The 56,796-nt window shown below is 73.4% G+C and carries 53 protein-coding genes and 3 tRNA genes (2 of these 56 only partly in view); 43 read left to right on the top strand and 13 right to left on the bottom strand.

Annotated features, from left to right (window positions below; all coding sequences use genetic code 11):
* Nucleotides 1–1,045, bottom strand: partial view of a hypothetical protein gene (locus RDV89_RS03310; RefSeq protein WP_315731276.1) — the 5' portion only. The gene continues 377 nt to the left of window position 1, outside the view; the window shows 1,045 of its 1,422 coding nt (coding positions 1–1,045); its start codon is at nt 1,043–1,045; its stop codon lies off the left edge, out of view.
* A gap of 116 nt (nt 1,046–1,161) precedes the next feature.
* On the opposite strand from RDV89_RS03310, the gene RDV89_RS03305 reads away from it, so the two are divergent.
* Nucleotides 1,162–2,586, top strand: coding sequence for a dihydrolipoyl dehydrogenase family protein (locus RDV89_RS03305; RefSeq protein ID WP_315731274.1), 1,425 nt, complete (start codon nt 1,162–1,164; stop codon nt 2,584–2,586).
* A 7-nt stretch (nt 2,587–2,593) separates the two neighbouring features.
* On the opposite strand, the gene RDV89_RS03300 is transcribed toward RDV89_RS03305, so the two are convergent.
* The 3 genes from RDV89_RS03300 to RDV89_RS03290 all read right to left on the bottom strand — a co-directional run bounded on the left by RDV89_RS03300 (nt 2,594) and on the right by RDV89_RS03290 (nt 4,767).
* On the bottom strand, nt 2,594–3,781 hold the full coding sequence (locus tag RDV89_RS03300) for a thiolase family protein (protein WP_315731272.1): 1,188 nt from the start codon (nt 3,779–3,781) through the stop codon (nt 2,594–2,596).
* Between the two features lie 72 nt (nt 3,782–3,853).
* Nucleotides 3,854–4,156 (bottom strand): DUF4333 domain-containing protein, encoded by a 303-nt coding sequence (locus RDV89_RS03295; protein WP_315731270.1) that lies wholly within the window; start codon nt 4,154–4,156, stop codon nt 3,854–3,856.
* A 53-nt stretch (nt 4,157–4,209) separates the two neighbouring features.
* Nucleotides 4,210–4,767, bottom strand: a complete 558-nt coding sequence (locus RDV89_RS03290; RefSeq protein ID WP_315731268.1) for a DUF4333 domain-containing protein — start codon at nt 4,765–4,767, stop codon at nt 4,210–4,212.
* 233 nt (nt 4,768–5,000) lie between these two features.
* On the opposite strand from RDV89_RS03290, the gene mptB reads away from it, so the two are divergent.
* From mptB to RDV89_RS03265, 5 genes are all read left to right on the top strand, one after another.
* Nucleotides 5,001–6,488, top strand: coding sequence for a polyprenol phosphomannose-dependent alpha 1,6 mannosyltransferase MptB (mptB, locus tag RDV89_RS03285; protein ID WP_315731266.1), 1,488 nt, complete (start codon nt 5,001–5,003; stop codon nt 6,486–6,488).
* 108 nt (nt 6,489–6,596) lie between these two features.
* Nucleotides 6,597–6,887 carry a hypothetical protein gene (locus tag RDV89_RS03280; RefSeq protein ID WP_315731264.1) on the top strand — a complete coding sequence of 97 codons (291 nt, stop codon included), beginning with the start codon at nt 6,597–6,599 and terminating at the stop codon, nt 6,885–6,887.
* Nucleotides 6,884–8,401 (top strand): WXG100-like domain-containing protein, encoded by a 1,518-nt coding sequence (locus tag RDV89_RS03275; protein ID WP_315731261.1) that lies wholly within the window; start codon nt 6,884–6,886, stop codon nt 8,399–8,401. Before RDV89_RS03280 ends, RDV89_RS03275 begins: the two co-directional genes overlap by 4 nt.
* Nucleotides 8,398–9,537 (top strand): hypothetical protein, encoded by a 1,140-nt coding sequence (locus RDV89_RS03270; RefSeq protein WP_315731259.1) that lies wholly within the window; start codon nt 8,398–8,400, stop codon nt 9,535–9,537. Before RDV89_RS03275 ends, RDV89_RS03270 begins: the two co-directional genes overlap by 4 nt.
* 134 nt (nt 9,538–9,671) lie before the next feature.
* A complete protein-coding gene (locus tag RDV89_RS03265; RefSeq protein WP_315731257.1) occupies nt 9,672–10,775 on the top strand; it encodes a sensor histidine kinase in 1,104 nt (367 codons plus the stop codon).
* Here RDV89_RS03265 and RDV89_RS03260 read toward each other — a convergent pair whose 3' ends face one another.
* Nucleotides 10,776–11,516, bottom strand: coding sequence for a hypothetical protein (locus RDV89_RS03260; protein ID WP_315731255.1), 741 nt, complete (start codon nt 11,514–11,516; stop codon nt 10,776–10,778).
* A 23-nt stretch (nt 11,517–11,539) separates the two neighbouring features.
* Nucleotides 11,540–12,685, bottom strand: coding sequence for a glycosyltransferase (locus RDV89_RS03255; RefSeq protein WP_315731253.1), 1,146 nt, complete (start codon nt 12,683–12,685; stop codon nt 11,540–11,542).
* Between the two features lie 152 nt (nt 12,686–12,837).
* Here RDV89_RS03255 and RDV89_RS03250 point away from each other — a divergent pair, with 152 nt between their 5' ends.
* Together RDV89_RS03250 and RDV89_RS03245 are read left to right on the top strand one after the other, a co-directional pair.
* Nucleotides 12,838–13,842, top strand: a complete 1,005-nt coding sequence (locus RDV89_RS03250) for a pirin family protein (RefSeq protein WP_315731251.1) — start codon at nt 12,838–12,840, stop codon at nt 13,840–13,842.
* Nucleotides 13,839–14,468, top strand: a complete 630-nt coding sequence (locus RDV89_RS03245) for a DNA-3-methyladenine glycosylase I (protein ID WP_315731249.1) — start codon at nt 13,839–13,841, stop codon at nt 14,466–14,468. The genes RDV89_RS03250 and RDV89_RS03245 overlap by 4 nt, the downstream gene beginning before the upstream one ends.
* A 27-nt stretch (nt 14,469–14,495) precedes the next feature.
* Here RDV89_RS03245 and RDV89_RS03240 read toward each other — a convergent pair whose 3' ends face one another.
* Complete coding sequence (locus RDV89_RS03240; RefSeq protein WP_315731248.1) at nt 14,496–14,843, bottom strand: hypothetical protein; 348 nt, start codon at nt 14,841–14,843, stop codon at nt 14,496–14,498.
* A gap of 43 nt (nt 14,844–14,886) precedes the next feature.
* Between RDV89_RS03240 and RDV89_RS03235 the strand changes: the two genes are divergently transcribed.
* The 4 genes from RDV89_RS03235 (at nt 14,887) to RDV89_RS03220 (ending at nt 18,452) form a co-directional block, all read left to right on the top strand.
* A complete protein-coding gene (locus RDV89_RS03235; protein WP_315731246.1) occupies nt 14,887–15,348 on the top strand; it encodes a CidA/LrgA family protein in 462 nt (153 codons plus the stop codon).
* Entirely contained in the window at nt 15,345–16,076 is a 732-nt protein-coding gene (locus tag RDV89_RS03230) for an LrgB family protein (protein ID WP_315731244.1), read from the top strand. Before RDV89_RS03235 ends, RDV89_RS03230 begins: the two co-directional genes overlap by 4 nt.
* Nucleotides 16,077–16,103: 27 nt before the next feature.
* A complete protein-coding gene (locus RDV89_RS03225; RefSeq protein ID WP_315731243.1) occupies nt 16,104–16,883 on the top strand; it encodes a 3-hydroxybutyrate dehydrogenase in 780 nt (259 codons plus the stop codon).
* 159 nt (nt 16,884–17,042) lie between these two features.
* Entirely contained in the window at nt 17,043–18,452 is a 1,410-nt protein-coding gene (locus tag RDV89_RS03220) for an amidase (protein ID WP_315731242.1), read from the top strand.
* 18 nt (nt 18,453–18,470) lie between these two features.
* Here the strand turns inward: RDV89_RS03220 and RDV89_RS03215 are convergent, their stop codons facing one another.
* A complete protein-coding gene (locus RDV89_RS03215; protein ID WP_315731241.1) occupies nt 18,471–19,520 on the bottom strand; it encodes a LacI family DNA-binding transcriptional regulator in 1,050 nt (349 codons plus the stop codon).
* Nucleotides 19,521–19,704: 184 nt separating this feature from the next.
* On the opposite strand from RDV89_RS03215, the gene RDV89_RS03210 reads away from it, so the two are divergent.
* The 16 genes from RDV89_RS03210 (at nt 19,705) to RDV89_RS03135 (ending at nt 33,679) form a co-directional block, all read left to right on the top strand.
* The gene (locus RDV89_RS03210; RefSeq protein ID WP_315731240.1) at nt 19,705–20,883 is read left to right on the top strand and encodes an amino acid ABC transporter substrate-binding protein; all 1,179 of its coding nucleotides are present in this window, start codon (nt 19,705–19,707) and stop codon (nt 20,881–20,883) included.
* Between the two features lie 5 nt (nt 20,884–20,888).
* Entirely contained in the window at nt 20,889–21,773 is an 885-nt protein-coding gene (locus tag RDV89_RS03205) for a branched-chain amino acid ABC transporter permease (RefSeq protein WP_315731238.1), read from the top strand.
* Entirely contained in the window at nt 21,757–22,941 is a 1,185-nt protein-coding gene (locus RDV89_RS03200; RefSeq protein ID WP_315731236.1) for a branched-chain amino acid ABC transporter permease, read from the top strand. Before RDV89_RS03205 ends, RDV89_RS03200 begins: the two co-directional genes overlap by 17 nt.
* Nucleotides 22,938–23,714, top strand: coding sequence for an ABC transporter ATP-binding protein (locus tag RDV89_RS03195; protein WP_315731234.1), 777 nt, complete (start codon nt 22,938–22,940; stop codon nt 23,712–23,714). The genes RDV89_RS03200 and RDV89_RS03195 overlap by 4 nt, the downstream gene beginning before the upstream one ends.
* On the top strand, nt 23,707–24,528 hold the full coding sequence (locus RDV89_RS03190) for an ABC transporter ATP-binding protein (RefSeq protein WP_315731233.1): 822 nt from the start codon (nt 23,707–23,709) through the stop codon (nt 24,526–24,528). Before RDV89_RS03195 ends, RDV89_RS03190 begins: the two co-directional genes overlap by 8 nt.
* Nucleotides 24,529–24,557: 29 nt before the next feature.
* Complete coding sequence (locus RDV89_RS03185; RefSeq protein ID WP_315731231.1) at nt 24,558–25,706, top strand: Gfo/Idh/MocA family protein; 1,149 nt, start codon at nt 24,558–24,560, stop codon at nt 25,704–25,706.
* Nucleotides 25,703–26,932, top strand: a complete 1,230-nt coding sequence (locus tag RDV89_RS03180; protein WP_315731230.1) for a dihydrodipicolinate synthase family protein — start codon at nt 25,703–25,705, stop codon at nt 26,930–26,932. Before RDV89_RS03185 ends, RDV89_RS03180 begins: the two co-directional genes overlap by 4 nt.
* Entirely contained in the window at nt 26,929–27,822 is an 894-nt protein-coding gene (locus RDV89_RS03175) for a sugar phosphate isomerase/epimerase family protein (RefSeq protein WP_315731228.1), read from the top strand. Before RDV89_RS03180 ends, RDV89_RS03175 begins: the two co-directional genes overlap by 4 nt.
* A gap of 56 nt (nt 27,823–27,878) precedes the next feature.
* Nucleotides 27,879–28,649, top strand: a complete 771-nt coding sequence (locus tag RDV89_RS03170) for a hypothetical protein (RefSeq protein ID WP_315731226.1) — start codon at nt 27,879–27,881, stop codon at nt 28,647–28,649.
* Between the two features lie 137 nt (nt 28,650–28,786).
* Nucleotides 28,787–31,120: a PQQ-dependent sugar dehydrogenase gene (locus RDV89_RS03165; protein WP_315731224.1), complete on the top strand. Its 2,334-nt coding sequence runs from the start codon at nt 28,787–28,789 to the stop codon at nt 31,118–31,120.
* A 169-nt stretch (nt 31,121–31,289) separates the two neighbouring features.
* Nucleotides 31,290–31,362 (top strand) — tRNA-Thr (locus RDV89_RS03160).
* 57 nt (nt 31,363–31,419) lie between these two features.
* A tRNA-Met gene (locus RDV89_RS03155) sits at nt 31,420–31,496 on the top strand.
* Between the two features lie 35 nt (nt 31,497–31,531).
* Nucleotides 31,532–31,702, top strand: a complete 171-nt coding sequence (rpmG, locus tag RDV89_RS03150; protein ID WP_315731222.1) for a 50S ribosomal protein L33 — start codon at nt 31,532–31,534, stop codon at nt 31,700–31,702.
* A 111-nt stretch (nt 31,703–31,813) separates the two neighbouring features.
* Nucleotides 31,814–32,218 (top strand): FAS1-like dehydratase domain-containing protein, encoded by a 405-nt coding sequence (locus RDV89_RS03145; RefSeq protein ID WP_315731220.1) that lies wholly within the window; start codon nt 31,814–31,816, stop codon nt 32,216–32,218.
* Entirely contained in the window at nt 32,215–32,637 is a 423-nt protein-coding gene (locus RDV89_RS03140) for a MaoC/PaaZ C-terminal domain-containing protein (protein WP_315731218.1), read from the top strand. The genes RDV89_RS03145 and RDV89_RS03140 overlap by 4 nt, the downstream gene beginning before the upstream one ends.
* A complete protein-coding gene (locus RDV89_RS03135) occupies nt 32,630–33,679 on the top strand; it encodes a UDP-N-acetylmuramate dehydrogenase (protein WP_315731216.1) in 1,050 nt (349 codons plus the stop codon). The genes RDV89_RS03140 and RDV89_RS03135 overlap by 8 nt, the downstream gene beginning before the upstream one ends.
* Before the next feature lie 7 nt (nt 33,680–33,686).
* Here RDV89_RS03135 and RDV89_RS03130 read toward each other — a convergent pair whose 3' ends face one another.
* The gene (locus tag RDV89_RS03130) at nt 33,687–34,235 is read right to left on the bottom strand and encodes a hypothetical protein (protein WP_315731214.1); all 549 of its coding nucleotides are present in this window, start codon (nt 34,233–34,235) and stop codon (nt 33,687–33,689) included.
* A complete protein-coding gene (locus tag RDV89_RS03125) occupies nt 34,232–35,293 on the bottom strand; it encodes an adenosine deaminase (RefSeq protein ID WP_315731212.1) in 1,062 nt (353 codons plus the stop codon). The genes RDV89_RS03130 and RDV89_RS03125 overlap by 4 nt, the downstream gene beginning before the upstream one ends.
* Nucleotides 35,294–35,437: 144 nt before the next feature.
* On the opposite strand from RDV89_RS03125, the gene RDV89_RS03120 reads away from it, so the two are divergent.
* The 5 genes from RDV89_RS03120 to rplA all read left to right on the top strand — a co-directional run bounded on the left by RDV89_RS03120 (nt 35,438) and on the right by rplA (nt 38,101).
* Nucleotides 35,438–35,510 (top strand) — tRNA-Trp (locus RDV89_RS03120).
* Between the two features lie 65 nt (nt 35,511–35,575).
* A complete protein-coding gene (secE, locus tag RDV89_RS03115) occupies nt 35,576–35,839 on the top strand; it encodes a preprotein translocase subunit SecE (protein WP_315731210.1) in 264 nt (87 codons plus the stop codon).
* Nucleotides 35,840–35,902: 63 nt separating this feature from the next.
* The gene (gene nusG, locus RDV89_RS03110) at nt 35,903–36,730 is read left to right on the top strand and encodes a transcription termination/antitermination protein NusG (protein ID WP_315731208.1); all 828 of its coding nucleotides are present in this window, start codon (nt 35,903–35,905) and stop codon (nt 36,728–36,730) included.
* A 133-nt stretch (nt 36,731–36,863) separates the two neighbouring features.
* Nucleotides 36,864–37,292, top strand: a complete 429-nt coding sequence (gene rplK / locus RDV89_RS03105) for a 50S ribosomal protein L11 (RefSeq protein ID WP_315731207.1) — start codon at nt 36,864–36,866, stop codon at nt 37,290–37,292.
* A gap of 95 nt (nt 37,293–37,387) precedes the next feature.
* Nucleotides 37,388–38,101 (top strand): 50S ribosomal protein L1, encoded by a 714-nt coding sequence (rplA, locus tag RDV89_RS03100; RefSeq protein ID WP_315731206.1) that lies wholly within the window; start codon nt 37,388–37,390, stop codon nt 38,099–38,101.
* Between the two features lie 21 nt (nt 38,102–38,122).
* Here the strand turns inward: rplA and RDV89_RS03095 are convergent, their stop codons facing one another.
* Nucleotides 38,123–39,562 carry a heparan-alpha-glucosaminide N-acetyltransferase domain-containing protein gene (locus tag RDV89_RS03095; RefSeq protein WP_315731204.1) on the bottom strand — a complete coding sequence of 480 codons (1,440 nt, stop codon included), beginning with the start codon at nt 39,560–39,562 and terminating at the stop codon, nt 38,123–38,125.
* A gap of 265 nt (nt 39,563–39,827) precedes the next feature.
* On the opposite strand from RDV89_RS03095, the gene rplJ reads away from it, so the two are divergent.
* The 8 genes from rplJ (at nt 39,828) to RDV89_RS03055 (ending at nt 53,442) form a co-directional block, all read left to right on the top strand.
* Nucleotides 39,828–40,463: a 50S ribosomal protein L10 gene (gene rplJ, locus RDV89_RS03090; RefSeq protein WP_315731202.1), complete on the top strand. Its 636-nt coding sequence runs from the start codon at nt 39,828–39,830 to the stop codon at nt 40,461–40,463.
* A gap of 89 nt (nt 40,464–40,552) precedes the next feature.
* Nucleotides 40,553–40,945, top strand: a complete 393-nt coding sequence (rplL, locus tag RDV89_RS03085; protein WP_315731201.1) for a 50S ribosomal protein L7/L12 — start codon at nt 40,553–40,555, stop codon at nt 40,943–40,945.
* A 234-nt stretch (nt 40,946–41,179) separates the two neighbouring features.
* Nucleotides 41,180–42,130 (top strand): ABC transporter ATP-binding protein, encoded by a 951-nt coding sequence (locus tag RDV89_RS03080; RefSeq protein ID WP_315731200.1) that lies wholly within the window; start codon nt 41,180–41,182, stop codon nt 42,128–42,130.
* A gap of 49 nt (nt 42,131–42,179) precedes the next feature.
* Nucleotides 42,180–43,511, top strand: a complete 1,332-nt coding sequence (locus RDV89_RS03075) for a suppressor of fused domain protein (RefSeq protein WP_315731198.1) — start codon at nt 42,180–42,182, stop codon at nt 43,509–43,511.
* A 225-nt stretch (nt 43,512–43,736) separates the two neighbouring features.
* The gene (gene rpoB / locus RDV89_RS03070; RefSeq protein ID WP_438823252.1) at nt 43,737–47,249 is read left to right on the top strand and encodes a DNA-directed RNA polymerase subunit beta; all 3,513 of its coding nucleotides are present in this window, start codon (nt 43,737–43,739) and stop codon (nt 47,247–47,249) included.
* 108 nt (nt 47,250–47,357) lie between these two features.
* The gene (locus RDV89_RS03065) at nt 47,358–51,254 is read left to right on the top strand and encodes a DNA-directed RNA polymerase subunit beta' (RefSeq protein WP_315731196.1); all 3,897 of its coding nucleotides are present in this window, start codon (nt 47,358–47,360) and stop codon (nt 51,252–51,254) included.
* 99 nt (nt 51,255–51,353) lie between these two features.
* On the top strand, nt 51,354–52,619 hold the full coding sequence (locus RDV89_RS03060) for a geranylgeranyl reductase family protein (RefSeq protein WP_315731522.1): 1,266 nt from the start codon (nt 51,354–51,356) through the stop codon (nt 52,617–52,619).
* A gap of 1 nt (nt 52,620) precedes the next feature.
* Nucleotides 52,621–53,442, top strand: coding sequence for a lysophospholipid acyltransferase family protein (locus tag RDV89_RS03055; RefSeq protein ID WP_315731195.1), 822 nt, complete (start codon nt 52,621–52,623; stop codon nt 53,440–53,442).
* Here the strand turns inward: RDV89_RS03055 and RDV89_RS03050 are convergent.
* Complete coding sequence (locus RDV89_RS03050) at nt 53,327–54,394, bottom strand: acyltransferase family protein (RefSeq protein ID WP_315731194.1); 1,068 nt, start codon at nt 54,392–54,394, stop codon at nt 53,327–53,329. The two genes, RDV89_RS03055 and RDV89_RS03050, sit on opposite strands and share 116 nt — an antisense overlap.
* Before the next feature lie 76 nt (nt 54,395–54,470).
* On the opposite strand from RDV89_RS03050, the gene RDV89_RS03045 reads away from it, so the two are divergent.
* Together RDV89_RS03045 and RDV89_RS03040 are read left to right on the top strand one after the other, a co-directional pair.
* The gene (locus RDV89_RS03045; RefSeq protein WP_315731193.1) at nt 54,471–55,370 is read left to right on the top strand and encodes an NUDIX domain-containing protein; all 900 of its coding nucleotides are present in this window, start codon (nt 54,471–54,473) and stop codon (nt 55,368–55,370) included.
* 18 nt (nt 55,371–55,388) lie between these two features.
* On the top strand, nt 55,389–56,711 hold the full coding sequence (locus RDV89_RS03040) for a hydroxyacid-oxoacid transhydrogenase (protein WP_315731192.1): 1,323 nt from the start codon (nt 55,389–55,391) through the stop codon (nt 56,709–56,711).
* Between the two features lie 38 nt (nt 56,712–56,749).
* Here RDV89_RS03040 and RDV89_RS03035 read toward each other — a convergent pair whose 3' ends face one another.
* Nucleotides 56,750–56,796: the 3' portion of a hypothetical protein gene (locus RDV89_RS03035; protein WP_315731190.1), read on the bottom strand. 658 nt of this gene lie beyond the right edge of the window; the window shows 47 of its 705 coding nt (coding positions 659–705); the start codon falls outside the window, past its right edge; the stop codon is at nt 56,750–56,752.

Here is a 56,796-nt window from a genome sequence, read left to right as displayed (position 1 = left end):
GCGACGTGCGGTCGTCGGGCCGCGCCGGCAGCGCCGTGCCGCCGCCGTACCAGGCGGTCCGGTAGCCCGATGCCTCCCACGACACGGTGAGCCGCTGACCGGGCGGGACCGGGATCCAGTAGCCGCCGTCGACCTCGCGCGAGGCGTACCGCTCCCAGTGGCTGTAGGAGCCCGCGTCGACCCAGCGCCACACCACGACGCGGGCGGCGACCGGGACGCCGCGCGCGTCCACGGGGGCCGGACCCTGCAGGGCGACCGACGCGGGCGGCACCCGGCGGATGGTCGGCACGACGAGGTCGCCGGAGGCGGGCACGACGACGTGGGGGACCTGCGCGGGCGGACCGGTCGGGCGGACGGTGCCGCCGCCGAGGTAGGCGAACTCGATGCCGAACTTCGTGGCCACGAACGTGACCGCCGCGCCCGCCGGCAGGGCGCCCCGGCGCATCCGGAAGGTGCCGTCCGGGTTGGTCGTGTCGGCCAGCGTGTAGTCCGCGACCCAGGTGGCGCCGTCCCAGACCAGCGGCACGACGTCGACGGCCTCGGTGAGGACACCGTTCTCGTCCGTGACCTGGCCCTGGACGAGGTCGGCGTACAGCAGCTCGAGGTCGTGCTCGACCGGCGGGGAAGCCGCCGTCACTGCGAACGAGCCGGGATCGGTCGGCAGGCGCGGTCCCGTCGAGGTCCCGTCGGACCACACGGGCGTGTACGGATGGGTTCTCATGAACGAGGAGACGGGGAAGGCGACCACGGCGTAGGTGCCGGGGCCGACCTCGAACCGGTAGGAACCGCCGACCGGCACGGTCTGCTGCTCGGTGAGGACGAGGCCGAAGCCCCCTCCGTTGGACTGCGCCAGCACCACCGTGACGGTCTCGATGTCGCTGCGCCCGTCCGGCAGCGTGACCGTGCCGGAGATCGTCGTCGTGCCGCTCGCCGCCGGCTCCGCGGCGGCCGCCGTCGACGGCAGGACGAGCCCGGCGATCAGCAGCGCGAGCAGCGCCAGCGTGGCGGTGGCCGCGCCGAGCGCGCGACGCAGGTGTCGGTCCATGGTGGTCCCCCCGGTCCCAGACCGCGTCGCGGTCGCTGTGTCGCATCCTCGAGCCACGGACCCCCTCAGGTCCTCGGATCGGCCGATCCGGTCCGGCCGTCCGTCATGCTGGGCCCATGAGCGAGGTACGCGAGGTGGACCTGGTCGTCGTCGGCACCGGACCCGGGGGCGAGACGCTCGCCGGGGAGGCGGCCCGGGCGGGGCTGGAGGTGGTCGCCGTCGAGAAGCACCTGGTGGGCGGCGAGTGCCCCTACTACGGCTGCATCCCGTCGAAGATGATGGTGCGCGCGGCCGACAGCCTGGCCGAGGCGCGGCGCGCCGACCGGTTGGCCGGTGACGTGGTCGTCACCCCGTCGTGGGCCCCGGTCGCCGCCCGGGTGCGCGACGAGGCCACCGCCGACTGGGACGACACGGCGGCCGTGGAGCGCCTCGAGTCCGCCGGCGCCACGCTGGTGCGCGGCGTCGGACGCCTCGACGGCGAGCGACGGGTCGTGGTCACCGGCGCCGACGGCACGACGACCACGTACGCCGCCCGCCGCGGCGTCGTGCTGAACCCCGGGACGCGCCCGGCCGCGCCGGACGTTCCGGGGCTCGCGGACGTGGCGTACTGGACCAACCGCGACGCCCTGCGCGCCACCGAGCTGCCGGCGTCCCTCGTCGTGCTGGGCGGTGGGCCGATCGGGTGCGAGCTGGCCCAGGTGCTCGCCCGCTTCGGCACCGACGTGACGATCGTGCAGCACGGCGACCGCCTGCTGCCCCGCGACGAGCCCGAGGCGGCCGCGATCGTCGCCGACGCCCTGGCCGACGACGGCGTGCGGGTGCTGACCGGCACGTCGCTGGCCCGCGTCGAGGCCGGCCCGGACGGTCAGGTCGTGGCGCACCTGGAGGGCGGCGCCGACGGTGGCGCCACCGTTCAGGCCGAGCGCCTGCTGGTGGCTGCCGGGCGTACCCCCAACCTCGACGACCTCGGCCTGGCCTCCGTCGGGCTCGACCCGGCGGCCCGGGGCCTCGAGGTCGACGCTCGGCTGCGGGTGCAGCGACCCGACGGTCCCGTGCCCGGCCTCTGGGCGATCGGCGACGTGGTGGGGCACGGGGCGTTCACCCACGTGTCGATGTACCAGTCGCGGATCGCGCTGGCCGACGTGCTCGCCGGCGACGGCGACGGCGCCGAGGAGGCCTCCTACGACGCCCTGCCGCACGTCACCTTCACCGACCCCGAGGTGGCCGGCGTGGGGATGACGGAGGCGGACGCCCGCGAGGCGGGCCTGCGGGTACGCACCGGGTCCACCGCGCTGGAGAGCTCGTCGCGGGGCTTCACGCACGGGCCCGGCGCCCGCGGCCTCGTCAAGGTCGTCGAGGACGCGGACGCCGGGGTGCTCGTCGGGGCGACGGTGGTCGGCCCGGGCGGTGGCGAGATCGTCGGCCTGCTCGCGCTGGCCGTGCACGCACGCGTGCCGGTCACCACGCTGCGCCAGATGATCTACGCCTACCCGACCTTCCACCGGGCGATCGAGACCGCGCTGGGCGACCTCGACGCCTGAGGGATCCTCAGATCCGGCGGAAGAGTGCGGCGAGGGCCTGGCCGCCGCCGATGCACATGGTGACGATGCCGAGCTCCTTGTCCTTGCGGTGCAGCTCCTTGGCCACGCGCAGCGACAGGATCGCGCCGGTGGCGCCGACGGGGTGTCCGAGGGCGATGGCGCCGCCGTAGGGGTTGACCTTCTCGGGGTCGAGCTTGGCGTCGCGGATGACGGCGACGGCCTGGGCGGCGAAGGCCTCGTTGCACTCGACGACGTCGATGTCGTCGGGGCTGGTGCCGGTCTTCTCGAAGAGGGCCTGGAGGGCGAGGACGGGGGCGTAGCCCATGATCTCGGGCTCGAGCGCCCCGGTGGCGACGGCTTCGAGGGTGACCAGGCCGGTCAGGCCGCGTTCGGCGGCGGCGCGCCCGGAGGCCAGGACCACGGCGGCGGCGCCGTCGTTGATGCCGGAGGCGTTGCCGGCGGTGACGGTGCCGTCCTTGTCGAACGCGGGGCGCAGCCCGGCGAGGGTCTCGAGGGTGGTGTCGGGCTTGGGGTGCTGGTCGACCTCGACGGTGAACGGCTTCCTGCCACCGACCTCGACCGAGGTGATCTCCTCGGCGAACGCGGCCCGGGCCTCCTCGGTGGCGGCGCGGCGCTGGGACTCCAGGGCGAACTCGTCCTGCTCGGCGCGTGAGACGCCGTACTTCTTGGCGACGTTCTCGGCCGTGACGCCCATGTGGATGGAGTGGAACGGGTCGGTCAGCATCATCACGGTGCCGTCGACCAGCTCGCGGTTGCCGAGCTTGTAGCCGTTGCGGGCACCGAAGTCGTAGAACGGCATCCGGGTCATCGACTCGTCACCGCCGGCCACGGCCAGGTCGAGACCGTTCCAGCGCATCTCCATCGCCGCCGACCAGATCGCCTGCAGCCCCGAGCCGCACAACCGGTTGACGGTGTAGGCGGGCACGTTCTTCGGCAGGCCCGCGGTGACCGCGACCCGCCGCGCGTTGTAGGCGTCCGGGCCGACCTGGCCGATGCAGCCCATCACGACCTCCTGCACGTCGGCGCCCTCGACACCGGCCCGCTCCAACGCGGCACGGGTCGCGCTCGCACCGAGCTCGTGCGCGGGGACGTCCTTGAAGACGCCACCGAAGCTGCCGACGGGGGTCCGGGCACCGTCGACGAGGACGATCTGCTCGTCAGGATTCGTGGTCATGGATCCATCGTAGGCCGCAGTCCCGGAGAAAGGGAACGGAGTTCCGCCCCTGTTCTCGGGACCGCGGGTCGCTCAGTTGGGAGCGTCGGCGACCTGGATGTCGAATGACACGTCGTTGCCGTCGACCTCGGTCACCTCGACGTCGACGTCGATGGTCGAGCCGTCCTCGGCCGTGAGCACGCAGGTCATCGTGGCGCCCTCCTCCGCGTCGAGGTCCTCGGGGCAGTCGACCTCGTCCGGCTCCGTGCCGGTCTGCTGGGTCAGCTCCGACGAGATCTTGTCCTCCACGTCGTCGGACTCGACGCTGCCGGCGGAGCAGGCGGTGAGGGCGAGGGCCGCGCCGGCGGCCGTGAGAGCGAGGGCGAGGCGATTCATGGTGGCTCCGATCAGCGAAAGCGGATGATGGCCATGACGCTACTGGCGGGGACCTACTGGCCGTTCTCGCTGGCGGCCCGGTCGTCGGCCTCGACGTCGAGCGCGATGGGCTCGGTGGCGTCGCTCGCCGCGGTGACCGCGAGGTCCACGGTCGTCTCGCCCTCGACCTGGGCGCAGTAGACCCGCGCCCCGTCCTCGAGGTCGAGGGCGTCGAGGCAGACCACCTCCCCGGTGCTGCCGGCCTCGCTCAGCTGCTGGCCGACGGCGGCGGTCAGCTGGTCGGCGGTGAGGTAGGTGCGCGTCACGTCGATGCTGAACTCGACCTGCTCGTCGGCGACGTCGGTCACGAGCACCTCGGCGTCCTGGCTGCGGTCGCCGAGGACGTAGGTGCACGACGTCCCGGCGTCGGCCTCGGCCTCGAGGCCGCCACACTCGATCGGCTGCGGGGCCGTCTGGTTGGACTGCGCGAGCTTCTCGGCGACGGCGTCGGCGACCTCGGCGGCGGTGAAGTCGGGCAGCTCCTGGCTGCAGCCGGCGAGCAGCGCGCCGGCGGGGACCACGAGGGCGGCGAGGGCGGCGAGGGCCGCGAGAGTCCCTCGGTGTCGACGCATCTGCTCCCTCTCGGGTCGTCCCGGGTCGGCCCCTCCTGGCCGCCCGGGACGACCCTCTCACGCGCGGGCGTGCTCGTTGACGAGAACGCCCGAGGTGTGCGCGGTGGTGCGCGCCAGCCGCAGGTGCCGCGGTGCGTACGTGGTGACGACGCGTACGCCCTGTTCACCCGCCTGCCACCGCGCCGACGCGTGGGTGACGGCGTACGGCGCGGGACCCGGCCTAGCGTCCGCGCATGCTGACGCGGGGAGTGGTGGGATCGCTGATGGTCCTGCTCGGGGGCTTCGTGGTCTCGACGCTGCCGCACTCCGCGCCCGCCCTGCAGCTCGACCTGCTGGTCGACCTGCGCGCCACGATGACCGGCCGGATGATCGGGCTGAGCGTCGTGATGGCCGGGCTCGGCCTGCTCGGCGCCGCCTGGCTGTCGCTGTGCCGCGCGGTCGCCCACCCCGTCGAGACCGGGCAGGACCCGGTCGACCTCGTGCGCTGGGCGACGTTCCTGTGGTGCGCGCCGCTGCTGCTGGCGCCGCCGCTGTTCAGCCGCGACGGCTGGTCCTACGCCGCGCAGGGGATGCTCACGCACGTCGACGCCTCGCCCTACGCGTACGGCCCCGACGTCCTGTCCGGCCCGGTGACCGAGGCCGTGGACCCGCGCTGGATGGAGACCGTGACGCCGTACGGCCCGCTGCCGCTGGCGATCGGGGACCTCGCCGCCGGGGTCACCGGCAACCCCTGGATGCTCGTCGTGGTGCACCGGCTGGCCGCCCTCGTGGGCCTGGCGCTTCTCGCGTGGGCCGTCCCGCGGATGGCGCGCTGGACCGGGGTCAACCCCGGCCTGGCCACCGCCCTCGTGGTGGCCTCCCCGCTGATGATGGCCAACGGCGTCGGTGGGCTGCACAACGACCTGACGATGGTGGGCCTGATGGCCGCCGGCCTGGTCGTGGCGGTCGAGAGGCACTGGGCGCTCGGCGCGCTCCTCGGCGGTCTGGCCGCCGCGGTGAAGGCGCCCGGCGGGCTGGTCTGCATCGCGATCGCCCTCGCGACGCTGCCTCCCGCGGTCGGGATGCTCGTGCGGCTGCGCCGCTTCGTCGGGGTCGCGGTCGTCTCGCTCGGCGCCCTCGTGCTGCTCGGTCTCGGCTGGGGCGTCGGCCTCGGCTGGGTCGAGGCGCTGACCGTGCCGGGCACCGTGAACACCCCGCTGTCCATGCCCACCGTCGTCGGCGGCTGGCTGGACGCCCTGGCCGCGCTGGTCGGCCTGGGCACCGATCCCGCCACCTTCCTCGACCTGACCCGGCTGGCCGGCAACGTCGCCGCGCTCGGCTTCGCCGTCTGGGTCGCGCTGCGCTGGGAGACCGGGTCGCGCGAGCGCGCGGTCGCGGCCGCCGCGGCCGTCACAGGCGTGATGATCCTGCTCAGCCCGGTCGTGCACCTGTGGTACTTCCTGTGGGTCGTGCCGTTCCTCGCCCCGCTGCGGCTGCCCCGGATGGGCTCGGTCGGGCTCGTCTTCGTCTCGGTGGTGGCCGGGATCGTCGCGCCGCTGGACTCCTCGCTGCACGGCGCGTACATCGCCATCGTGCTCGGCTCGCTGTTCGCGACCGCAACGGTCGCGGTCCTGCTGCTGACCCGACCGTCGCGCGCCCGCGTCGAGCGGATCGCGGCCGCGCCGCCGTGGCTGGTGCCCGCCGCGCGCAGCACGCCACGCACCGACGCGACGCCGGGCTGACCGCCGGGCTGACGCCGGGCTGGCTCCCGCCGGCGCGCGCCGGGAGGTTTGCCGACCGCGCCCGGGCGGGCAGCACAGGTCGCAGTTCTCGGCGATCAGGAGTCAGCGATGACCATCCACCTCGAGCCCGACGCGGTGCGCGCCGCCTGGGCGCACGGCACCTCCGCGCAGGAGGAGATCGACGCGGCGCGGGGGTTCACCGACGCCGCGTCCGGAGCGTCCACGGGACCCCTCGGGCCGGCCCTGGCCCACGCGGCGGGCCGGGCCGACGGCGCCCTGGCCACCGCGTCGGCCGTCCTGGGCGAGTTCGCCACCAACGTGGAGGGCTGCATCGCGGAGTTCCAGGCCACCGACGGCGGCTCCGCCGGCGCCTTCAACGAGCTGGGAGCGGGCCAGTGACCACCCTCGACCGGCTGGAGCAGGTCGGCGAGGCCACCGTGGTCGGGCTGCGCGCCCTGCTCGCCGAGCTGCAGGACATCGACTTCATGCCCCCGTGGGAGGTGCCCGGCAAGATCGTCGGCATCGTCAGCGAGGTGCTGTCGCTGGTCGCGAACCCGCCCGAGCCGTCGCCCGAGACGATCGAGGACGCCCGGGCCGCCTGGCGCCAGGTCGACCAGCGGGTCGACGCGGCGGTCACCGACCTCGGCGCCGTCCGCACCGACACCACGCCCGCCGTCTGGGCGGGGGAGGCGGGCACGGCGTTCCGCTCGTCGGTCACCCAGGCCACGACCCGCATCGAGACGATCGCGACGGCCGCCACGGCCGTGGACACCGCGCTGGTCGCGCTCGTGACCCCCATGACCGAGGCCCGCCGGCGCCACGGCGACGGACAGGCGCTCGTCGCCGAGCACCTCGAGATCTCCTGGTCGGACCTGACCCCCTGGGGGCTTGCCGACTACCTGCGCGGTGTCGCCGGCGCCGTCATCGGCGGCGTGCAGGAGCTGATCGGGGCGTACGAGGACGCCGACGCCGCCGTCGAGACCGCCGAGACGGAGATCCGGGCCGCGGTGGACTGCATCGACCTGCCCTCCCACCTGCCCGGCGGGCACAGCGCGGTCGACGTGGTCAACGGCTGGGACGACGACCGCGGCCCGCTCTCGGGCACCGCCCTGGACCGGTACGACGCGGCGTACGCGGCGCTCACCCCCGAGCAGCGCGCCGCGGTCGACGCGGCGCTGGCGGCGGCCGGCTCGGACCTGGAGCGGGCGTACATCCTGCAGGCCGTGGCCTCCGGCATGAGCGGCGAAACGCTCGACAACTACGTCGCCCACCTGGCCACGATGGACCGCGACGAGATAGAGGACCTCGACCCGCTGACCCAGCAGGGCTCCGCGCTCGTGCAGCCCGACCAGACGACCTGCGGGTCCTCGAGCCTGGTGATGGCCAAGATGCTGAACGACCCGGCGTACGCCCTGTGGATGCAGACCGGCTACGACCCGGCGACCGGCGAGACCGACGACCGCAGCTTCGCCGAGCGGTTCGGCGACGAGTCGCTGGCGATGCACGACCGCACGAACGCCGCGACCGACCGGGACGGCGACCGGCAGCAGGAGTGGCCCGACTTCCTCGGCACGGCGCCGTGGGGCGTCTCGAACGAGATGAGCGCGGACGGCGGCTCGGGTGTGCCGGGCACGGAGTACGGCAGCGACGTCGTCAACCCGCTCTCGCCCGGCGACAGCTACGACGCGATCCAGGCGGCCAACGAGTCCGGGCACGCGGTGCCGCTCTACGTCGGCGACCAGTGGTCCCCGCGCCACGTCGTCCTCGTGACGGGCACCGACGGCGACGACCTCACGATCTTCGACCCGGCCGACGGTCGCACGACGACCGTCTCGCGCGCCGACTTCGAGGCCGGCACCCTCGGCGTCTCCGGCTGGGACCAGCCGTGGGTCGGCGTGGTGCCGCAGGGATGACCCGACCCGCCCGGCCCGCCCGGCCCGCCCGGACGACGGTGCTGGCGCTGGCCGCCGCGACCTTCGCCGCCCACCTCAGCGCCTGCACGGTCGACGGTTGGGGGACCCCGGCCGCCTACCCGGACGCGACCGACCTGCGCCGGGCCGCGGCGGCCTGGACCGACCCCTGGCTCGCGCCGACCGAGGCGACGACCGCCGGTCCGACCTCGGGGCCCGACGGGTTGGTGCGGACGGTCGCGTCTCGCACGACCGGCCACGGGCCCGGCGCGGAGGCCCTCGTCGTCGAGGTCCGCGAGGCCGTCACGGCGGGCTGGACCCTGCACGCGGTCGACTGCGCCGCGGGCACGGCGTACCTGGTGCACGGGGACCCCGAGGACCTCGACGACCTGCGGGTGGCGACGGTCGAGGTCACGGGTGGCGGCGCGCTGGTGACCGGCTCCGTGCCGCACCACCGCGACGGGTCCTGGCCCGACCCCGGCCCGCCGCTCGACCCCGCGGACACCTGTCGGGGCGGGGGAGCCGGCGACGGTCCCCCGGACCTCGGCGGGGCGGCCTTCGACGGCGACGTGGCCCGCGGGTCGGCGGACCCCGAGCAGCCGCGCTGGGACGACGACGTCGCCGACGCGACCCGCGAGCGCGTCGCGGCCGTGGCCGCCGACCCCTGGGTCGCGACGCTGCCCGAGCTCGCGGTCCCCGACGCGGGCGACGACGACTGGCGCCGCGACGCCCCGGCCACCGGCGGTCGGCTGGACGCAGCCGGACCGGACGGCGCCGCCCGGCTCGCGAAGGCCGTCGACGACGCCCTGGCCACCGGCGACGGCTGGGAGGTCACCTACGCGCGCTGCGTGCCCGGCGACCCCGGCGCCCCGGCGGCCGCGACCCTGCGACGTGCCGAGCCGCTGGCCGTCGCGACCCTGTCCGCGGCCGGCGGCGACGGCGAGGCCGTCGGCGGTGTCGACGTGGCGCTGCGGCTGCTGCCGCAGGGCTGGGAGGCCGGGGAGGGGTACGCGGACGACGTCGCCGCCCTGCCCGCCCTCGCCGCCGCGGACGTCGCGGCCTGCGCCGGCGGGTCCTCGCCGGTCGTGGCGGGCACGCCCGCCGTGCTGCCGGTGCAGGTGTGGCCGAGCCTCGGGTGAGGACGGGGCGGGGCCGACTAGACCGGTCGGCCCGGACATCCCCGATCGTGCCCGATCGCGTTGCTCGGTCGCGTCCCGTCGGCCACGATGACGACGGTCCCGGACGGCCGGCGGACGGGGATCGGAGGCTCGGGATGCGCGGCGACGACCTGCACGACCTGCACGACCAGACGGACGAGGCGACCCTCGACGACCTGCGCCTCGAGCTGGCGGTGCTGCGGGCCGCGGTGTCGGCGCCCACCCCGGCGGAGCTGGTGGCGGCCGTCGTCGAGCTGGCCCGCGAGCACCTGGGCGCGACGGTCGGCGTCGCCCGGATCCACGACGGCCCCTTCGTCGGTCTCCTGCACGTCGCGCCCGACCACGTCTGGCCCGCCAGCGGCACCGGGGCGCTGTCGGCCACCACGACCGAGGGGTCGCGGGCGCTCGCCGCACGCTGCTGGGAGCGCCGCGAGGCGCACGTGCTGACGGCCGACGAGGTGCTGAGCGGCGACACGTACGCGCGCGCCGACCGGATGGTGCTCGCCGGCGCGGTCCTCCAGGCGGTCGGACGCGGGGTCGACGAGGCGATGGTGGTGGGCGTCGGCGAGGGCGAGGAGTGCTTCGGCGTGCTCGCCCTCGTGCGACCCACCGGTGCGCCGGCGTGGACGCGCGGGGAACGGGCCAGCGCCGTGCGGCTGGGCCGCGACCTCGGCGCCGTCCTGCGCCGCTCGACCCTCCCGGCGCCGGTTGCGCCGAGCGTCGCGCCCCAGCGGCAGGAGGTCGCGGGCGTACGCCCCGGCGTCGCGGTGGCCGACGGGGCGGTCGACCTCAGCACCTCGGTGCACCGCGTCGTGGCCGACCAGCGCGTCCTCGCCGGTGCCGGCGGCGTGCGGGTCAGCGCCGAGGTCGCCGACGGCCTGCGCGTGCGGGGCGAGGCCCTCGACGTCGAGCTGCTGGTGTCGAACCTGGTCACGAACGGTGTGCGCTACACCGACGCGGGCGGGGAGGTCGACGTGCGGCTCGAGCGGGTCGGCGCCGACGTGGTCCTCGACGTCGAGGACACCGGTCACGGCATCGCCGAGGTCGACCAGCGCCACCTGCTCGCGCCCCGCGACGGCAGCGGGCCCGACGTGTCCGAGCGCACCGGCAGCGGGCTCGCGATCGTGCGTCAGGCCCTCGAGCGGCTCGGAGGCACGATCGACGTCGAGGCGCGCGCCGGGCACGGCAGCCGGTTCACCGTCAGGCTGCCGTCGGCCTGATCAGCCCGCCGCGACGTCCACGCGCCGACACCAACGGCGCGTGCGGGCGAGGGTGTCGGCGTCGTACGCCCCGAGCGCGGCCGCCTCGTCGACCCCCAGCAGCTGCGCCGCCGCGGCGGCGTCGCCGTCCAGGCAGGCGCGGACCGCCGCGAGGACGCCCGCCGGGTCCGCGCCACCGCCCGGGGTCCCGGTCGCCGGCGCGAGGACCGACTCCACCGGCACCTCGCGGTCGAGCGCGGCGTCGACCGTGCGGGCCCAGGAGGCGGGATCGGTGCCCCGGCCCGTCGGCGCGGGCACGCCGGCGACCAGCTCGGCGTACGAGAGCTCGTCCAGCACCGCGTCGCGCCCGTGCTCGGGGAGGTCGTCGGGCAGCACGACCGTGACCAGCAGGTCGTCCGGCGTCGCGAGGCCGGCCTCGCGCAGGGCGTCGACGGCGGCGACGACCCGGCGGACGTTGCCGGCGGGGTCGGACAGGTCGCGCAGCGACGTGCGCACCCCGACCACGCGCAGGCCGCGACGGGCGGCGAGCCGGAGCGGGCCGTCGAGCTGGGCGGCGCCGCCCGTCGCCACGATGGTCAGGGGGAGCGCGGAGCCCTCGGGCACGGCCGGCAGGTCGGTGTCGGCGACGGCCACCGCACCGACCCGGGGGTCCAGGGTCAGGGCGTCGTCGGCCAGGTCGGGCGCGCCGACGACGGTGCGCAGGCCGTGCAGCGGGTCCGAGGAGGGGTCCGGGGAGGTCACGGCCCCCGAGCGTACGGGGACGCTCAGGCCGCCACCACCCGCGCGCTCGGCCGCTCGAGACGCTCGTGGACCTCGAGCATCCGGGCCACGGTGGCGCTCCAGGGGAACTGCTCGGCCCGGGCCCGGGCGGCGGCGCGACGCTCGGCCTCCGGACGGGCGGCCACCTCGAGCACCGCCTCGGCCAGGGCCGTCGGACGCGGCGGCGCCCACGCCCCGGAGCCGGCGTCGACGAGCTCGCGGGCGCCCCCGCTGGCGGCCGTGACGACGGGCGTACCGCTCGCCAGCGCCTCCAGCACCGCCAGGCCGAAGGTCTCGCCGGGGCACACCGACAGCGCGACGTCGGCGGCCGCGACCCGAGCGGCGAGCTCGTCGCGGTCGGCGACGTGACCGTGGAAGGTGACGGGCGCGCGGCCCGCGATGGCCTGCAGCTCGTCGAGGTGGGGGCCGTCGCCGTAGACGTCGAGGCGCACGTCGACGCCGCGGCGGTGCAGCTCCACCGCGGTGGCCACCGCGAGGTGCGGCGACTTCTCGCGGGAGAGCCGGCCGACGTGCACGAGCCGCAGCGGGCCGTCCTCCGGGGCGTCGCCGTGGGTACGCCCGTCGCGCGGCGCCGCCGGACGGAACGTCTCCAGGTCCACGCCCAGCGGCACGCGCACCAGCGGGCAGCCGACCGCGGCGGCGGCGAGCCGGAACTCCGCGCGGGCGAATCCCGAGGTGACGACGATGGTGTCGAAGTTGCGCACGAGGAGCCTGTTGTAGAGCCCGATCGACACCTTCACGCTCGTGTCGAGGCCCATCCGCATCGACAGCATGTGGTCGAGGCGCTCGTGGGAGAACAGCACCGAGCCGATCTGGTTGCGCCGCGCCCACCGGGTCACGGGCAGCAGGGTGGACTTGTCGTTGACCTCGATCGTCGTGGGCCCGAACCGCTGCAGCACGTCGAGCACCCGCCACGGCTCGACGATGAGGCGGTAGCCGGAGCCCACGCGGGGCGCGCGCAGCTGCACGACGTCGCCGAGGCCGGTGCTGAAGGTCGCGTCGGTCGGCCCCGGCACCACGAGGAGCCGGTCGGCGCCGGCGTCGACGTAGCCCCGGGCGAGGGCGGCGACGGCGGTCTTCATGCCGCCGGAGGCGGGGCCGATGAAGTTGGCGAGCTGGGCGATACGCACGCCGGGTCACCCTGCCGGGCACGGGTGAACGCGCGGGGTGGTCGCGGTGGAGGTCGGGTGTCGGGTCGGCTCGGGTCGGCTCCGGTCGGCTCGGGTCGGCTCGGGGCCGCGACGCCCCCCGGGTGTCGGCGACCGGTGGCAGGATGCTCGCCATGAGCAACGTCGAGGCCCGTCCCGTCGAGGTCGAGTGCGCACCCGGCGGCGGCTGCGCCGGCGGCGTGGAGGTGCTGGCGCCGCGCGACGTGCCGCTCGGCGGCCCGCGGGCGATGCGGGTGCGGCGCACGCTCCCGCAGCGCCAGCGCTCGCTCATCGGCGCGTGGTGCTTCGTCGACCACTACGGGCCCGACCGGGTCGCCGACTCCGGGGGCATGAGCGTCGCGCCGCACCCGCACACCGGGCTGCAGACCGTGTCCTGGCTGTTCACCGGCGAGGTCGAGCACCGCGACTCGGTGGGCACCCACGCGATGGTCCGCCCGGGCGAGGTGAACCTGATGACCGGCGGACGCGGGATCAGCCACTCCGAGGTCTCGCCGCCCACCACCGAGACGCTGCACGGGGCCCAGCTGTGGGTGGCGCTGCCCGACGCGGCGCGGCACACGGAGCCCGCCTTCGAGCACTACGCACCGCCGGCCGTCGCCGGGCCCGGCTGGGAGGCGCGGGTGTTCCTGGGGTCGCTGCTCGGGTCCGTCTCGCCGGTCGACACCTTCACCCCGCTGCTCGGGGCCGAGGTCGTGCTGGAGCCCGGCGCGCGGCTGGCCGTCGACGTCGACCCGACCTTCGAGCACGGCGTGCTCGTCGACACCGGCGACGTGCAGGTCGGCGACACGGCAGCGGCGCGGGCGGACCTGGCGTACGTCGAGCCCGGCCGCGAGGTCCTCGAGCTCGTCGCGGGCGCGGAGGGCGCCCGGGTGCTCGTGCTCGGCGGCCCGCCGTTCGGCGAGGCCATCGTGATGTGGTGGAACTTCGTCGGCCGCACCCACGAGGAGATCGCGGCCTACCGCGCCGAGTGGCAGGCGCAGGTCACCGCGGGCGGCGACGCGGTCGTCCGCGACTCCCAGGACGTGGCCGACGGGCGCTTCGGCGTGGTCGTCGGCGACCACCTGCCGCCCATCCCCGCGCCCGAGCTGCCGAACGCGCGGCTGCGGGAGCGGCGGTGACGGGTCCCGCTCCCGGCCCCGCCACCGACCTGGGCGACGCCGTGCTCGGCGAGGACGGTGTGGCGCGCTGCGTGTGGGCCGCCCGGCCGGGGCCGATGCAGGACTACCACGACACCGAGTGGGGGGTGCCGGTCGCCGGGCGGGGCGTCGAGCGGGAGACCGCCTACTTCGAGCGCCTCACGCTCGAGGCGTTCCAGTCCGGGCTGTCGTGGGCGACCATCCTGGCCAAGCGCCCCGCGTTCCGCCACGTGTTCGCCGGCTTCGACGCGACGGTCGTCGCCGGCTTCGGGGAGGCGGAGCGGGCCGCCCTGATGGCCGACGCCCGCATCGTGCGCAACGGGGCGAAGGTCGACGCCACCGTCGCCAACGCCCGCGCGGTGCTCGAGCTGCGTGCGGAGGGGCCGGACGTCTTCGCCGACCTGCTGGAGGCGTACGCGCCGGACGATCAGCCCCGCCCGCGCACCGTCGCGGAGACCCCGACCACCTCGGCCGGGTCGCTGGCGCTGAGCAAGGAGCTGAAGCGGCGCGGGTTCCGGTTCGTGGGGCCGACGACGGCGTACGCGCTGATGGAGGCGACGGGGATCGTCGACACCCACCTGGTGGCCTGCCACCGCCGGAGGCTCTGAGGCGCCGCGGAGGCGCGCCCGGGCGGGTCAGAACACCCAGGGGATGCCGGCGAGCGCCGGCAGCAGGCCGAGCAGCAGCAGCGGGTGCAGGGGCGAGCGCTGGTGGATCGCGAGCCCGATCCCCATCCCGAGCAGGCCGACGAGACCCGCGATGACCATCAGCCCGACGCGGGCGTCCAGGTGGCCGTCGATGGCGGCCGCCGCGACGACGAGCCCCGCGGCCAGGTGCAGCGCGGTCGTCACCAGCAGGGCGGACATCACCCACTGCTGCACGCGGGTCAGCCGCGCCTCCGCCTCCCGCGAGACGACGGGCGGGTTGTCGAAGTCGATGAGGTGCTTGCGCTTCTTCGGGGCGGGCCGGGCGGGGGTCGACACGCTCTCCAGGATACTCCGGGCCCGGTGCTTGAATGGCGCTCCCATGACGCCTCCCGACCGACCCGGCCAGCCTCCCGGCCCGCCGTCCGGGCGCCGACCGGCCCCGGCCCCGGGCCCGGTCGCGTTCCTCGACGGCATGCTCTGGCTGCTCGGCTTCTGGCTCGGCGGCGAGCTGGTTGTGCGCACCACCGGGCTGCCGGTGCCGGGCGCGGTCGTCGGGATGCTCGGGCTGTTCGTGACGCTGCAGGTGCGCCGGCCCCGCCCGGACGCCCACCTGCTGCGCGCCTCCGACGGGCTGCTCGCCCACCTGCAGCTGCTCTTCGTGCCGGCCGGCGTCGGCATCGTCTCCGTGCTCGGCGTGCTGCGCAGCGACGCGCTGCCGCTCGTCGGCGGCCTGCTGGTGTCGTGGGTGGTGGCGCTGGTGGTCCTCGGCTGGGTCGTGGCCCTGCTGCTGCCCCGCGACCGGGGCGGCCCGGCCGTGCCCGCGGGCGGTGGGGACCGGTGACCTGGCAGCCGGGCGAGGCGCTGGAGTGGGTGCGTACCTCCCCGCTGCTGGGCGTGCTGCTGACGTTGGGGGCGTACCGGGTCGGTCTGTGGCTGCACGCCCGCAGCGGACGGCACCCCGTGACGCAGCCGGTGCTGGTGGCTGTCGTGCTGGTCAGCACGGTGCTGCTGGCGACGGGCACGGCGTACGCCGACTACGCCCGCGGCGGCGACCTGGTCGCGTTCGCCCTCGCCCCGGCGACGGTCGCGCTGGCGGTGCCGCTGCACCGCCAGGCCCACCACCTGCGTCGACTCCTGGTGCCTCTCCTGGTCGCGATCCCGCTGGGCGCGGTGCTCTCGATCGGGGTGGGGTACGGCGTCGTGGTCGCGCTCGGCGGAGACGAGACGCTGGCGCGGACCATGGCGCCGAAGGCCGCGACCACGCCGGTCTCGATCGCGCTGTCGGCCGACGTGGGCGGGATCGTCGCGCTGACCGCCGTGCTCACGATCGGGGTGGGCATCGTCTCCGCCGTGCTGGGGCCTTGGCTGCTGACCCTGGCGCGGGTGCGGCACCCGCACGCCCGCGGGGTCGCGATGGGTGCGGTCTCCCACGGCATCGGGACGTCGCGCTCGCTGGCCGACGACCCGGAGGAGGGCGCGTTCGCGGGCCTCGCGATGGGTCTCACGGCGCTGGCGACGGCCGTGCTGCTGCCCGTGTTCCTGCACGTCGTCGCCCTGATCGGCTCGTGAGGCCGCGCGGGTCCTACCGTTGCCCGCATGACCTCCACGCAGAGCGCCAGCCCCACCGTCCGCCGCGACCTGGAGGGGCGTACGGCGCTCGTGACCGGCGGTGCCGCCGGCATCGGTGCGGCGGCCGCGACGCGGTTGGCGGAGGCCGGGGCGCACGTGGTCGTGCTCGACCGCGACGGTGACGCGGCGGCCGAGGTCGCGGGCCGCATCGGCGGCTCCTCGCTGGTCGTCGACCTGACCGACGCCGACGCGATCGCGGCGATCGACCTCGAGGTCGACGTGCTGGTCAACAACGCGGGCATCCAGCACGTGGCGCCGATCCACGAGTTCGACCCGCAGCGCTGGCAGCTGATCCAGGACCTCATGCTCACGGCGCCGTTCCTGCTGGCGCGGCGTCTGCTGCCGGGGATGTACGCCCGCGGCTGGGGCCGCCTCGTGCACGTCTCGAGCGTCCACGGGCACCGCGCCTCGCCCTACAAGGCCGCGTACGTCGCCGCGAAGCACGGGCTCGAGGGGCTCTCGAAGGTGATCGCGGTGGAGGGTGCGCCGCACGGGGTCACGTCGAACACGGTGTGCCCCGGCTACGTCCGCACCGCTCTGGTCGAGGGCCAGATCGCCGACCAGGCCCGCGAGCACGGCATCGCCGAGGACCGGGTCGTCGACGACGTCCTGCTCGCCCGCACGCCGGTCAAGCGGCTGGTCGAGCCGGCCGAGGTCGCGGACCTCGTCGCCTGGCTCTGCTCGCCCTCCGCCGCCTCCGTCTCCGGCACCGCCCACCTCATGGAGGGCGCCTGGACCGCGCTCTGACCTGCGCCGAGTTGCGGGTTGTGCCGCGCTACGCCCGCGCCCGGTGCGGCGCAACCCGCAGCTCGACGGCGCCGACCGCGGCGCAACCCGCAGCTCGACGCGCGGGAACGACGGCGCCGATCGGGTGTGCGGCCGGGGCCGGTTGAGTAGCGTGCGGGCATGGTCCGTGTGCACGCGTTCGGCGACGACGCCCTCGGTGATCTCGACGCGGTCGGCCTGGTCGAGCACCTGGCCGCCGGCAAGGTGTCCGTGCCCGAGGTGGTCGACGCCGCCATCGCCCGCTGCGAGGCGGTGAACCCCCGGCTCAACGGCCTCGCCCACGACGCGTACACCCGCGCCCGCCGAGAGGCCCGCGACCCGCGCGGCGGCTACTTCTCGGGCGTGCCGACCTTCGTCAAGGACAACGTCGACGTGGCCGGCATGCCGACGCAGGAGGGCTGCGACGCGTTCGTCAGCCCGCCGCGGCCGCGCGACGGCGACTTCTTCCGGATGTACGGGGCGACCGGCCTGCTGCCGATCGGCAAGTCGCAGCTCTCCGAGTTCGGCTTCTCCGCCGTCGCCGAGCACCCCCGCCTCGGCGCGGTGCGCAACCCCTGGGACCCCGACCGCACGGCCGGGGCGTCGTCCGCCGGGTCGGCGGCCTTCGTCGCAGCGGGCGTCGTGCCGATCGCGCACGCCAACGACGGCGGCGGGTCCATCCGCATCCCGGCCGCCGCCTGCGGGCTCGTCGGGCTCAAGCCGACCCGCGACCGCTTCGCCCAGGACCGCGCGCTGCGCGACATGCCCGTCCGGATCGTCTCGGACGGCGTCGTGACCCGCAGCGTCCGCGACACCGCGGCCTTCCTGCGCGAGGCCGAGAGGGTCTACCGCAACCTCAAGCTCCCGCCCGTCGGCGACATCACGCGCCCGGGCACGAAGCGGCTGCGCGTGGCCCTGGTGACCACGAGCGTGGGCACGGCGGCGACCCCGGAGGTCCGCGCCGCGACGCTGGAGACCGGCCGCCTCCTGGAGGAGCTCGGCCACCACGTGACCGAGCTCGACACGCCCCCGGTGCCGGCGTCGTTCAAGGACGACTTCCTCCTCTACTGGGGCTTCCTGTCGACGTTCCTCGTCGGCTCGGGCCCGCTGCGGCACCGCGGTTCCTGGGACGCCACGCGCCTCGACAACCTGTCGCGGGGGCTGGCGCGGTACGCGGCCCGTCGCGCGCACCGGCTGCCCGCGGCGACCGCGCGTCTCGCCGCGTCGGGCCGGGTCAGCGCCCGGTTGTTCCGCGACCACGACGTGGTGCTGACGCCGACGCTGGCCGCGCCCACCCCGCTGGTCGGCCACCTCGACCCGATGCAGGACTACGAGACCGTGATCGAGCGGCTGATGGCGTGGGTGGCGTTCACCCCGCTGCAGAACGCCACGGGCGAGCCGGCCGTGTCGTTGCCGCTGGCCACGGACCCGGCCGGGATGCCGCTGGGCATGATGTTCGGCGCCGCCCGCGGCCAGGAGGCCACGCTCCTCGAGCTGGCCTACGAGCTCGAGGAGGCGCGGGGCGGCTGGGCCTCGCCCGCCGGGGCCTGACGGCCCGGGACGGCCGAGTCAGCCCAGCGGCTCGAGCGTCGCCGGCGCGACGGCGCTGGAGTCGCGCGTCACGAGCCGTCCCACGACCTCGTGGCGGCGGGGCTCGGGGGCGGGGTCCTGGAGCGCCAGGCGCAGGGCGTCCTCGCCCATCTGCGCCATGGGCAGGTGGTACGTCGTCAGCGCGGGGCTCAGGTCCATCGCGACGGCCACGTCGTCGAACCCGGTGACCGACATCCGGCCGGGCACGGGCACGCCCTCCTCGCGGAAGACCGACAGGCACCCGATCGCCATGTCGTCGTTGAGCGCCAGCACGGCGGTCGCGGTGGGGTGCTCGGCGAGGATGCGCCGCGCGCACTCCCGGCCGCCGTCGCGGGTGAACGGCCCCTCGAGGAAGGGCACGGCGTCGGGGTCGAGGCCGGCGTCGGCGACCGCCGCGCGTACGCCCGCCAGCCGGTCGGCGACCGTCGTCAGCACGGGGGAGCCGGCCACGACGACGATCTCGCGGTGGCCGAGACCGAGCAGGTGGGCCGCGATCGCGCGGCCGCCCTCGGCGTTGGGCGGCAGGACGGCGTCGGAGCCGAGGTGGTGGCGCCCGATCACGGCGACGCGGCCGCCGCCCTCGGCGAACCGGTCGAGCTCGCGGCGCACCGGCGCCTCGATGCCGGGGTCGTCGAAGCCGGAGCCGGCGACCACGATGGCCGCGACGCGGTGCGCCACCAGCGTGCGCACCTGGCGCAGCTCGGCCTCGGGGTCGCGACCGGTGTGGCAGATCTGCAGCGAGAGCCCCTCGCGGTCGGCGAGGCGCAGCAGGCCGCTGGCGATCTCGGAGAAGTAGGGGTCGCCGATCTCGTGGACGACGAGACCGACCGTCTTGGAGTGCCCGCCCGCGAGGGTGCGCGCGTGGACGTTGGCGACGTAGCCGAGCTCGTCCGCGTGGCGGCGCACGGTCTCGGCGACCGCTGGGCGTACGCCCGGGGTGCCCGCGAGCGCGCGCGAGGCCGTGGCGATCGAGACGCCCGCCGCGCGGGCGACGTCGATCAGTCGTGGGCCCGACTCCTTCGTCGCCATGACCTCTCCTTCCTGCCGGTGGTCGGCGTCACAAATCTTCCGCTGTGACCCTTGCCACATCCGCCCCGTTCGGCCTACGTTACACGTAAGCGCTTACGTAAGCGCTTTCATCAACGGAGGGCTCAACACCATGAAGCTGGTACGGACCAGGCGCCGCGCGGTCGCAGCGCTGGGATGCGTCGCCATGGCGACGACGATGGCGGGCTGCGGACTCGGTAGCAGCGCAGGCGGCAGCGGCAGCGACGACGAGATCGTCATCGGCATCTCGCTCCCGCTCACGGGTGACTTCAGCGAGCCCGGCAAGGGCGTCGAGCGCGGCTACGAGGCCTGGGCGGAGTACGTCAACGAGAACGGCGGCCTGCTCGGCAAGGACGTGCGCCTCGTGATCCTCGACGACCAGTCGAACGCCGACCGCGTGGCCTCCGACTACGAGCGGCTGATCAACCAGGAGAACGTGGACCTCATCTTCGGTCCCTTCTCCACCCGCCTCGTGGTCCCCGCCGCCCAGGTGGCGCAGGACTACGGGTTCCTCTTCGTGGAGCCGGCCGGCGCGGCCGACGAGGTCTTCGAGCAGGGCTTCGACAACCTCTTCTACGCGGCCCCCGCGGTCGCCGACGACCACTACAAGCTGCTGGCCGAGCACATCCTCGCGATGCCGGAGGACCAGCGTCCGCAGACCGCGGCGTACGCGACCATGGACGACCCGTTCGCCCAGGGCACGGCGTACGGCCTGCGCGACGCGCTCGCCGAGGCCGGCATCGAGACCGTGGTGGACGAGGTCTACCCGCCCAACACCACGGACTTCTCCAACATCGCGGCGCAGATCGCGGACTCCGACGCGGACATCGTGGTCGGCGGCACGCAGTACCAGGACGCGGTCAACCTGATCGTGGCCCTGCGCCAGCTCGGCTACCAGCCCGACCTCGCGGCCTTCTCGACCGCTCCGACGAACCCCGAGTTCCCCGAGGCGATCGGCGAGGGCACCGAGGGGATCATCTCGCCGACCGGCTACACGCCCGAGGCGCAGTTCCCCGAGAACGAGGCGTTCGTCGAGTTCTACACCGAGAAGCACGGCAACCCGCCCGCCGAGGACGAGGCCAACGCCTGGACCACCGGCGAGGTCGTCGCCGCGGCCGTCGAGGCCGTCGAGTGCGCCGACCCGTCGGCCGAGTGCCAGCAGCAGCTCATCGACTGGCTGCGCGACAACGAGGTCGACACGGTCGTCGGTCCGCTGAGCTGGGACGCCAACGGTCGTCCGCAGAGCGCCCACCTGATCCAGCAGTACGTCGACGGCGAGATCCGCATCGTCCTCCCGGGCGACACCGCCGAGGCCGAGCTGATCTACCCGAAGCCGGCGTGGTGATCTGAGTGTCCGCCTCCCTCCTGCTCCAGACCCTCATCCTCGGGGTCCTGCTGGGCGGTCTGTACGCCCTGCTCGCGGCGGGCCTGACGCTGTACTTCGGCGTCATGCGCGTGGTGATGATCGCCCACTCGGCGTTCCTCATCCTCGCGGCCTACCTGGCGTGGCTCTTCCACCGCGAGACGGGGCTCGACCCCCTGCTCTCGCTGGTGGTGACCGTCCCGCTCTTCTTCGCGATGGGCTACCTCCTGCAGCGCGGGCTGATCGCCCGGCTGCGTCCGGCCACGCTGACGATGATGTCGGTGCTGCTGACCTTCGCCATCGCGCTGACCATCGAGGGCCTGCTCGGCTTCTTCTTCACGGGCACCCAGCGCCGCATCAACCTGGGCTACTCCGGCGCCAGCATCGAGTTCCTCGGCGCGCACATCGCGGTGGTGAAGCTGATCGCCTTCGCCCTGGCCGCCGCCGCGCTCGCCGGCCTGTTCGTCCTGCTCAAGGTGACCCGGTTCGGCCAGGCGCTGCGGGCGACGATCCAGCACCCCGAGGCGGCCCGCCTCCTCGGCGTGAACACCGACCGCATCGCGGGCTTCGGCTTCGGCCTCGGCCTCGCGACCGCCGCGATCGGCGGGACGGCGCTGGCGCTCGACTCGACCATCTACCCGTCGCTGCACTGGCACTGGATCGGCCCGCTCATGGCGATCATCGTCGTCGGCGGCCTGGGCAGCATCCCGGGCGCCGCCGCGGCCGCCCTGCTCCTGGGGGTCGGCCAGAGCCTGCTGCAGATCCCGATGGGCACCACGTGGGCGCAGACGGTCTTCTACATCGCGCTCTTCGCCACGCTCCTCGTCCGTCCCCAGGGATTCTTCGGAGGTCGTCTTGCCCAGCGCTTCTGACCAGGCCACCGCGCCGGCCACCGCGGCCGGCGGGTCCGACGCCGCCGGCGTCCGGTTCGACCGCATCCTCAAGGGCGTCAAGCTCGTCGCGCTCGTCGTGCTCGGCGCGCTGGTGCTCGCGTTCCCGTCCACCGCGTCCGACCCGTTCATCCTGTCGGTCGGCGTCGTCATCGCCAGCTACGCCGCGTTCGCGGTGTCCTGGAACTTCGTCGGCGGCTTCACGGGCTACATCTCGCTCGGCCACGCGGCGTACTCCGGTCTCGGCGGCTACGCCACCGCGCTGCTGGTGCTGCGCCTCGACCTCAACCCGTGGGTGGCGCTCGTCGCCGGTGCGGCGATCGTGGGGATCCTCGCGGTGCCGATCGGCATCGCCTCCCTGCGGGTGCGCGGCGCCTCGTTCGTGATCGTCTCGATCGCCCTGGTGCTGATCCTGCTCCTGATGGCGCAGTCGTGGGCCTCGCTCACCGGCGGCGCCCAGGGCCTGCGGGTCCCGCGCCCGTTCGGCACCGAGGTCCTGCGGCCCGAGCAGCACGAGCGGTTCTTCTACATCCACGTCGCGTTCGTGGCCGCCGCGCTGCTGCTGTGGTGGGCGATCGACCGCTCGCGCTTCGGCACCGGCCTCAAGGCCATCCGCGAGGACGAGGACAAGGCCCAGGCGCTCGGCGTGCCCACCGGCGCGTACAAGCTGACGGTCTTCGTGATGTCGGCGTTCCTCACGGCCATGGCCGGCGGCCTGTACGCCCTGTGGTTCGGCTACCTGGACCCGATCTTCCAGTTCTCCATCCTGATCGGCTCCTACATGGTGCTGATGAGCCTGCTCGGCGGCATCCGGAGCCTGTTCGGACCCGTGCTGGGTGCGGTCGTCGTCGGCTACTCGCTGGAGTTCTTCAAGGTCCACTACGGCGACTCCCAGTTCCACCTCGTCGCCCTGGGCCTGCTGCTCGCCCTGGTCGTGCTCTTCATGCCCGACGGCGTCCTGCCGGCGCTGGCGTCGCTGATCGACCGGTTCCGCCCCAAGCGCACCTCGATCCGCGAGATGACGGCCGAGCAGCTGCTCGAGCACAACCGCCGCATCGACGAGCAGCGGGCCGGCGAGCGCTCGCTCGAGACCGTCCCCCCGTCGTCGGACCGCACGGACGGCGACCGCACCGAGGAGGAGGGCCGATGACCGCGGCCGCGACCGAGTCGACCCGAGCCGGCGGCGCCCCCGCCGCCTCGCTCGCCACGGAGGGACTGACCAAGAGCTTCGGCGGCGTGCGCGCCATCGACGGCGCCTCCGTCACCTTCCACCACGGCAAGATCAACGCCCTGATCGGCCCCAACGGGTCGGGCAAGACGACGTTCTTCAACTGCGTGACCGGGATGATCAAGCCCGACGAGGGCAAGGTGACCTACCAGGGTCGCGACATCACGGCGAAGCCCCCGCACCGCATCGCGGCGGCCGGGATCGGCCGCAGCTTCCAGCTGTGCCGGATCTTCCCGCGGATGACCGTGCTGGAGAACATGCTGGTCGGGGTGCGCTCGCCGAGCGTGCTGCACCGGATGGCCGGCGCCCGCAACGCGGGCGACATCGCCAAGGCCCGCGAGCTGCTGCGCCGGGTGGGCATCGACCACCTCGAGCACTCCGAGGCCCGCGACATCTCCTACGGCCAGCAGAAGCTCCTCGAGCTGGCCGGCGTGCTGATGGTGGACCCCGAGACGATCATGCTCGACGAGCCCGCCGGCGGGGTGAACCCCGCCCTGATCGGGCGCATCGGCACCCTCGTGCGCGAGCTGAACGCCGAGGGCCGCACGTTCGTCATCGTCGAGCACAACATGGACATGGTGATGAGCCTGTCCGACCACGTCGTCGTCTTCGACCGCGGCCGCCCCATCGCCGAGGGACCGCCGTCCCTCGTGCAGAACGACCCACGAGTCCTGGAGGCCTACCTTGGTGTCTGACCTGCCCACCGCTGCCGCCGGCACCTCCAAGGACGCCGGCCGCCCCCTGCTCGAGCTCGTCGACGTCGAGGCCGGCTACGGCCGCGCCGCCCTGGTGCTGCGCGGGCTGACCGTGCGGGTGCCCGCTGCGAGCATCGTGTGCCTCGTCGGCCCGAACGGCGCCGGCAAGTCCACCGTCCTCAAGGTCGCCAGCGGGATGCTGACCCCCCGCTCGGGCAAGATCCTGGTCGACGGCAAGGACGTCACCCGCAACGGCGCCCAGGACATGATCAAGGCCGGCCTCTCGCACGTGCTCCAGGGCCACTCCGTGTTCAAGGAGATGACGGTCGCGGAGAACGTGGGCCTCGGCGCCTACACGGTGCGCGACAAGGCCGTGATCGCCGAGCGCACCGACTTCGTCAAGACGCTGTTCCCGATCGTCGCCGAGCGCTGGGGCGACCTGGCCGGCGCCCTCTCGGGCGGCCAGCAGAAGCAGGTGGAGTTCGCCCGCTCGCTGATGGTCAGCCCCAAGGTCGTGCTGCTCGACGAGCCGAGCATGGGCCTCGACCCGAAGCGCACCAGCGCGATGTTCGAGCAGGTCGTGCGGATGCGCGACGCGGGCATCGCCGTGCTGCTGGTCGAGCAGAACGCCCGCCGGGCGCTCGAGACGGCCGACATCGGCTGCGTGCTCGACCTGGGCCGCGTCCACATCACGGGGCCCGCGCCCGAGCTGCTGGCCGACCCGCGCCTGGGCGAGCTCTACCTGGGCGGCCGCCCGTCGACATCGTCGTCGACCTCCGCGCCGGCCTCCGCCGGCTCCGGCGCCACCTCCTGACGCCCTCCCCACCACGAGGAAGAAGAACCATGACCGTCCACACCCAGCGCATCATCATGAACGGCGTCACCGGCCGGATGGGCTACCGCCAGCACCTGCTGCGCTCCGTGCTCGCGATCCGCGACGAGGGCGGCATCGAGCTGCCCGACGGCGACCGGATCCAGGTCGAGCCGATCCTGGTCGGCCGCAACGCCGAGAAGCTGCGCTCGCTCGCCGAGCAGCACGACGTCGCCGCCTGGAGCACCGACCTCGACGAGGTCCTCGCCGACGACTCCGCGAGCATCTACTTCGACGCCCAGGTCACCTCGGAGCGCAAGAAGGCGATCCTCAAGGCGCTGGCCGCCGGCAAGCACGTCTACACCGAGAAGCCCCTGGCCGAGAGCGTCGACGAGGGCCTCGAGATCGCGGAGGCCGGCGCCGCCGCGGGCACGATCAACGGCGTCGTGCACGACAAGATCTTCCTGCCGGGCCTGGTCAAGCTGAAGCGCCTCATCGACGGCGGCTTCTTCGGCCGCGTGCTGTCGGTGCGCGGCGAGTTCGGCTACTGGGTCTTCGAGGGCGACTGGCAGCCCGCGCAGCGCCCGAGCTGGAACTACCGGGCCGCCGACGGCGGCGGCATGGTCCTCGACATGTTCTGCCACTGGAACTACGTCTTCGAGCACCTCTTCGGCCGCGTCGACGCCGTGATGGCCAAGGCCGTCACCCACGTCCCCGAGCGGTGGGACGAGCGCGGCGAGCGCTACGACGCGACGGCCGACGACGCGGCGTACGGCCTGTTCGAGATCGGCGACGTCATCGTCTCGATGAACTCCTCGTGGGCCACCCGCGTCGAGCGCAAGGAGCTCGTCGAGTTCCACGTCGACGGCACGCACGGCTCGGCCGTCGCCGGCCTGTTCGGCTGCCGGATCCAGCCGCGCGAGCGCACCCCGAAGCCGGTGTGGAACCCCGACCTGCCCACCGACCTCGACTTCCGCTCGCAGTGGGACGAGGTGCCCGACAACCAGGAGTTCACCAACGGGTTCCGGTCGCAGTGGGAGGCCTACCTCCTCGACGTGCACCACGGCCGCCCGCACCCGTACGACTTCATGTCGGCCGTGCGCGGTCTCGAGCTGGTCGACGCCGGCCTGACGTCGTCGAACGAGGGCCGTCGCGTGGTGCTGGAGACGAGGACGTCGTGACCACCGACCTGGACACCGGGCTCGCCGTCGAGCTCGACCCCGGGCTGCGCGCCGGGTCGGCCGGTGAGGGCCCTCAGGTGCTGCTGCCGCGGCGCGACGGCTCGCTCGCCGCGCTGCGGCTCGGCGCCCCGGGGGCCTGGGTCGACCACCCGGGCCGGTACGCCTCCCGCGAGGTGTTCGCGGCCGCGCACGTCGTGGCCGACCCCTTCGGCGACAACGTGCCGGGCGCGCCCGCCGCGATCGACTGGGACGCCACGCTGGCCTTCCGCCACGAGCTGTTCCGCTACGGCTTCGGCGTCGCCGAGGCAATGGACACGGCCCAGCGCAACATGGGCCTGGACTGGGCGGGCACGCAGGAGCTGGTGCGCCGCTCCGCCGCGCAGGCCAAGGCGGCCGGCGCGCGGATCGCCTCCGGTGCGGGCACCGACCACAAGGGCGTGCTGGGCAGCGTCGACGAGGTGGCGCTGGCGTACCTCGAGCAGGTCGAGCACGTGGAGGCCTGCGGGTCCCAGGTGATCGTGATGGCGTCGCGGCACCTGGCCGCGGTCGCCCGCGACGCCGAGGACTACGCGGCGGTCTACGACCGGGTGCTCGGGCAGGTCGCCGAGCCGGTCGTGCTGCACTGGCTGGGGGAGGCCTTCGACCCGCAGCTGCGGGGCTACTGGGGCACCAGCGACGTGGAGACCGCCACGGCGACCTTCCTCGAGATCGTGCGGGCCCACGCGGCCAAGATCGACGGCGTCAAGGTCTCGCTGCTCTCCGCGGAGCACGAGCGCGGCCTGCGCGCGGCCCTGCCCGAGGGCGTGCGGCTCTACACCGGCGACGACTTCAACTACCCGGAGCTGATCAAGGGCGACGGCACGCACCACTCGGACGCGCTGCTGGGCGCGTTCGCCGCGGTCGCGCCGGCGGCCTCGGCGGCGCTCGTCGCGCTCGACGCCGGGGACCACGCGGCGTACGACGCGGCCATGGCGCCGACGCTGCCGCTCTCGCGCCACGTCTTCGAGGCCCCGACCTTCTACTACAAGACCGGCATCGCGTTCCTGTCGTGGCTCAACGGCCACCAGCGGGGCTTCACGATGCTGGGCGGCCTGCAGGCCGGCCGCGACGCGGTGCACCTCGGCCGCGTCGTCGAGCTCGCCGACGCCGCCGGGCTGCTGCGCGACCCGGACCTGGCGGCGGCACGGTGGACGGCGTACCTGCGCACCGCGGGGGTCGAGGCGTGAGCGCCGTCGACCAGCCGTCCGGGCTGCCGGCCCGGACGCCGACGCCGCAGCCGGGCGACCCGCGTCTCGCGCGCCTGTCGCTCAACCAGCGCACGACGGCCGAGTGGTCGCTGGCCGAGGCGGTCGACGGCTGCGTGCGGGCCGGCGTGCCGTCGATCGGCGTGTGGCGCGAGCCGGTCGCCGAGGTGGGCCTCGACAAGGCGGTACGCCTGGTGGCCGACGCGGGCCTGCGGGTCTCCTCGGTCTGCCGCGGGGGGTTCTTCACCGGCCCGCCGTCCACGGCGCGGGCGGCGCACGACGAGAACCTGCGGGCGCTCGACGAGACCGCGGCGCTGGGGGCGCCGGTGCTCGTGCTGGTGCCGGGCGGGCTGCCGGAGGGCGACCGGGACCTGGCGGGCGCGCGGGGCCGCGCGGCCGAGGCCGTCGCCGCCCTCGTGCCCGAGGCACGGGCGCGGGGCGTGCGGCTCGGCATCGAGCCCATGCACCCGATCTACGCCGCCGACCGCGGCGTCGTCTCGACGCTCGCGCAGGCCCTCGACATCGCCGAGGACCACCCGGCGGACGTCGTCGGGGTCGTCGTCGACACGTTCCACCTGTGGTGGGAGCCGGGCGTCCTGGAGCAGGTGGCGCGCGCGGGGGAGCGCATCGCCAGCTACCAGCTCGCCGACTGGATCACGCCGCTGCCGCCGGACGCGCTGCTCTCGCGCGGCATGGTCGGCGACGGCCACGTCGACTTCGCGTCGTTCACCGCCGCGGTCGCCGCGACGGGCTACGCCGGCGACGTCGAGGTCGAGATCTTCAACGCCGACCTGTGGGCGGCGCCGGGCGACGAGGTCGTCGCCACGCTCGCCCGTCGCTACACGGAGCTCGTGGAGCCCCACCTGGCCTGACCCGCTCGACCACCTTCGTCGGGCACGGGTGCCCGGCTCTCTCGGGAAGGACACCCATGTCCGACGTCTCCACCAGCACCACCCCCGGCACCACCCCCGGCACCACCCTGCGCGCCAGCCGCCGCGCCGCCCTGCTCGCCCCGGCCGCCCTGGCCGCCGGGGCGGTCGGGGCGGCCCCGCTGCTGGGCGCCGCCCCCGCCGCCGCACGCCCGCGCGGCACCGCGGGCCGCGGGCGTACCGCTCTCGTCGTCCCACGGGCCGAGGCCCGCGACTGGGACCCCGTGGCCCCTGAGAAGTGGTCGTTCACCGGCCGCGAGGTCGTGCTCGTCGAGCGCGGCGAGGCGCCCGCAGGCCCGCGGCGGCCGTTCGAGTACGCCGTCGTCACGCGCGGCCCGGAGCTCGCCTCGTTCCACCTCACCGCGCAGGTGCGCATCGACGAGCCGGTGAGCCGCAACGACCGCGACGTCGTGCTGCTGTGGAACGTCACGTCGCCGACGCGCTTCCACTACGTGCACCTGTCGCAGGACAACGCGATCTACCCCCACAACGGGATCTTCCGCGTCGACGACGCCGACCGTGTGCGCATCGACGACCAGTGGGACGGCGCCGTGGGCGCGCCGCCCGCGATCGACGACACCGACTGGCACCGGGTGCACCTGAGCGTCGACGTGCGCAGCGGGCGCATCGCCGTCGGTCTCGACGGCGCCCGGCGGCCCCTGATGACCGCGACCGACCGCACCTTCACGGGCGGGCGGATCGGCTTCGGCTCGTTCGACAACCACGGCCGCGTGCGCGGCCTCGTCGCGCTCGGCACCGTCGCGCGCTGACCCCTCGACGTCGCCGCCCGGCACACCGCCCCCGACCACGGGGGCGGGGGCGGTGCGGCTGCCGGCGGCCACCGGCAGCAGCGGTTGAACCAACCACCTCCCACGGTAGCCCCGTGGGGCAGACGAGGAGCACCCTCATGAGAAGTTCCCCCCGCCTGGTCGCGCTCGTCGCGGCCGGGATGCTCGCGGCGCTCGCCGCGCCCGCCACGGCGACGGGCTCCGCCGCCGGCTTCACCACCACGACCGGCGACGAGCGGATCTCCGACCCGGTCCCCGAGGACCCCCGGGCCTCCTCGCTCGGGATCGTGCTCGAGGAGTACCACCAGTTCCCCGAGACCGAGTCGGTGCCGCCGGCGACCGACTACCGCCTCCAGCGGCACGCGCGGATCAACCACATCGGCGACGTGCCCGACGGCTCGGGACGCCAGTTCGTGCCGGACCTCAACGGTCCGCTCTACTTCCTCGAGGACGGCGAGGAGCAGGTCTACCTCGACGTCCGCGGGCAGTTCCCGGACTTCTTCTCCGGCCGGGGCATGGGCAGCGGGTTCGGCTTCGCGACGTTCCACCCGGAGTTCGAGGACAACGGGGTCTTCTACACCGTGCACACCGAGCAGTTCGGGGCGATCGGCACGAAGCCGCTGACCTACCCGGGCCAGAGCCGCGAGTTCTCCCACTCGGTCGTCACCGAGTGGACCGCCGACGACCCTGCGGCCGACACCTTCAGCGGCGAGAGCCGCGAGGTCATGCGGCTCGGGTTCTTCTCGCAGATCCACGCCATCCAGCAGATCGACTTCAACCCGACCGCCCGTCCGGGCAGCGCCGACTACGGGATGCTGTACCTCGCTGTGGGCGACGGCGGCGCGGCGCTCGGCACCGACGTCCCGCAGGACCCGGCGACGCCCTACGGCAAGATCCTGCGGATCGACCCGACCGGCACGGACGGCCCGAACGGGCAGTACGGCATCCCCGACGACAACCCCTTCGTGGGCGACGAGGGCTGGATCGGCGAGATCTGGGCGATCGGCCTGCGCGACCCGCACCGCTTCTCGTGGGACGCCCGCTCGCCGCACCGGATGTACCTGGGCCACATCGGCCAGCGCGCCATCGAGGCCGTCTACGAGGTGCGTCCCGGCGACAACTACGGCTGGAGCGAGCGCGAGGGCCGGTTCGTCTTCGACGAGACCGACGAGTGCGCCCTCTACCCGCTGCCGGAGGACGACGAGGACTTCGGCTACACCTACCCGGTCATCGCCTACGACCACGACCCGCCGGCGGGCTGGCCGTGCGCCGCGGACAGCGGCCACGCGCTGGGCGGCGGGTACGTCTACCGCGGCCGTGACCTGCCGCTGCTGCGTGGCAAGTACGTCTTCGGCGACATCGTCGACGGTCGCGTCTACTGGGCCGAGTCCGGCCAGATGCGCCGCGAGACGGGCCGTGAGGCCACGCTGCACGAGATGCAGGTCTTCGACACCGACGGACGCCGCCTGCGGCTGACCGACCTCGCCGGCGACACCCGCGTCGACCTGCGCTTCGGCGCCGACGCCGAGGGCGAGCTGTACCTGCTGTCCAAGGCCAACGGGAAGATCTGGAAGGTCGTCGGGACCCGCGTCGTGCCGCAGACCCCGCCGGTCGACCGGCGCATCGCCGACGACGTCGTGGCCCGCTACGACTTCGAGCACCCGCTCGCGGTCGACGGCACCCGCGAGGAGGACGCCGGCCCGTCCGGCACCCTGCTCTCGCTCGTCGGTGGCGGCAAGGAGCAGCGTCAGCTCGGCGGTGCCTACGGCGGCAGCATCTCGTCGCTGCGCACCCAGCAGGTCGGCACGACCCCCGGCGCGGACGACTGGCGCGCCGGCGTCTGGGACCCCGAGGGGGTGGAGAGCCTCGACCGCCTGGCGGGGGCCGAGCAGATCACCGTGATGGGCTGGTTCAACGTCAGCGGCGACACCTACCCGCTGCCGAACACGACGACGCCCGATCCGAACGACCGCTACAACGCGGTGGGCCTGGCCGGCGTGCTCAGCGGCAACTCCGACGGGCACGGGGTGCGGGCGCTCATCGAGCTGATCCAGGTCGACGGGGAGCTCAAGCTCGTCGCGCTGGGCCGCCGGCTCGACACGGGGGCCTCGCAGACGCTCGCGGCCGACGCCGACTGGCGCCGCCTGCTCCCGCCGGACACGTGGGTGCACCTGGCGGCCACGTTCGACTACACGACGGGCCAGATGCAGCTCTTCCGCAACGGGGTGCCGCTCGCGGCGTCCTACACCACCCCGGGCGACCCGTGGCAGGTCGACGGGACGGGCACGAGCGACACGCTGCCCCGCGGCATCAAGATCGGCGGCTCGTTCCCCCAGGGCGGTCAGGAGCGCAACCCGTGCAACTGCTCGTTCGACGAGCTGGTGTTCCTGGACCGCGCCGTGACCCGGTCGGAGGTGCTGACGCAGTACCTGCGCTACCGGGTCTCCCGGTGAGCCGCTAGCGGCTCCGGCGGGGCCTCATCCGGGTCCGGGCACGACGCCCGGACCCGGGTGGGGCGCGGCGTGCGAGGGGTGAGATCCTGGCGCACGCCGCTGCCCGCGGCACCGGCGAACGGCTCGATTTCCTCTCCGACCACGGGGTGTGTATCGTTCCCCGTCGCTTGCCCCTTTAGCTCAGTCGGCAGAGCGTCTCCATGGTAAGGAGAAGGTCTACGGTTCGATTCCGTAAAGGGGCTCTGGGTGAAGGGCCCGGCACCGGTCGCGAGACCGGGGCCGGGCCCGATTCCCGGAATGGCGGGGTAGCTCAGACGGTTAGAGCGCACGACTCATAATCGTGAGGTCGCGGGTTCGATACCCGCCCCCGCTACCAGTTCGACCAGCACCACTCGACCGAAGGACACTCCCGTGGCCAGCAAGAGCTCTGACGTTCGCCCGAAGATCACGCTCGCCTGCGTGGACTGCAAGGAGCGGAACTACATCACCAAGAAGAACCGTCGCAACGACCCCGACCGGCTGGAGCTGAAGAAGTTCTGCCCGCGGTGCCGCGACCACACGGCGCACCGCGAGACCCGCTGAGGTCGCGACGCACACGCCCCACGAGGCGGTCATCCCACACCGGGGTGGCCGCCTCGCGTGCGTCCGGCGGCCGTGCGGGCCGACCGCGCGGTAACCGCTAGCGTGAGACCCATGAGCCTGGACAGCACCCTGGTGGGGCGCACGTTCCCCGCCACGCCGCCGTACCGCGTCAGCGACGAGAAGGTGGCGGAGTTCGCCGCCGCGGTGGGGCAGGAGTACGCGCCGGGCGGCGCCGTGCCCGCCACGTTCCCGATCGTGCTGGCCTTCGCCGCGATGAACGACTTCCTCGACACGGTCGGCGTGGACCTCTCGCGCATCGTTCACGGCGAGCAGAAGTTCGCCTACGAGCGTCCGATCGTCGCCGGCGACGTGCTGAGCACCGCGCTGACGGTCGCCTCGCTGCGCCAGATCGGCGGCAACGACATCATCGGCACCCGCAGCGACGTCACCGACGCCGACGGCACCCTGGTCTGCTCGACCAGCGCCGTCCTCGTGCACCGGGGAGCGGCCGCGTGAGCGCCGCGACCGGCTCGACGCCCGCCCTCGAGGCCGGCCAGCAGCTCGAGCCCCGTGCGTACGCCGTCACCCGCGCCGACCTGGTGCGCTACGCCGGCGCCAGCGGCGACTTCAACCCCATCCACTGGTCCGAGCGCGTCGCCACCCTGGTGGGCCTGCCCGGCGTCATCGCCCACGGCATGTTCACCCAGGCGCTGGCCGCCCGCGCGGTCGCGGAGTGGACCGGCGGGGCCGAGGTCGTCGAGCTGGCCGGCAAGTTCACCAACCCCGTCGTCGTCCCCGACGACGACACCGGCGTCGAGGTGGTCGTGGCGGCCACCGTCCGCTCCGTCGAGGACGGCCTCGCGACGCTCGCCCTCGAGGTGACGTGCGGCGGCACGAAGGTGCTCGGCAACCCCCGGGCGGTCGTGCGTGCCTGAGGCGCTGCTGGCCGACCACACCACGCTGCGGCTCGGCGGGCCCGCCGCGCGCTTCGTCGAGGCGACGACCGAGGAGGAGCTCCTCGCCGCCGTCACCGGGGCCGACGCCGCGGGCACCCCGGTGCTGCTGGTGGCGGGCGGCTCCAACCTGGTCGTCGCCGACGCCGGCTTCGACGGCCTCGTCGTCAAGGTCGCCACGCGCGGTGTCGTCGCCGACCACGAGGGTGACGACCCGACGTGCGGCGGCGTGCTGGTGCGGGTCGCGGCGGGGGAGCCGTGGGACCCGTTCGTCGCCCGCGCCGTCGGCCACGGGTGGGCGGGCGTCGAGGCCCTCTCGGGCATCCCGGGGGCCGTCGGCTCCACGCCGATCCAGAACGTCGGGGCCTACGGCCAGGAGGTCGCCGACACCATCGCCTCGGTGCGCACCTGGGACCGCCGCGAGCAGCGGCAGGCCACCTTCGCGGCCGCCGACTGCGGCTTCGCCTACCGCCACAGCCGGTTCAAGGCCGAGCCGGACCGCTACCTCGTGCTCGAGGTGACCTTCCAGCTCGCCGTCGGGTCGACGGGCTCGCCGGTGCGCTACGCCGAGCTGGCGCGCACTCTCGGGGTCGAGACGGGCGCCCGCGCCCCGCTGGCGGAGGTGCGCGACGCGGTGCTGGCGCTGCGGCGCGGCAAGGGGATGGTGCTGGACGCCGACGACCACGACACCTGGAGCGCGGGGTCGTTCTTCACCAACCCGGTGCTGAGCACCGACCAGGCGGCCGCCCTGCCGCCCGAGGCGCCGGCGTACCCCATGCCCGACGGGTCCGTGAAGTCCAGCGCCGCCTGGCTGATCGACCACGCCGGCTTCGCCAAGGGGTACGCCCCGCACCCCGACGCCCGCGTGAGCCTGTCGACGAAGCACCCCCTCGCGCTGACCAACCGCGGCGGGGCGAGCACCGAGGAGCTGCTGGCGCTCGCGCGCGAGGTGCGTGACGGCGTCGAGGCGCGCTTCGGCGTCCGGCTCGTCAACGAGCCGGTCACCGTCGGCTGCGCGCTCTGAGGCGTCGCTACGGCGAGGTGCTGACGGCGAGCGCGGCGATCAGCGCGGCCACGGCGAGCACGGCGAGCGCCAGGAGCACGCTGCCGACGATGCCCATGATCTTGCCGGCCCGCGCGGCGCTCTCGCCGCCGAGCGCGCCGTTCGACGCCTCGATCTCGCGCAGCGCCTTGGCGCCCACGCCCCACGCGAAGGGGGAGACGAGCAGGCCGAGGCCCATGAAGCTGACGCCGAGGAACAGCCCGACCGCGCCGAGGACCAACGCCGTGGTCGCCTGCGGGTGGTCGGGCGGGTTGATGAACCCCAAGTAGGGCACGGGGCCCGTGCTCGCCGGCTTCACGTAGCCGGCGGGCTGCCCGGGCTGCTGCGCGTACGGCTGGCCGTACGGCTGGCTGTAGGGGGAGGTCTGCGGGTACGCCTGGGCGTACGGCGTCGTGGGCGGCCCGGCCTCGGGGCCGGGGGAGCCCCACGCGGGGCCCGCGCCCCAGGGCGAGGCGGGCCCGGTCGGGGCGTCCGGGTCCGGCGCGCCCGGGCCCTGGCGAGGTGCGTCGTCGTTCACGCCGCCGAGTCTCCCAGCCAGGCGTCCACCGCGGCCAGGGCCTCGACGCGCCGGTCCTCGGGCATCCGGGCGGCGCGGAACGACATCCGGGCCAGCTCGGCGAGGGTGGCGTCGTCGAGGTCGTGCGCGGCGCGCATGGTGGCGTACTGCCCGGCCAGCCGCGATCCGAACAGCAGGGGGTCGTCGGCGCCGAGGGCGACCGTCGCGCCGGCGGCCATCAGCTCCGGCACCGGCACCGAGCCGAGGTCGCCGTAGACGCCGAGCGAGACGTTCGAGGTCGGGCACACCTCCAGCGCGACGCCGGCGGCGACGACCCGGTCGAGCACCCGCGGGTCGTCGATCGCGCGCACGCCGTGCCCGATCCGGTCGGCGCCCAGGTGGTCGAGCACGGCGCTCACCGACTCCGGGCCGAGCAGCTCGCCGCCGTGGGGCACGAGGGCGAGGCCCGAGCGCCGGGCGATGTCGAAGGCGCGCGCGAAGTCGGCCGTGACCCCGCGTCGCTCGTCGTTCGAGAGGCCGAAGCCGACCACGCCGCGCCCGGCGTACTGCCCCGCGAGGCGGGCGAGCGCGCGGGCGTCGAGGGGGTGCCGGGTGCGGTTGGCGGCGATGACGACGGCCATGCCGAGGCCGGTGGCCCGCGACGCCTCGCGCACCGCGTCGAGCACGAGGTCGGTGAACTCCGTCATCCCGCCGAACCGGGCGCCGTAGCCGCTGGGGTCCACCTGGATCTCCAGCCAGCGGCCGCCGTCGCGCACGTCGTCCTCCGCGGCCTCCCGCACGAGCCGGCGCACGTCGGCCTCGGTGCGCAGCACGGACCGGGCGACGTCGTAGAGGCGCTGGAAGCGGAACCACCCCTTCTCGTCGCCCGCCGAGAGGTGGGGCGGCCACTCGTGCGCGAGCGCGTCGGGCAGCCGCACGCCCTCGCGCTCCGCGAGCTCGAGCAGCGTCGCGTGGCGCATCGAGCCGGTGAAGTGGAGGTGCAGGTGGGCCTTGGGGAGGGTGTCGAGCGGGCGTCGGGAGCTCGCCTCGTCGGCGGGTGGGCGCTGCGCTGCGGACATGCGGGGCATCGTAGGGGCCGCCCGGTCCCGGGGGTCGATTTGGACGCGGGGTTCGCGGTGCACGTAGACTCCACCGCTGGTGGTACGTCCGCTCCGTCCGTCGCGTCCGCGAGGGCGTCCGGGAGGAGCGCGAGGGACCGCCGTAGGGCACTAGCTCAACTGGCAGAGCATCGGTCTCCAAAACCGAAGGTTGGGGGTTCAAGTCCCTCGTGCCCTGCGAGGACATCCGTGTCTCCCGCGCCGGGAGTGCGGCGTACGGGTAGGCGACGAAGGGTGGACAGCGTGTCGGACGCGGACGGCAGCGCGGTGCGCAGCTCGAAGGACGACGACGCTCGGGGTGACGACAAGGTCCGCACGGGCCCGCTCACCTTCTACAAGCAGGTCGTCGCCGAGCTGCGGAAGGTCGTCTGGCCGACGCAGCCGCAGCTCGTCACCTACTTCATCGTGGTGATGGTCTTCGTGCTGTTCATGATCGCGTTCGTCTCGCTGCTGGACCTCGGGTTCGGCCGGCTGGCGTTCGAGATCTTCACGACCAGCGGAGAGTGACCCCGCCCCGTCGCCCTGGTCCACCGGGACGGCGCAGGTGACCGACCCCCCATTCGACGACAGATGACGGAGCAGAACGTGTCGGAGCAGAACGACGCCCTCACCGAGGACGAGACGGCCACCGAGGCCGGGACGACCGAGGAGATCGAGGAGACGCTCGCGCCTGCCGACGACGAGACCGTCGAGGACGCCGAGCCCAGCGAGGACGCCGAGGACGCCGCCCCCACGGGCGACGAGGAGGCCGCGGCCGAGGAGCCCGAGGAGGAGGACCCGCTCGAGGCGTTCCGCCGCGAGCTGTGGGCCAAGCCGGGCGACTGGTTCGTCGTGCACACCTACTCCGGCATGGAGAACCGGGTGAAGGCGAACCTGGAGAACCGCATCATCTCCCTCAACATGGAGGACTACATCCACGAGATCGTGGTCCCCACCGAGGAGGTCGCGGAGATCAAGAACGGGCAGCGCAAGATGGTGCGCCGCACCGTGCTCCCCGGCTACGTGCTCGTCCGCATGGACCTCACCGACGAGTCGTGGGCCGCCGTGCGCCACACGCCGTCCGTGACCGGCTTCGTCGGGCACAACAACCAGCCCGTCCCCCTCACGCTCACCGAGGTCGAGGACATGCTGAAGCCCGCGGTCGAGGCCCAGGTCGTCGCCGAGGCGCAGACCGCAGGCGCCCCGGTGCCCGCCGGCGTCACCGCCGCGAAGCGCCCGGTCGAGGTGGCCGACTTCGACGTCGCCGACTCCGTCATGGTCGTCGACGGCCCCTTCGCCACGCTGCACGCCACGATCACCGAGATCAACGCGGAGTCGCAGCGCGTCAAGGCGCTCGTCGAGATCTTCGGCCGCGAGACGCCGGTCGAGCTCAGCTTCAACCAGATCCAGAAGGTCTGAGCCCCCGGGCGGATTACCGCCCCGCAGTCCCACTGCCGCACAATGCTGCGGTTGCCCAGCAACAACAGGTGGCAGAGCCCGGCGCACGCGCCGCGCTCGTCATGACCACGAGAACAGAAAGAGGATCCAGGACATGCCTCCGAAGAAGAAGATCGCCGCGCTGGTCAAGGTGCAGCTGCAGGCCGGCGCCGCGACCCCGGCCCCGCCGGTGGGTACGGCGCTCGGTCCGCACGGCGTCAACATCATGGAGTTCTGCAAGGCGTACAACGCCCAGACGGAGTCCATGCGCGGCAACGTGATCCCGGTCGAGATCACGATCTACGAGGACCGCTCCTTCACCTTCATCACGAAGACGCCGCCGGCCGCCGAGCTGATCAAGAAGGCCGCCGGTCTGCAGAAGGGCTCGGGCGTCCCGCACAAGGAGAAGGTCGGCAAGCTGACCAAGGACCAGGTGCGTGAGATCGCGACGACCAAGCTCCCCGACCTCAACGCGAACGACGTCGACGCCGCGATGAAGATCGTCGAGGGCACCGCCCGCTCGATGGGCATCACGACCGACTGACCACGCGCCGCCCCCGGGCGACGCCACCGCACCCCGCACCTGTGGCAGAGCCGCGCTGGCTCGACGACCACTCCTGGCAGGAAAGAGATCCAGACATGCAGCGCAGCAAGAACTACCGCGCAGCGTCCGAGGCGTTCGACGCCGACGAGCTGCACAGCCCGCTCAAGGCCGTCACGATCGCCAAGTCGGTCAGCAAGAAGAAGTTCGACGAGACCGTCGACGTGGTCATGCGCCTCGGCGTCGACCCCCGCAAGGCCGACCAGATGGTCCGCGGCACCGTCAACCTCCCGCACGGCACGGGCAAGACCGCCCGCGTCCTCGTGTTCGCGAACGCGGACAAGGCCGAGGCCGCCCGTGAGGCCGGCGCCGACCACGTCGGTGGCGACGAGCTCGTGGAGAAGGTCAACGGCGGCTGGCTCGACTTCGACGCCGTCGTCGCGACGCCGGACATGATGGGCAAGGTCGGCCGCCTCGGTCGCGTGCTCGGCCCCCGTGGCCTCATGCCGAACCCGAAGACCGGCACCGTGACGCCGGACGTGGCCAAGGCCGTGTCCGACATCAAGGGCGGCAAGATCGAGTTCCGCGTCGACCGCCACTCGAACCTGCACTTCATCATCGGCAAGGCGTCCTTCTCCGAGACGCAGCTGGTCGAGAACTACGCCTCGGCGCTCGAGGAGGTCCTCCGCCTCAAGCCGTCCGCGTCGAAGGGCCGCTACATCAAGAAGGTCACCGTCTCGACGACGATGGGCCCCGGCATCCCGGTCGACCCGAACCGCGTCAAGTCGGTCACGGTCGACGAGGAGGCCTGAGCCTCCGCGTCACCACGCGCGTCACGAGGGCCCGCTCCCCGCTGGGGGGCGGGCCCTCGTCGCGTCCGCGGACGGCATCGTCGGCGGCGTCGGGGGCACGGGCGCCGACGCGGGTGCCGGCGGCAGGCCGGCCGCCGTGGCGGCGGCCGCGCGGCCCACGAGCCGCTCGAGCGGTCCGCGGCCCAGCAGCAGCGCCCAGGCGGTCGTGCCCACCGCGAGGCCGAGCACCATCCACGCCCACGTCCCGTCGTCGTCGGGCAGCGACTCGCTGTCGGGCCCCTCGACGACCAGGACGGCCACGACGTGCGCGGCGTACGCCGTCAGGGGCATCGAGCCCAGGGCGGCCAGCGGCACCAGCGCCCACCGCAGCGGACGTGCGACGAGCAGGCACAGGCCGATGACCGCGACCGCGAGGCCCCCGGAGCCGAGGATCTCCAGCGTCCCCCCGCTGTGCGGCTCGTCGGCCAGCCACGCCAGCTGCACCTGGGCCCACGGCTGGGAGCCGCGGACGCGCTCCGCGTACGAGGGCTCCTCGTACGCGTCGTACTCCACGTACCCCGACGCCACGTCGTCCGAGGTCCCCGCCTCGGCGTAGCAGCTCGCCCAGCCGTCGTCGACGCCGCCGGCGCCGACGTCGCAGACCATGCCGCTCAGGTCCACGTCCTCGCCGGGCACGGTCACGACCTCCGTCCCGCCGTCGAGCTCGGTGTACGCCGACGAGGACCACGAGTCGTAGGACTCGCTCTCGCCCCACAGGCCGTCGACGTACGCCGAGGTGGCGGCCGCCGCGCCGTAGCCGGCGGCGGACACCGCCGCGCCCGCCACGAGCAGCGCGACCCCCGTGCGTACGCGTCCGAGGTCGGTGCGACCGACGGCCAGGCCCGCCAGGAGGAACGCCAGCCAGACCGGTAGGGGATAGGTGCCGAGCACCAGGGTGGCGCCGTCGCCCTCGAACCAGCCACCCGGGGTGAGGATCGCGGCCACGACCAGCAGCGGCGGGCCGGCCAGCGTCAGGAACGCGACGGCGGTCCAGAGCCAGCGACGTCGCCAGCGCAGGAACGGCAGGGCGGCGACGTAGAGCAGGCCGTAGAGGGTGAGGATGACGGCGATGCCGGTCGAGAGCAGCTCGAGCACGACGCCGACGACGAAGATCGCCGCGCCGCGCCCGACGAGCCGCAGCCGCATGCCGGGCAGCTCGCTGGGCGCCGGGCGGCGCGAGCGGCCCGTCACGAGCGCGACGGAGACGCCGGCGAGCACCGCGAAGAGGATGGACGAGCGTCCGTTGACCACGTCGGTCCAGGTCGACGGCTCGCTCCAGGTGAACGGACCCCGGACCGCCCCGACGTGCGCCCCGACCATGCCGATCACCGCCACCGCCCGGGCGACGTCGAGACCCAGCAGGCGCGGCGGAGCCCCGAAGGCGCGCAGGCGCGCGAGCGGGGACGGTACGGTCGTGGTCACCGGCGCAGGCTAGGTCGCCCGATTTGGTGCGCTCGCGCGCCGCGCCGTACAGTCACTCCTCGCAACCAGAGACCGTCGGTTGTCGTGCCAGGCCTCCGGGCCCGGGACGACCGAAGGCCCCGCAGCAGCGGGCGACCAGCGCAGGATGCGGAGTGTGCGACACCCCCGGGTGCCGAGTCCACGCCCCGAGCCTGCGCTCGGGGCGTCCGTCGTTCCCAGGGTCCTTTCGCGTCGGTCTCGACGACCGTAGTTCGGAAGGAGACCCATGGCGCGGCCAGAGAAGACTGCCGCCGTCGCGGAGATCGTTGACTCGTTCAACGACTCCGCCGGTGCAGTGCTGACCGAGTACCGCGGTCTCACCGTGAAGGAGCTGCAGACCCTGCGGCGCTCCCTCGGCGAGAACGCCAACTACGCCGTGGTCAAGAACACGCTGGCCAAGATCGCCGCCAACGAGGTGGGCATCGACGGCTTCGACGACCTGCTGACCGGCCCGACCGCGATCGCCTTCATCAAGGGCGACGTCGTCGAGGCGGCCAAGGGTCTGCGTGACTTTGCCAAGGCGAACCCCGCCCTCGTCATCAAGGGCGGCGTCCTGGACGGCAAGCAGCTGGACGCTTCCGAGATCGCCAAGCTGGCCGATCTCGAGTCGCGCGAGGTCCTGCTCGCCAAGGTGGCCGGTGCCCTCACCGCGACCATGGCCCAGGCGCTCTACGCGTTCAACGCCCTCCCCTCGCAGACCGCTCGCCTCGCGGGCGCGCTGCAGGAGAAGGCCGCGAACGACCCCTCGATCCTCGCAGGTGGTGCCGGTGCTCCGGCTGCAGCCGCTGCCGAGGAGGCCCCCGCCACGGAGGAGGCCCCCGCGGCCGACTCCGCTGACGAGGACACCCCCGCCGAGGCCTGAGCACCCGCTCACGGCTGACGCAACCACCACCTGAAGAAACCCCGGCCCGCCGGTCGATCACCGCGGGCCAGAGAAGGAAGGACGCCACCATGGCGAAGCTCAGCACCGAGGAGCTCCTCGACGCGTTCAAGGAGCTCACGCTCATCGAGCTCTCCGAGTTCGTGAAGCAGTTCGAGGAGACGTTCGGCGTCACCGCGGCCGCCCCGGTCGCCGTCGCCGCCGCTCCGGGCGCTGCCGGCGGTGCCGGCGCGGCCGAGGCCGAGGCCGAGAAGGACGAGTTCGACGTTGTCCTCGAGTCCGCCGGCGACAAGAAGATCAACGTCATCAAGGAGGTGCGCGCCCTGACCTCCCTCGGCCTGAAGGAGGCCAAGGAGCTCGTGGAGTCGGCCCCCAAGGCCGTCCTCGAGGGCGCCAACAAGGAGACGGCCGACAAGGCGAAGGAGGCCCTCGAGGCCGCCGGCGCCACCGTCACCCTCAAGTGACCTCGGCTCTCTGACGAGATCTCCCGACGCCGCCGGCGCGCCCCCGGGCGCCCGGCGTCGTCAGCCGCGAAGGGCGGCCACCCGCACGGGTGGCCGCCCTTCGTCGTCCGCGGGTGGACGTCTCGACCTCGCGGGAGTGATCCGCGTAACATCGGGTTACATGCCTCGTTGACCCTGCTGCAGGGTGCGACGGGTGACGTGTGTAGCCGCAGGCGAGGGAGGGAGTCGGAACGCATGGGTGTCGAGATCCAGGTCGAGCATCTGACCAAGTCGTTCGGCAAGCAGGTGATCTGGCGCGACGTGTCGTTGACGGTCCCGGCCGGCGAGATCTGCGTGATGCTCGGTCCGTCCGGCACCGGCAAGTCCGTGTTCCTCAAGGCGCTCATCGGTCTGCTCAAGCCCGAGGAGGGCTCGATCGTCATCGAGGGCACCGACATCGCGACCTGCTCGGAGAAGGACCTCTACGAGATCCGCAAGCTGTTCGGCGTGCTGTTCCAGGACGGCGCGATGTTCGGCTCGATGAACCTCTACGACAACGTCGCCTTCCCGCTGCGCGAGCACACGCGCAAGTCGGAGTCGGACATCCGCGACATCGTCATGGAGAAGATGGACCTCGTCGGCCTGGTCGGCGCGGAGGACAAGCTGCCGGGCGAGATCTCGGGCGGCATGCGCAAGCGCGCCGGCCTGGCCCGCGCCCTCGTGCTCGACCCGGAGATCGTGCTCTTCGACGAGCCCGACTCGGGGCTCGACCCCGTGCGCACGGCCTTCCTCAACCAGCTGATCGTCGACCTCAACGCGCAGATCGACGCCACGTTCCTCATCGTCACCCACGACATCAACACGGCCCGCACGGTGCCGGACAACATCGGCCTGCTCTACCACAAGCACCTCGCCATGTTCGGTCCGCGCGAGATGCTGCTGAGCTCCGAGGAGCCGGTGGTGCGCCAGTTTCTCAACGCCCAGCGCGTCGGCCCCATCGGCATGTCGGAGGAGAAGGACGCCACCGAGCTCGCGGCCGAGGAGGGCCAGGAGCTCCCGCCCCTGCCGCCGATCGCCCTGCAGCTCGAGCCCTCCAACGGCATCCCGCGCCGCAGCCAGCGCGAGCCGGGGGAGTGGTGCCGCCAGAACGGGATCACCCCGCCGCCCGGGTCCTTCCGCCCCGAGGCCGCGGTCCTCTCCGGCTGAGCGCGTCTCGGCCCGTTTGGGCCGGTGCCCCCGGGGCAGGAAGGCCCGCGTGAGCGCCGAGAGCAACGCCCCCGACCGCGACCGTCGACGAGCCGACCTCGTCGCCCACCTGGAGCGGCACGCCGGCGACGCCGTCCGCGTCCTCGATCCGTCGGGTCCCGGCGCGGCGCCGGAGCTGCTGGTGGCCGGACCGGCGGGCTCCGACCACGTCACGGTCGTCACGTGCGGCGCTCCCGGCGGCACCGAGCTCGCCATCACGCTGCCGGCAGGCTGGCCCGGTCTGGACCCGCTCGACCACGACCGGCTCGCCGACGAGGCCCACGGCTGGCCGCTGCGGGTCCTCGTCGCGCTGGCGCGCCTGGCGGGCGAACGGGGCGTACGCATGGTGCCCGGCCGCACCGTCCCGCTCAGCGGCCCCGAGGGCCTGGCTCCCGGGGTCCGCTTCGCCGGCGCGCTGCTGGTCGCGCCGGTCGAGCCGCAGCCCGTCGGGGATGCGCAGATCCTCTCGGTGGTGCCGCTGCTGCCGGAGGAGCTCGCCTTCGCCGGCGAGGTCCCGGTCGGCCCGGGTTCCCTGACCCAGCGGCTGGCGCCGCTGGGCCCCGTCGTCGACGTCCGGCGCGCCCCCGTGGTCGCGGGGGCGCCGGGGTACGCGGCGTACGTCCTGCTCGCGAGCCTGCCCGCCGACCTCGGGGAGGTCGTGCGCCACGCGACGCCGAACTGGGCGGCCGACCTGTCGGCGCGCGGCGCGCTCGAGGCGGTGTTCGAGGACGTCAACCCGGTGCGGCTCGCCCTCGACCGGCCGCTGCCGGCCGCCGTGGTGACCCGCGACGTCGAGCCGACGTCGCTGTCGCCGGCCGCCCGCGCCGCCGCGGAGCAGCACCGGGCCGTGGTGACCGTGCTGCCGGAGACGGCGGGGGACCACACGCTGCGCCTGCTGTCCTGGGTCCAGCTGCTGTGCGAGCGCGAGGACGCCCTCGCCGTCTGGCTGCCCCACCACGGTCGGGTCCTCACGCGGGAGGAGTTCACCGCCGCGCAGTCCGACGAGGTGCTCCTGCAGGCCTCCGTGCACCCGCGTCAGGCCCCCGACGGCGCCCCCGCGGTCGTGACCCGCGGCCTGGCGGCCCGCGGCGGTCGCGAGGTCTGGTTCTCCGGGGACGGTCTGGACCACCGCGCGCTGGCCAAGCGGCTGACCACCGTGCTCGCGCACGTCGAGGACGCGGACGAGATCCCGCGGGCGGGCACGCGCGCCAAGTACGGCTTCACCCGCTACGAGCTGGCCGACGGCATCGATCCGGGCACGGGCGATCCGGTCCTCGTCATGGCCGAGGCGGCGCGCCCGCCCCGCGAGGGTCTGCTGCGCCGGCGCCGCCGCGGAGACTGACCACGACGCGTACGGCGGTTCCGCTTGACGCTGCCGGGGCGCGGGGGCAATGATCCTGCGGCAACGGTCCCGGTCCGGTCGGACCCTGTGGTCCCCCGCGTCTTGCGCGGGGTTGACCGCGCGGGTATGTTAGCGCTTTGCGCCTGCCCTCATATGCCGATCGCCTGCCCGGTGGCCGATCGAGTGGTCGGCCGGCGCCATTCTTCAGCGCACACCTTCTAAGGAATGGTCTTGGCCGCGAGCAACAACGCTGGTAACCACCGCCGCATCTCTTTCGCGAAGATCAACGAGCCGCTCGAGGTCCCGCAGCTGCTGGACCTGCAGACGAAGAGCTTCGAGTGGCTCATCGGAGACGAGGGCTGGGAGGCCCAGGTCGAGGCCCGTCGGGCCGCCGGCGAGGACGTCTCCGAGAAGTCGGGTCTCCAGGAGATCTTCGAGGAGATCTCCCCCATCGAGGACTTCTCCGAGACGATGTCGCTCTCGTTCGAGAACCCGGTCTTCGTCGACCCGAAGTACACCGAGGACGAGTGCAAGGAGAAGGACTTCACCTACTCCCGTCCGCTGTACGTCTCGGCCGAGTTCACCAACAACGAGACCGGTGAGATCAAGGGCCAGACGGTCTTCATGGGCGACTTCCCCATGATGACCCGCAAGGGCACCTTCATCATCAACGGCACCGAGCGTGTCGTCGTCAGCCAGCTGGTCCGCTCGCCCGGCGTGTACTTCGAGCGCTCCGCCGACAAGACGTCGGACAAGGACATCTACACCGCGAAGGTCATCCCCTCGCGCGGCGCCTGGCTCGAGTTCGAGATCGACAAGCGCGACATGGTCGGCGTCCGCCTCGACCGCAAGCGCAAGCAGAACGTCACGGTCCTCCTCAAGGCGCTCGGCTGGACGAACGAGCAGATCCGCGAGGAGTTCGGGCAGTACGAGTCGATGATGCTGACCCTCGAGAAGGACAGCACCACCAACCAGGACGACGCGCTGCTCGACATCTACCGCAAGCTGCGCCCGGGCGAGCCGCCCACGCGCGAGGCCGCGCAGACGCTGCTGAACAACTACTACTTCAACCCCAAGCGCTACGACCTCGCGAAGGTCGGCCGCTACAAGATCAACAAGAAGCTGGGCGTCGGCCAGGCCTTCGACCAGCAGACGCTGACGATCGACGACGTCGTCGCGACGGTCCGCTACCTCGTGCAGCTGCACGAGGCCGGCAACCCGACCGAGGCGCCGGACTTCACCGACCCGTCGGGTGCCGTCGTGCACGGCCCGGACGAGAAGCCGGTCAAGGTCTCGGCCGACGACATCGACCACTTCGGCAACCGCCGCATGCGCGCGGTCGGCGAGCTGATCCAGAACCAGCTGCGCACCGGCCTCGCCCGCATGGAGCGCGTGGTCCGCGAGCGGATGACGACGCAGGACGTCGAGGCGATCACGCCCCAGTCCCTCATCAACATCCGCCCGGTCGTCGCGGCGCTGAAGGAGTTCTTCGGCACCTCGCAGCTGAGCCAGTTCATGGACCAGACGAACCCGATCGCCGGCCTGACGCACAAGCGTCGCCTCTCCGCGCTCGGCCCGGGTGGTCTCTCCCGCGACCGCGCCGGCATGGAGGTCCGCGACGTCCACCCGTCGCACTACGGCCGCATGTGCCCGATCGAGACCCCCGAGGGCCCGAACATCGGTCTGATCGGCTCGCTCGCGTCGTTCGGCCGGATCAACCCGTTCGGCTTCGTCGAGACGCCGTACCGCAAGGTCGTCGAGGGCCAGGTCACCGACCAGATCGACTACCTGACCGCCGACGACGAGGACCGCTACGTCATCGCCCAGGCCAACGCGCGCCTGACCGACGACCTGCACTTCGCCGAGGAGCGCGTGCTGGTCCGTCAGAAGGACGGCGAGGTCGGCGAGATCCTGGCCGGCGAGGTCGACTACATGGACGTCTCGCCGCGCCAGATGGTGTCGGTCGCGACCGCCCTGATCCCGTTCCTCGAGCACGACGACGCCAACCGCGCGCTCATGGGCGCGAACATGCAGCGTCAGGCCGTGCCGCTCATCCGCAGCGACTCGCCGTTCGTCGGCACCGGCATGGAGCTGCGTGCCGCCGTCGACGCCGGTGACGTGGTCGTCGCCGAGAACGCCGGCGTGGTCCGCGAGGTCTCCGCCGACTCCGTCGACGTGATGAACGACGACGGGACGTACTCGGCGTACCGCCTGGCGAAGTTCAAGCGCTCGAACCAGGGCACCTGCATCAACCAGCGTCCGCTGGTCGCCGAGGGTGACCGCGTCGAGGTCGGCACGCCGATCGCCGACGGTCCGTGCACCGACGACGCCGAGATGGCGCTGGGCGCGAACCTGCTGGTCGGCGTCATGACCTGGCAGGGTCACAACTACGAGGACGCGATCATCCTCAGCCAGCGTCTCGTGCAGGAGGACATGCTCACCTCGATCCACATCGAGGAGCACGAGGTCGACGCGCGCGACACCAAGCTCGGCCCCGAGGACATCACGCGGGACATCCCGAACGTGTCCGAGGAGATGCTGGCCGACCTCGACGAGCGCGGCATCATCCGCATCGGCGCCGAGGTCACGACCGGCGACATCCTCGTCGGCAAGGTGACGCCGAAGGGCGAGACCGAGCTGACCCCCGAGGAGCGCCTGCTCCGCGCCATCTTCGGCGAGAAGGCGCGCGAGGTGCGCGACACCTCGATGAAGGTGCCGCACGGTGAGTCCGGCACGGTCATCGGCGTGCGCGTCTTCGACCGCGAGGAGGGCGACGAGCTCCCGCCGGGCGTCAACCAGCTGGTCCGCGTCTACGTGGCGCAGAAGCGCAAGATCTCGGTGGGCGACAAGCTCGCCGGTCGCCACGGCAACAAGGGCGTCATCGCGAAGATCCTGCCGGTCGAGGACATGCCGTTCATGGAGGACGGCACGCCCATGGACGTCATCCTCAACCCGCTGGGCATCCCGCGACGGATGAACATCGGCCAGGTGCTCGAGCTGCACCTCGGGTGGCTGGCGAAGCAGGGCTGGGACCTGAACCTGTCGGGCGACCCCGAGTCGTCGGACTGGAAGCAGCGCCTGATCTCGATCGGTGCCGACACGGCCGAGCCGAACTCGAAGGTCGCCACGCCGGTCTTCGACGGTGCCCGCGAGGACGAGATCACGGGTCTGCTCGACGCGACGATCCCGAACCGCGACGGCGAGCGCCTCATCGACCACACCGGCAAGGCCCGGCTCTTCGACGGCCGCTCCGGCGAGCCGTTCCCCGAGCCGGTGTCGGTGGGCTACATGTACATCCTGAAGCTGCACCACCTCGTGGACGACAAGATCCACGCGCGCAGCACGGGCCCGTACTCGATGATCACGCAGCAGCCGCTGGGCGGTAAGGCCCAGTTCGGTGGTCAGCGCTTCGGTGAGATGGAGGTCTGGGCGATGGAGGCGTACGGCGCCGCCTACGCCCTGCAGGAGCTCCTGACCATCAAGTCCGACGACGTGCCGGGCCGCGTGAAGGTCTACGAGGCGATCGTGAAGGGCGAGAACATCCCCGACTCGGGCATCCCCGAGTCGTTCAAGGTGCTCGTCAAGGAGATGCAGTCCCTCTGCCTGAACGTCGAGGTGCTGAGCCAGGACGGTTCGCGCATCGAGCTCCGGGACGCGGAGGAGGACGTCTTCCGCGCCGCCGAGGAGCTCGGCATCGACCTGTCGCGGCGCGAGCCGAGCTCGGTCGAAGAAGTCTGAGCGGATCCGGGCGGCTGCGCCGTCGCCGACACGACGTCGGCGCGGCCGCCCGGTCCCTCGGTCCCGTTCTGAATCGCGTTACCTAACCAACGAAGGAACACATTCACCGTGCTCGACGTGAACTTCTTCGACCAGCTCCAGATCGGTCTGGCCGGCGCGGACGACATCCGCGGATGGAGCAAGGGCGAGGTCAAGAAGCCCGAGACCATCAACTACCGCACGCTCAAGCCCGAGCGTGACGGCCTCTTCTGCGAGAAGATCTTCGGTCCCACCCGGGACTGGGAGTGCTACTGCGGCAAGTACAAGCGCGTGCGCTTCAAGGGCATCATCTGCGAGCGCTGCGGCGTCGAGGTGACCCGGTCCAAGGTGCGCCGCGAGCGCATGGGCCACATCGAGCTGGCCGCCCCGGTCACGCACATCTGGTACTTCAAGGGTGTGCCGAGCCGCCTTGGCTACCTGCTCGACCTGGCGCCGAAGGACCTCGAGAAGGTCATCTACTTCGCCGCCTACATGATCACCTCGGTCGACGAGGAGGCGCGTCACCGCGACCTGTCCTCGCTCGAGGCGAAGATCGGCCAGCAGCGCGAGCTGCTCGAGAAGCGTCGCGACACCTCGGTCGAGGACCGCGCGAAGAAGCTCGAGGAGGACCTCGCCGCGCTCGAGGCGGAGGGCGCCAAGTCCGACGCCAAGCGCAAGGTGCGCGACGGCGCCGAGCGGGAGATGAAGCAGCTGCGCGACCGCGCGCAGCGCGAGATCGACCGCATCTCCGAGGTCTGGGACACCTTCAAGAACCTGAAGGTCCAGGACCTCATGGGCGACGAGATGCTCTACCGCGAGATGAAGTCGTGGTTCGGCAAGTACTTCGAGGGCTACATGGGCGCCGCGGCGATCCAGAAGCGCCTCCAGGACTTCGACATCGAGGCCGAGGTCGAGAACCTCCGCGACGTCATCGCCAACGGCAAGGGCGCCAAGAAGGTCCGCGCGCTCAAGCGCCTCAAGGTCGTCGACGCCTTCCGCAAGACGGGCAACCGTCCGGTCGGCATGGTGCTGGACGCCGTCCCGGTGATCCCGCCGGAGCTGCGCCCGATGGTGCAGCTCGACGGTGGTCGCTTCGCGACGTCCGACCTCAACGACCTGTACCGCCGCGTGATCAACCGGAACAACCGCCTCAAGCGGCTGCTCGACCTGGGCGCGCCGGAGATCATCGTCAACAACGAGAAGCGGATGCTCCAGGAGGCCGTCGACTCGCTGTTCGACAACGGCCGCCGTGGTCGTCCCGTCACCGGCCCGGGCAACCGGCCGCTGAAGTCGATCTCCGACATGCTCAAGGGCAAGCAGGGTCGTTTCCGCCAGAACCTGCTCGGCAAGCGCGTCGACTACTCGGGTCGTTCGGTCATCGTCTCCGGCCCGCAGCTGAAGCTGCACCAGTGCGGTCTGCCCAAGCAGATGGCGCTGGAGCTGTTCAAGCCGTTCGTGATGAAGCGCCTCGTCGACCTGTCGCACGCGCAGAACATCAAGTCGGCCAAGCGCATGGTCGAGCGCGCCACCTCCGGTGTGCGCTACGCGGTCGTGTGGGACGTGCTGGAGGAGGTCATCACCGAGCACCCCGTGCTGCTCAACCGTGCCCCCACCCTGCACCGCCTCGGCATCCAGGCCTTCGAGCCGCAGCTGATCGAGGGCAAGGCCATCCAGATCCACCCGCTCGTCTGCGGCGCGTTCAACGCCGACTTCGACGGTGACCAGATGGCCGTCCACCTCCCGCTGAGCGCCGAGGCGCAGGCGGAGGCCCGGATCCTCATGCTGTCGACGAACAACATCCTCAAGCCCTCCGACGGCCGTCCCGTGACGATGCCGTCGCAGGACATGATCATCGGCCTGTTCTGGCTGACGACCGACCGTGAGGGCGAGCCCGGCGAGGGCCGCGCGTTCCGCTCCCCGGCCGAGGCGATCATGGCGTTCGACCGCGGTGAGATCACCCTGCAGAGCAAGGTGTCGATCCGCTTCGAGGACGTCGTGCCGCCCGTGGGCGAGGAGATCGAGGGCTGGGAGCCGGGTCAGCCGGCGCTCCTGACCACGACGCTGGGCCGTGCGTACTTCAACGACACGCTCCCCGCCGACTACCCCTTCGTGAACTACGAGGTGGGCAAGAAGCAGCTGGGCGCGATCGTCAACGACCTCGCCGAGCGCTACACCAAGGTCGAGGTGGCCGCCTCGCTGGACGCCCTGAAGGACACGGGCTTCCACTGGGCGACCCGCTCGGGCGTCACGGTCTCGATCGACGACGTGACGACCCCGGACGCGGCCAAGGCCGAGATCCTCAAGGGCTCGGAGTCGCGCGCGGAGAAGATCCAGAAGCAGTACGAGCGCGGTCTGATCACCGACGACGAGCGTCGCCAGGAGCTCATCGAGATCTGGACCGAGGCGGCCAACGAGGTCGGGCTCGCGATGGAGAAGAACTTCGACCGCACCAACCCGATCTACATGATGGTGGACTCGGGTGCCTCCGGAAACATGAACCAGATCCGGCAGGTCGCGGCCATGCGTGGCCTCGTGGCGAACCCGAAGGGCGAGATCATCCCGCGCCCGATCAAGTCGAACTTCCGCGAGGGCCTCACGGTCCTGGAGTACTTCATCGCGACGCACGGTGCCCGCAAGGGTCTGGCCGACACCGCCCTGCGGACGGCCGACTCGGGCTACCTCACGCGTCGTCTGGTGGACGTCTCGCAGGACGTGATCATCCGCGAGGACGACTGCGGCACCGAGCGTGGTCTGCCCAAGCAGATCGGCGAGCGTGGCGAGGACGGCGTCGTGCGCAAGGCGGAGAACGTCGAGACGGCGGCGTACGCCCGCTCGGCGGCCACCGAGGTCACGCACCCCGAGTCCGGCGAGACGCTGGTCGAGGCGGGCGGCGACCTGGGCGACGTGAAGATCGCGGAGCTCGTGGAGGCCGGCATCGAGGAGGTCAAGGTCCGCTCGGTCCTGACCTGCGAGGCGGCGACCGGCACGTGCGCCAAGTGCTACGGCCGCTCGCTGGCGACCGGCAAGCTCGTGGACATCGGCGAGGCGGTCGGCATCATCGCCGCCCAGTCGATCGGCGAGCCCGGCACGCAGCTGACGATGCGTACCTTCCACACCGGTGGTGTGGCGTCGGCCGACGACATCACGCAGGGTCTGCCCCGCGTCGTCGAGCTCTTCGAGGCCCGCTCCCCGAAGGGTCGCTCGCCGATCGCGGAGGCGGCCGGTCGCGTCCGTGTCGAGGACACGGACAAGGCCCGCACCGTCATCGTGACCCCGGACGACGGCTCGGAGGAGCAGGAGTACCCGGTCTCGAAGCGTCTGCGCCTGCTCGTGGCGGACGGCGACCACGTCGAGGTCGGCGAGAAGCTGACGGTCGGCACCGAGGACCCGCAGGACGTCCTGCGCATCCTGGGTGTCCGGGCGGCGCAGAAGCACCTGGTGGACGAGGTCCAGCGCGTGTACCGCAGCCAGGGCGTGGCGATCCACGACAAGCACATCGAGATCATCGTGCGGCAGATGCTGCGTCGCGTGACGGTCATCGAGTCGGGCGACACCCACCTGCTGCCCTCCGACCTCGTCGACCGCGTGCGGTTCGAGTCGGAGAACCGCCGCGTGGTCTCCGAGAGCGGCAAGCCCGCCTCGGGTCGTCCGGTGCTGATGGGCATCACGAAGGCCTCGCTCGCGACCGAGTCGTGGCTCTCGGCGGCCTCCTTCCAGGAGACCACCCGGGTGCTCACGGACGCCGCGATCAACGGCCGCTCCGACAGCCTGCGTGGCCTGAAGGAGAACGTGATCATCGGAAAGCTGATCCCGGCGGGCACCGGCCTCGAGCGGTACCGCAACGTCCGGGTCGAGCCCACCGAGGAGGCCCGCGCCGCGGCGTACTCCGTGCAGGGCTACGACTCGTACGACTACGAGTTCGGCAACACGGGTGGCGGCCAGGCCGTCGCCCTGGACGACTTCGACTTCGGCTCCTACCAGGGCTGAGCGAAGCACCGCGTCCCACCGAGACCGGCCCGTCCCCGCTGCTGCGGGGGCGGGCCGGTCCGCGTCCGGGGACCCCCGTGGGAGGATGGGCCGGTGGTGATGCAGACGGTTCCCGCGGCGACCGACGTGCTGGTCGTGGGCGCCGGCCCGGCCGGCTCGGCCGCCGCCGCCTGGTCGGCCCGGCACGGGCTCGACACCCTGCTCCTCGACGCGGCGGTCTTCCCGCGCGACAAGACCTGCGGCGACGGCCTGACGCCCCGCGCGGTCGCCGAGCTGACGAGCCTCGGGCTCGAGGACTGGCTGCGCAGCCGCACCGTCAACATCGGGCTGCGGGCCCACGGCTTCGGCCAGCGGCTCCTGCTGCCGTGGCCCGGCGGGAACCTCCCCAACTGGGGCTCCGCCGTGCCGCGCACGGAGCTCGACGACCACCTGCGCACCACCGCGGTGAAGGCGGGCGCCACGGCCGTCGACGGCGCCCGCGCCGTGGGCGTACGCCGGGCCGAGGGCGAGCGGGGCCGCGTCACCGCGGTCGTGGTGCAGCGCTCGATGCCGGACGGCACCACGGAGCAGCACGAGATCGCGTGCCGCCGTCTCGTCGTCGCCGACGGCGTCCGCTCGCCGCTGGGCAAGCAGCTCGGCCGCACGTGGCACCGCGACACCGTCTACGGCGTCGCGGGCCGCAGCTACGTCAGCTCGACGCAGTCCGACGACCCGTGGATCAGCTCGCACCTCGAGCTGCGCGACGAGAACGACCAGGTGCTGTCCGGCTACGGCTGGATCTTCCCGCTCGGCGACGGCGAGGTGAACCTCGGCGCGGGCACCCTGGCGACGGCGAAGCGTCCCGCGGACGTGGCGATCCGACCCTTGATGAAGCTCTACGCCGACGACCTGCGCGAGAGCTTCGGCCTGGGCGAGGAGCTGCGGATGCCGACGTCGGCGCTGCTGCCGATGGGCGGTGCGGTCAGCGGGGTGTCGGGGCCGAACTGGGCACTGATCGGCGACGCGGCCGCGTGCGTGAACCCGCTCAACGGCGAGGGCATCGACTACGGCCTCGAGACCGGACGCCTGGTGGCCGACCTGCTGGCGCGGGGCGACGGCGACCTGGAGGCGCCCTGGCGCTCGACGCTGGTGGGGCACTACGGGGAGTCGTTCTCCGTCGCCCGTCGGCTGGCCGGCCTGGTCACCGTGCCGGGCCTGCTCGCCCGCCTCGGGCCGGTCGGGATGCGTTCACGCCTGGGCATGACGCTGGCGCTGCGCTGGATGGGCAACCTCGTCGACGACTCCGACCGGGACCTCGCGGCCCGGGCGTGGCGTGCGGCCGGCCGGCTGTCCGTAGCGCGCGACGCCCGGCCACCGTTCTCCTGACGTGAGCCTGCTCTACGGCGCGACCATCCGAGCGTCCCGCGCCGCCTTCCGCTTCCTGCGTCTCGACGTGCGCACCGAGGGCGCCGAGCACGTGCCCGCCGAGGGTCCCGCGATCGTCGTGTCCACCCACGCGTCCTACCTGGACTTCCTCTTCCTCGGTGTGCCGGCCGTCGAGCGCGGCCGGCTGCCGCGGTTCCTGTGCCGCGAGCCGATCTGGGACACGCCGGCCGGCGGGCTGCTGGACCGGATGCAGCACGTCCCGGTCGACCGGGACGCCCCGGCGGCGGCGTACCTGCGGGCCCGGCGGCTGCTGCGCGAGGGCGAGGTCGTCGGCATCTTCCCGGAGGCGGGGATCTCCTACAGCTACACGGTGCGTTCGCTGATGCGCGGCGCCGCCGCGCTCGCCCGGGAGACGGGCGCCCCGGTGGTGCCGGCGGCGATGTGGGGGGCGCAGCGGATCTGGACGGTGGGGCGTACGCCCTGGGGCACGGAGCCCGGACCGGACTGGAGCCGCCACGGGCGCGTGGTCGACATCCGGCTCGACGCCCCGTTCACGGTGGGCCCGCAGGCCGACCTGACCGAGGTGACCGTCGAGCTCGGCCACCGGCTGACGGCGCTGCTCGAGGAGCTGCAGCAGCGCCCGCACCACCGACCGCGCCCCGGGGAGCACGCGCCGTGGCACCCCGCCCACCTGGGTGGGCACGCGCTCACGCGCGAGCAGGCTCGCGATCTGGACGTGGTGCCTCGACGGGCCGTGCGGCCGACCTGGGGCCCTGCCGCAGGGCCGCCCGCAGGTCCTTCGTCGCCCCCACCGGATCGGTGAGCCAGCGCAGCGGACGCACGACCGGGGGAGCGGCGAGGGCGGCCACTACGAGCAGGCTCACGACCAGCCCCGCCCGGGTCGCCTGGCCCGGGGGCAGGGCGTCGAGGGCGCCGTCGTACTCCAGCGCCTGCACCACGACGGTGTGGCCGAGGTAGACGGTCATCGACTGCACGCCGACGCCGGTCCACCAGCCGCGCGCGGTCGGCGTCAGCGACAGCACGGCCAGGGAGCCGGCCAGCGAGCAGACCAGCAGGAACGAGCGCGTCAGGATGCCGGTGGAGGTGTCGGCGCCGAGGGCGTCGTAGCTGTGGTTGCTGAACAGCCAGGTCGTGCTCGCCCAGCTGTCGAGGTCGGCGGTGACGACCCAGATCGCGACCAGGGCCAGCACGCCGAGCACGCGGGCGGCAGGGCGCTTGAGCTGCTCGAGCCACTCGGCGCGGGCGTGCAGACCGATGACGAAGTACGGCAGGAACTGCAGCGCCCGGGTCAGCGCGAGCTCGGGGGTGGAGTCGAAGGTCGGGGACAGCAGCGAGACGGCGACGGACAGCGGCACCATGATGACGCTGGAGCGCAGCACCGGCGAGGCCAGGCGCCACAGCGTGAGCGCGGCGAGGAACCACAGCGCCCAGAAGGGGTCGAGGAGGATCGGCTCCTCCGTGTTCTCGCCGACGTGCGCGAGGTACATCCCGTGCAGGACCAGCGTGAACACCACGTAGGGCACGACGAGCGTGGTCACGAGCGAGGTCAGGTGCCGCCTCGACCAGCGGAACCGCTGCGAGAGGTAGCCGCTGACCAGGATGAACGCCGGCATGTGCACCACGTAGACCGCGTCGTAGAGGTGGTCGCGCAGCGCGTGGTCGCCGGGCAGGACCGCCAGCACGTGACCCGCCACCACGGCGGTGATCAGCAGCGCCTTGGCGTTGTCCAGCCACGGATCACGTCGAGAGGCCATCCCACGAAAGTAGGCACGCCGTTCAACCCGGCGGACCTCACGCGGGAGCCCCGCAGGCCCGCGTTAGGTTGGGACGGTGAGCTCCCTGCCCCGCCGCCAACGCGTCGCCGCCTACGCGGTGATCGTGCGCGACGGCGCGATCCTGCTCTCGCGGCTCGCCGCGCGGGTCACCAAGGACGAGCTCTGGACGCTGCCCGGCGGCGGCCTCGACCACGGCGAGGACCCGCGCGACGCGGTCGTGCGGGAGGTCTACGAGGAGACCGGGCTGCGCGCGAGCGTCGGTGACGAGGCCCGGGTCTACTCCGCGCACCTGCCCGGGGCGTGGCGCGAGGGTCGTCGCGTCGACGCGCACGCCCTGCGCATCGTCTACTCCGGCCACGTGCCCACCGACTCGCCCGAGCCGCGGGTCGTCGAGGTCGACGGGTCGACCATGGAGGCCGCCTGGGTGCCGCTCGCGGACGTCCACGCCGGCGTCGTGCCCGTCGTGCCGATGGTGCTGGAGGCGCTCGCGGACGCCTCGCCGCCCCGGCGGCAGCGGGTGGCGGCGTACGCGGTCGTGCGCCGCGGCCACGCCGAGGACCCCGCGGCGGGCGCCGACGAGGTGCTCCTGACCCGCAACTCGGCGCGTGGACCGCACCCGGGCAGCTGGACGCTGCCCGGCGGGGGCGTCGAGCACGGCGAGCCGCCGGCGCTCGCGGTGGCCCGCGAGGTGCGCGAGGAGACGGGCGTCGAGGTCGAGGTCGGCAACGTCCTGGGCGTGCACGACACCCACTTCGTCGGCACGGCCCCGCACGGCGCGGTCGAGGACTTCCACGGCGTGCACCTGCTGTACGCCGCCCGCCCGCTCGCCGACGTCGAGCCCCACGTGGTCGAGCTCGACGGCACGACCGACGCCGCGGCCTGGGTGCCGGTGGCGGACGTGCTGGACGGGGTCCTCGACGTGCGGGAGACGGTCCGGTACGCGCTCGGTCTGTGACCCGATAGCGTCAGCGCCATGAGCGCCCGTGAGACCGTCTTCACCTACGCCGCCCCGTCGCTGAAGTTCGGCGCCGGCGCCTCCGCCGAGATCGGTCACGACCTCGCCCAGCTGCTCGCCGCGCCCCCGCGCCGCGTCCTGCTCGTCACCGACCCCGGCGTGGCCGCCACGGGCCACCCGGCCCGGATCGCGCAGCAGGTCACCGAGGCGACGGGCGCCGAGGTCGTCGTCTTCGACCGCGCCCGGGTCGAGCCGACCGACGCCTCGATGGCCGAGGCGATCGACTTCGGTCGCGCCGAGGGGCCGTTCGACGCCGTGGTCGCCGTCGGCGGTGGCTCGGCCATCGACACCGCCAAGGCGGTCGACCTGCTGCTCACCAACCCCGGCGAGCTGATGGACTACGTGAACGCCCCCGTCGGCGGCGGTCGAGCGCCCGCGCACCCGCTGCTGCCGTTGGTCGCCGTGCCGACCACGACGGGCACCGGCGCCGAGTCCACGACCATCTGCGTGCTCGACGTGCTCTCGCTGGAGGTCAAGACGGGCATCAGCCACGCCCGCCTGCGTCCCTCGCTCGCCGTCGTCGACCCGGACCTGACGCTGTCGCAGCCGGCCATGGTGACCGCGAGCGCCGGCATGGACATCCTCTGCCACGCCCTCGAGAGCTACACGGCCCGCTGGTTCGGCGAGAACGCTGCGAAGAAGCCCGAGCAGCGGGTGCCCTACAACGGCTCGAACCCGATCTCCGACGTGTGGTGCGAGAAGGCGCTGAGCCTGCTGGCCGGTGCCTTCCGCGGCGCCGTCACCGCCGCGCGCAGCGGCGAGGACCCGGAGTCGGCGCGCGGCGTGCGCGAGCAGATGGCGATGGCCGCGACCTTCGCCGGTCTCGGCTTCGGCAACGCGGGCGTGCACGTGCCGCACGCCTGCGCGTACCCGATCGCCGGGCGTGCCCGCGAGTTCCGCGCCGAGGACTACCCGGCCTACGAGGGCGGCGACGGCCCGCTGGTGCCGCACGGCATGGCGGTCTCGCTGACGGCCCCCGAGGCGTTCCGGCTGACGTTCGACGCCTCGCCGACCCGTCACCTGCGGGCGGCGCAGCTGCTCGACCCGCACGGCGCGGTCGCGGCCGAGGAGGGCCCCGACCTGCTGCCCGCCGTGGTGGCCACGCTGATGCGCGACATCGGCATCCCCAACGGTCTCTCGGCCGTCGGGTTCGGCGAGGGCGACGTCGACGGTCTCGTGGAGGGGGCGTGGGCGCAGCAGCGGCTGCTCGCCACCGCGCCGCGCGACATCACCACCGAGGACCTGGCCGTCGTCTTCCGGGGCTCGCTCGAGCACTGGTGACCGAGCGGGGCCCGCGGGGGCCCCGCCCGCCCGGCGGGTCAGTGCGTGCGCTGCGCGGTGCGGTACGCCGGGCGGCGCAGGCGCC

It is taken from the genome of Nocardioides imazamoxiresistens, assembly GCF_032378595.1.
Classification (GTDB): domain Bacteria; phylum Actinomycetota; class Actinomycetes; order Propionibacteriales; family Nocardioidaceae; genus Nocardioides; species Nocardioides imazamoxiresistens.
The sequence above is the reverse complement of the archived record's forward strand: the minus strand, read 5'-3'. Positions and strand labels throughout refer to the sequence as shown.

Bases quoted from the DNA above. Each gene is read 5' to 3' on its own strand.
- RDV89_RS03305 (WP_315731274.1), top strand. From the start codon at position 1,162: ATGAGCGAGGTACGCGAGGTGGACCTGGTCGTCGTCGGCACCGGACCC.
- RDV89_RS03300 (WP_315731272.1), bottom strand. From the start codon at position 3,781: ATGACCACGAATCCTGACGAGCAGATCGTCCTCGTCGACGGTGCCCGG.
- RDV89_RS03295 (WP_315731270.1), bottom strand. From the start codon at position 4,156: ATGAATCGCCTCGCCCTCGCTCTCACGGCCGCCGGCGCGGCCCTCGCC.
- RDV89_RS03290 (WP_315731268.1), bottom strand. From the start codon at position 4,767: ATGCGTCGACACCGAGGGACTCTCGCGGCCCTCGCCGCCCTCGCCGCC.
- mptB (WP_315731266.1), top strand. From the start codon at position 5,001: ATGCTGACGCGGGGAGTGGTGGGATCGCTGATGGTCCTGCTCGGGGGC.
- RDV89_RS03280 (WP_315731264.1), top strand. From the start codon at position 6,597: ATGACCATCCACCTCGAGCCCGACGCGGTGCGCGCCGCCTGGGCGCAC.
- RDV89_RS03270 (WP_315731259.1), top strand. From the start codon at position 8,398: ATGACCCGACCCGCCCGGCCCGCCCGGCCCGCCCGGACGACGGTGCTG.
- RDV89_RS03265 (WP_315731257.1), top strand. From the start codon at position 9,672: ATGCGCGGCGACGACCTGCACGACCTGCACGACCAGACGGACGAGGCG.
- RDV89_RS03250 (WP_315731251.1), top strand. From the start codon at position 12,838: ATGAGCAACGTCGAGGCCCGTCCCGTCGAGGTCGAGTGCGCACCCGGC.
- RDV89_RS03235 (WP_315731246.1), top strand. From the start codon at position 14,887: ATGACGCCTCCCGACCGACCCGGCCAGCCTCCCGGCCCGCCGTCCGGG.
- RDV89_RS03225 (WP_315731243.1), top strand. From the start codon at position 16,104: ATGACCTCCACGCAGAGCGCCAGCCCCACCGTCCGCCGCGACCTGGAG.
- RDV89_RS03220 (WP_315731242.1), top strand. From the start codon at position 17,043: ATGGTCCGTGTGCACGCGTTCGGCGACGACGCCCTCGGTGATCTCGAC.
- RDV89_RS03215 (WP_315731241.1), bottom strand. From the start codon at position 19,520: ATGGCGACGAAGGAGTCGGGCCCACGACTGATCGACGTCGCCCGCGCG.
- RDV89_RS03210 (WP_315731240.1), top strand. From the start codon at position 19,705: ATGGCGACGACGATGGCGGGCTGCGGACTCGGTAGCAGCGCAGGCGGC.
- RDV89_RS03195 (WP_315731234.1), top strand. From the start codon at position 22,938: ATGACCGCGGCCGCGACCGAGTCGACCCGAGCCGGCGGCGCCCCCGCC.
- RDV89_RS03185 (WP_315731231.1), top strand. From the start codon at position 24,558: ATGACCGTCCACACCCAGCGCATCATCATGAACGGCGTCACCGGCCGG.
- RDV89_RS03170 (WP_315731226.1), top strand. From the start codon at position 27,879: ATGTCCGACGTCTCCACCAGCACCACCCCCGGCACCACCCCCGGCACC.
- RDV89_RS03165 (WP_315731224.1), top strand. From the start codon at position 28,787: ATGAGAAGTTCCCCCCGCCTGGTCGCGCTCGTCGCGGCCGGGATGCTC.
- RDV89_RS03145 (WP_315731220.1), top strand. From the start codon at position 31,814: ATGAGCCTGGACAGCACCCTGGTGGGGCGCACGTTCCCCGCCACGCCG.
- RDV89_RS03125 (WP_315731212.1), bottom strand. From the start codon at position 35,293: ATGTCCGCAGCGCAGCGCCCACCCGCCGACGAGGCGAGCTCCCGACGC.
- nusG (WP_315731208.1), top strand. From the start codon at position 35,903: ATGACGGAGCAGAACGTGTCGGAGCAGAACGACGCCCTCACCGAGGAC.
- rplK (WP_315731207.1), top strand. From the start codon at position 36,864: ATGCCTCCGAAGAAGAAGATCGCCGCGCTGGTCAAGGTGCAGCTGCAG.
- rplA (WP_315731206.1), top strand. From the start codon at position 37,388: ATGCAGCGCAGCAAGAACTACCGCGCAGCGTCCGAGGCGTTCGACGCC.
- rplJ (WP_315731202.1), top strand. From the start codon at position 39,828: ATGGCGCGGCCAGAGAAGACTGCCGCCGTCGCGGAGATCGTTGACTCG.
- rplL (WP_315731201.1), top strand. From the start codon at position 40,553: ATGGCGAAGCTCAGCACCGAGGAGCTCCTCGACGCGTTCAAGGAGCTC.
- RDV89_RS03080 (WP_315731200.1), top strand. From the start codon at position 41,180: ATGGGTGTCGAGATCCAGGTCGAGCATCTGACCAAGTCGTTCGGCAAG.
- rpoB (WP_438823252.1), top strand. From the start codon at position 43,737: ATGGTCTTGGCCGCGAGCAACAACGCTGGTAACCACCGCCGCATCTCT.
- RDV89_RS03060 (WP_315731522.1), top strand. From the start codon at position 51,354: ATGCAGACGGTTCCCGCGGCGACCGACGTGCTGGTCGTGGGCGCCGGC.
- RDV89_RS03050 (WP_315731194.1), bottom strand. From the start codon at position 54,394: ATGGCCTCTCGACGTGATCCGTGGCTGGACAACGCCAAGGCGCTGCTG.
- RDV89_RS03040 (WP_315731192.1), top strand. From the start codon at position 55,389: ATGAGCGCCCGTGAGACCGTCTTCACCTACGCCGCCCCGTCGCTGAAG.